At 55.5% G+C, this 40842-nt stretch carries 40 protein-coding genes, 1 tRNA gene and 1 pseudogene; 17 read left to right on the top strand and 25 right to left on the bottom strand.

Features of this window, described 5'->3' with window-relative positions; all coding sequences use genetic code 11:
* The 4 genes and pseudogenes from BLW97_RS19150 to BLW97_RS13690 form a co-directional block, all read left to right on the top strand.
* Nucleotides 1–142 (top strand): annotated as a pseudogene (locus BLW97_RS19150) (IS30 family transposase); the annotation flags it as partial.
* Between the two features lie 45 nt (nucleotides 143–187).
* Nucleotides 188–631, top strand: a complete 444-nt coding sequence (locus BLW97_RS13700; RefSeq protein WP_075323452.1) for a sigma factor — start codon at nucleotides 188–190, stop codon at nucleotides 629–631.
* Between the two features lie 54 nt (nucleotides 632–685).
* On the top strand, nucleotides 686–1339 hold the full coding sequence (gene alkB / locus BLW97_RS13695) for a DNA oxidative demethylase AlkB (protein WP_075323451.1): 654 nt from the start codon (nucleotides 686–688) through the stop codon (nucleotides 1337–1339).
* A gap of 123 nt (nucleotides 1340–1462) precedes the next feature.
* Nucleotides 1463–1717 carry a hypothetical protein gene (locus BLW97_RS13690; protein WP_024895073.1) on the top strand — a complete coding sequence of 85 codons (255 nt, stop codon included), beginning with the start codon at nucleotides 1463–1465 and terminating at the stop codon, nucleotides 1715–1717.
* Here BLW97_RS13690 and BLW97_RS13685 read toward each other — a convergent pair.
* The 8 genes from BLW97_RS13685 to BLW97_RS13650 form a co-directional block, all read right to left on the bottom strand.
* A complete protein-coding gene (locus BLW97_RS13685; RefSeq protein ID WP_075323450.1) occupies nucleotides 1690–2247 on the bottom strand; it encodes a DUF4124 domain-containing protein in 558 nt (185 codons plus the stop codon). The genes BLW97_RS13690 and BLW97_RS13685 overlap by 28 nt on opposite strands.
* Nucleotides 2248–2333: 86 nt before the next feature.
* Nucleotides 2334–3026 carry a hypothetical protein gene (locus tag BLW97_RS13680; RefSeq protein ID WP_010639445.1) on the bottom strand — a complete coding sequence of 231 codons (693 nt, stop codon included), beginning with the start codon at nucleotides 3024–3026 and terminating at the stop codon, nucleotides 2334–2336.
* 42 nt (nucleotides 3027–3068) lie between these two features.
* A complete protein-coding gene (locus BLW97_RS13675) occupies nucleotides 3069–4685 on the bottom strand; it encodes an ABC transporter permease (RefSeq protein ID WP_075323449.1) in 1617 nt (538 codons plus the stop codon).
* Nucleotides 4682–5671: an extracellular solute-binding protein gene (locus BLW97_RS13670; RefSeq protein WP_075323448.1), complete on the bottom strand. Its 990-nt coding sequence runs from the start codon at nucleotides 5669–5671 to the stop codon at nucleotides 4682–4684. Before BLW97_RS13670 ends, BLW97_RS13675 begins: the two co-directional genes overlap by 4 nt.
* Nucleotides 5668–6804, bottom strand: a complete 1137-nt coding sequence (locus BLW97_RS13665; RefSeq protein WP_075323447.1) for an ABC transporter ATP-binding protein — start codon at nucleotides 6802–6804, stop codon at nucleotides 5668–5670. Before BLW97_RS13665 ends, BLW97_RS13670 begins: the two co-directional genes overlap by 4 nt.
* Nucleotides 6805–6987: 183 nt before the next feature.
* On the bottom strand, nucleotides 6988–8241 hold the full coding sequence (locus BLW97_RS13660) for an NRAMP family divalent metal transporter (RefSeq protein WP_075323446.1): 1254 nt from the start codon (nucleotides 8239–8241) through the stop codon (nucleotides 6988–6990).
* A gap of 63 nt (nucleotides 8242–8304) precedes the next feature.
* Complete coding sequence (locus tag BLW97_RS13655; protein WP_242947814.1) at nucleotides 8305–9477, bottom strand: ATP-binding protein; 1173 nt, start codon at nucleotides 9475–9477, stop codon at nucleotides 8305–8307.
* A 110-nt stretch (nucleotides 9478–9587) separates the two neighbouring features.
* Nucleotides 9588–10292: a response regulator gene (locus tag BLW97_RS13650; RefSeq protein WP_075323683.1), complete on the bottom strand. Its 705-nt coding sequence runs from the start codon at nucleotides 10290–10292 to the stop codon at nucleotides 9588–9590.
* 175 nt (nucleotides 10293–10467) lie between these two features.
* Here BLW97_RS13650 and BLW97_RS13645 point away from each other — a divergent pair, with 175 nt between their 5' ends.
* Genes BLW97_RS13645 through BLW97_RS13635 form a run of 3 tightly spaced genes read left to right on the top strand, consistent with a single transcriptional unit; the run spans nucleotide 10468 to nucleotide 16201 of the window.
* The gene (locus tag BLW97_RS13645) at nucleotides 10468–12021 is read left to right on the top strand and encodes an efflux transporter outer membrane subunit (RefSeq protein ID WP_075323444.1); all 1554 of its coding nucleotides are present in this window, start codon (nucleotides 10468–10470) and stop codon (nucleotides 12019–12021) included.
* Entirely contained in the window at nucleotides 12018–13100 is a 1083-nt protein-coding gene (locus tag BLW97_RS13640; protein WP_075323443.1) for an efflux RND transporter periplasmic adaptor subunit, read from the top strand. The genes BLW97_RS13645 and BLW97_RS13640 overlap by 4 nt, the downstream gene beginning before the upstream one ends.
* Nucleotides 13101–13114: 14 nt before the next feature.
* Nucleotides 13115–16201, top strand: a complete 3087-nt coding sequence (locus BLW97_RS13635) for an efflux RND transporter permease subunit (protein WP_075323442.1) — start codon at nucleotides 13115–13117, stop codon at nucleotides 16199–16201.
* 117 nt (nucleotides 16202–16318) lie between these two features.
* Here the strand turns inward: BLW97_RS13635 and BLW97_RS13630 are convergent, their stop codons facing one another.
* The 5 genes from BLW97_RS13630 to BLW97_RS13610 all read right to left on the bottom strand — a co-directional run bounded on the left by BLW97_RS13630 (nucleotide 16319) and on the right by BLW97_RS13610 (nucleotide 20608).
* On the bottom strand, nucleotides 16319–17338 hold the full coding sequence (locus tag BLW97_RS13630; protein ID WP_143214890.1) for a L,D-transpeptidase family protein: 1020 nt from the start codon (nucleotides 17336–17338) through the stop codon (nucleotides 16319–16321).
* Between the two features lie 27 nt (nucleotides 17339–17365).
* The gene (locus tag BLW97_RS13625) at nucleotides 17366–17635 is read right to left on the bottom strand and encodes a hypothetical protein (protein WP_024894574.1); all 270 of its coding nucleotides are present in this window, start codon (nucleotides 17633–17635) and stop codon (nucleotides 17366–17368) included.
* Between the two features lie 12 nt (nucleotides 17636–17647).
* On the bottom strand, nucleotides 17648–17899 hold the full coding sequence (locus tag BLW97_RS13620; RefSeq protein ID WP_024894573.1) for a hypothetical protein: 252 nt from the start codon (nucleotides 17897–17899) through the stop codon (nucleotides 17648–17650).
* Nucleotides 17900–17966: 67 nt separating this feature from the next.
* Nucleotides 17967–19070 (bottom strand): cytochrome d ubiquinol oxidase subunit II, encoded by a 1104-nt coding sequence (gene cydB, locus BLW97_RS13615; protein ID WP_031571495.1) that lies wholly within the window; start codon nucleotides 19068–19070, stop codon nucleotides 17967–17969.
* A gap of 71 nt (nucleotides 19071–19141) precedes the next feature.
* Entirely contained in the window at nucleotides 19142–20608 is a 1467-nt protein-coding gene (locus BLW97_RS13610; RefSeq protein ID WP_065974924.1) for a cytochrome ubiquinol oxidase subunit I, read from the bottom strand.
* A 330-nt stretch (nucleotides 20609–20938) separates the two neighbouring features.
* Here BLW97_RS13610 and BLW97_RS13605 point away from each other — a divergent pair, with 330 nt between their 5' ends.
* Genes BLW97_RS13605 through BLW97_RS13595 form a run of 3 tightly spaced genes read left to right on the top strand, consistent with a single transcriptional unit; the run spans nucleotide 20939 to nucleotide 23344 of the window.
* On the top strand, nucleotides 20939–21805 hold the full coding sequence (locus BLW97_RS13605; RefSeq protein WP_031571500.1) for a ferritin-like domain-containing protein: 867 nt from the start codon (nucleotides 20939–20941) through the stop codon (nucleotides 21803–21805).
* Nucleotides 21798–22817 carry a tRNA (adenosine(37)-N6)-threonylcarbamoyltransferase complex transferase subunit TsaD gene (gene tsaD / locus BLW97_RS13600; protein ID WP_075323440.1) on the top strand — a complete coding sequence of 340 codons (1020 nt, stop codon included), beginning with the start codon at nucleotides 21798–21800 and terminating at the stop codon, nucleotides 22815–22817. The genes BLW97_RS13605 and tsaD overlap by 8 nt, the downstream gene beginning before the upstream one ends.
* The gene (locus BLW97_RS13595) at nucleotides 22814–23344 is read left to right on the top strand and encodes a tetratricopeptide repeat protein (protein ID WP_075323439.1); all 531 of its coding nucleotides are present in this window, start codon (nucleotides 22814–22816) and stop codon (nucleotides 23342–23344) included. Before tsaD ends, BLW97_RS13595 begins: the two co-directional genes overlap by 4 nt.
* Here the strand turns inward: BLW97_RS13595 and plsY are convergent.
* Nucleotides 23341–23937: a glycerol-3-phosphate 1-O-acyltransferase PlsY gene (plsY, locus tag BLW97_RS13590; RefSeq protein WP_075323438.1), complete on the bottom strand. Its 597-nt coding sequence runs from the start codon at nucleotides 23935–23937 to the stop codon at nucleotides 23341–23343. The two genes, BLW97_RS13595 and plsY, sit on opposite strands and share 4 nt — an antisense overlap.
* Before the next feature lie 72 nt (nucleotides 23938–24009).
* On the opposite strand from plsY, the gene folB reads away from it, so the two are divergent.
* Complete coding sequence (gene folB, locus BLW97_RS13585) at nucleotides 24010–24363, top strand: dihydroneopterin aldolase (protein ID WP_075323437.1); 354 nt, start codon at nucleotides 24010–24012, stop codon at nucleotides 24361–24363.
* Here folB and rimO read toward each other — a convergent pair.
* The 3 genes from rimO to BLW97_RS13570 are packed head-to-tail and all read right to left on the bottom strand — an operon-like array spanning nucleotide 24360 to nucleotide 26822.
* Nucleotides 24360–25703: a 30S ribosomal protein S12 methylthiotransferase RimO gene (rimO, locus tag BLW97_RS13580; RefSeq protein WP_075323436.1), complete on the bottom strand. Its 1344-nt coding sequence runs from the start codon at nucleotides 25701–25703 to the stop codon at nucleotides 24360–24362. The genes folB and rimO overlap by 4 nt on opposite strands.
* On the bottom strand, nucleotides 25700–26077 hold the full coding sequence (locus tag BLW97_RS13575; protein ID WP_010642367.1) for a NifU family protein: 378 nt from the start codon (nucleotides 26075–26077) through the stop codon (nucleotides 25700–25702). Before BLW97_RS13575 ends, rimO begins: the two co-directional genes overlap by 4 nt.
* Nucleotides 26078–26081: 4 nt before the next feature.
* Nucleotides 26082–26822: a pteridine reductase gene (locus tag BLW97_RS13570; protein WP_075323435.1), complete on the bottom strand. Its 741-nt coding sequence runs from the start codon at nucleotides 26820–26822 to the stop codon at nucleotides 26082–26084.
* 9 nt (nucleotides 26823–26831) lie between these two features.
* Between BLW97_RS13570 and BLW97_RS13565 the strand changes: the two genes are divergently transcribed.
* Complete coding sequence (locus BLW97_RS13565) at nucleotides 26832–27974, top strand: class I SAM-dependent methyltransferase (protein ID WP_075323434.1); 1143 nt, start codon at nucleotides 26832–26834, stop codon at nucleotides 27972–27974.
* A complete protein-coding gene (locus BLW97_RS13560) occupies nucleotides 27971–28321 on the top strand; it encodes an arsenate reductase (RefSeq protein WP_075323433.1) in 351 nt (116 codons plus the stop codon). The genes BLW97_RS13565 and BLW97_RS13560 overlap by 4 nt, the downstream gene beginning before the upstream one ends.
* Here BLW97_RS13560 and hemN read toward each other — a convergent pair.
* Both hemN and BLW97_RS13550 read right to left on the bottom strand, forming a co-directional pair.
* A complete protein-coding gene (gene hemN / locus BLW97_RS13555) occupies nucleotides 28303–29694 on the bottom strand; it encodes an oxygen-independent coproporphyrinogen III oxidase (RefSeq protein ID WP_207650602.1) in 1392 nt (463 codons plus the stop codon). The two genes, BLW97_RS13560 and hemN, sit on opposite strands and share 19 nt — an antisense overlap.
* Before the next feature lie 36 nt (nucleotides 29695–29730).
* Nucleotides 29731–30663: a LysR family transcriptional regulator gene (locus BLW97_RS13550; RefSeq protein WP_031571521.1), complete on the bottom strand. Its 933-nt coding sequence runs from the start codon at nucleotides 30661–30663 to the stop codon at nucleotides 29731–29733.
* Nucleotides 30664–30954: 291 nt separating this feature from the next.
* On the opposite strand from BLW97_RS13550, the gene BLW97_RS13545 reads away from it, so the two are divergent.
* Both BLW97_RS13545 and BLW97_RS13540 read left to right on the top strand, forming a co-directional pair.
* Nucleotides 30955–32295 carry an OprD family outer membrane porin gene (locus BLW97_RS13545; RefSeq protein WP_031571524.1) on the top strand — a complete coding sequence of 447 codons (1341 nt, stop codon included), beginning with the start codon at nucleotides 30955–30957 and terminating at the stop codon, nucleotides 32293–32295.
* 35 nt (nucleotides 32296–32330) lie between these two features.
* Nucleotides 32331–32876 (top strand): OmpA family protein, encoded by a 546-nt coding sequence (locus BLW97_RS13540; RefSeq protein WP_075323432.1) that lies wholly within the window; start codon nucleotides 32331–32333, stop codon nucleotides 32874–32876.
* 112 nt (nucleotides 32877–32988) lie between these two features.
* Here the strand turns inward: BLW97_RS13540 and waaF are convergent, their stop codons facing one another.
* From waaF to BLW97_RS13510, 6 genes are read right to left on the bottom strand one after another with little or no spacing between them, the layout of a single operon-like run.
* Complete coding sequence (waaF, locus tag BLW97_RS13535) at nucleotides 32989–34086, bottom strand: lipopolysaccharide heptosyltransferase II (protein ID WP_242947813.1); 1098 nt, start codon at nucleotides 34084–34086, stop codon at nucleotides 32989–32991.
* A gap of 2 nt (nucleotides 34087–34088) precedes the next feature.
* Complete coding sequence (locus BLW97_RS13530) at nucleotides 34089–34853, bottom strand: RMD1 family protein (protein WP_031571531.1); 765 nt, start codon at nucleotides 34851–34853, stop codon at nucleotides 34089–34091.
* A 4-nt stretch (nucleotides 34854–34857) separates the two neighbouring features.
* Nucleotides 34858–36243, bottom strand: a complete 1386-nt coding sequence (locus BLW97_RS13525; protein ID WP_075323431.1) for an FAD-binding oxidoreductase — start codon at nucleotides 36241–36243, stop codon at nucleotides 34858–34860.
* A complete protein-coding gene (rfaE2, locus tag BLW97_RS20570) occupies nucleotides 36240–37325 on the bottom strand; it encodes a D-glycero-beta-D-manno-heptose 1-phosphate adenylyltransferase (RefSeq protein ID WP_075323430.1) in 1086 nt (361 codons plus the stop codon). The genes BLW97_RS13525 and rfaE2 overlap by 4 nt, the downstream gene beginning before the upstream one ends.
* A complete protein-coding gene (locus tag BLW97_RS13515; RefSeq protein ID WP_024893315.1) occupies nucleotides 37322–37687 on the bottom strand; it encodes a YraN family protein in 366 nt (121 codons plus the stop codon). Before BLW97_RS13515 ends, rfaE2 begins: the two co-directional genes overlap by 4 nt.
* An 8-nt stretch (nucleotides 37688–37695) precedes the next feature.
* A complete protein-coding gene (locus BLW97_RS13510) occupies nucleotides 37696–39432 on the bottom strand; it encodes a penicillin-binding protein activator (RefSeq protein WP_207650601.1) in 1737 nt (578 codons plus the stop codon).
* Here BLW97_RS13510 and rsmI point away from each other — a divergent pair.
* Both rsmI and BLW97_RS13500 read left to right on the top strand, forming a co-directional pair.
* Complete coding sequence (gene rsmI / locus BLW97_RS13505; RefSeq protein ID WP_242947812.1) at nucleotides 39401–40429, top strand: 16S rRNA (cytidine(1402)-2'-O)-methyltransferase; 1029 nt, start codon at nucleotides 39401–39403, stop codon at nucleotides 40427–40429. The genes BLW97_RS13510 and rsmI overlap by 32 nt on opposite strands.
* 13 nt (nucleotides 40430–40442) lie before the next feature.
* Nucleotides 40443–40518 (top strand) — tRNA-Phe (locus BLW97_RS13500).
* The last annotated feature ends 324 nt before the right edge of the window (nucleotides 40519–40842 follow it).

The raw sequence follows: 40842 nt of genomic DNA, 5'->3' as shown, positions 1-40842 counted from the left end.
CGAATATTCGCAACGGCGTTTGACTCAGGTAGCGGAGGAACTCAATAATCGGCCCAGGAAATCCTTGGGATTCCGAACTCCAGCCGAAGTGATGGCACAGCAAATCAGGCAGTTAAACAGCGGTGTTGCACTTCAAACTTGAAACCGCCCCTATATCGCACTTTACAAATATAGGGAAAATATTTCCATGTCCACAGAAAGTTTAGCGCCCTCAGCCGATACACTCTCCGTTACAGTACGTCGGACACATTCTCAACATGGTCAGGTTCGTGCAGAAACTGCCCTATCCAGTCATCGTATCAACGCCTATTTGCAGGAGATCGCTTATCATGAACTTTTGACTGCATTGGAAGAAGAACATCTGCTTAAAAGAATTCAGCACAATGATCGTGAAGCCTGGCATGAATTACTCGAAATGCATTTACGATTGGTGTTACGTATTGCACGGAGCTATCACGATCAAACACCGCACGCTTTGATTGATTTTATTGAAGCAGGTAACCTGGCGCTGATTGATGCCGCTCGCCAGTTTGTGGTGGATGGCAATGAGCGTTTTGCCATTTATGCGACCCGACACATTTGTCAGAGACTGGATTCCAGCATGTCGGTGCGCGGTCCGGCGGTAGCTTAGACCGAAAGATCAATATGGCTCGATAGTTACGCAGAGCTGGCGGGAGGGGGTGCTGTGACGGCAGATCTTTTTGAAAACTTTCCCTTGCCTGCTCCGGCGGTGGAATCGCTTGAAGAAGGGGCCACGATTCTGAGGGGGTGGGCCTTAGCCGACGCCGAATCCCTGATTCATGCGGTGCAACAGGGGTTGATGCAGTCGGCACTGCGGCAGATGGGTACGCCCGGTGGAAAAACAATGTCCGTTGCCATGAGTAATTTCGGCTCATGGGGTTGGGTGTCGGACAGGCAGGGTTATCGATATGTGTCCAAAGATCCAGAAAATGCGGAACCTTGGCCGGAAATTCCCGCCATTATTTTGAATTTGGCCCAACTGGCGTCAAAAAAAGCGGGTTTTGCCGGTTTCACGCCGGATGCCTGTCTGGTGAATGTGTATGTTCCGGGTGCGCGGATGTCTTTACATCAGGATAGGGACGAACAGGACATGGATGCGCCCATTGTTTCCATTTCTCTGGGTTTGCCAGCCACTTTTCTATTTGGCGGTGCGCAACGCCGGGATAAGGTGAAACGTATTTTTGTAGAGCATGGTGATGTGTTGGTCTGGGGTGGTCCTGCCCGCCTGCGCTATCATGGTGTTGCTCCGATCAAGCCGGGAGAACACCCTCTCGTGGGTGCACGGCGCATTAATCTGACTTTGCGCAAGGCGCACTGAAATTGCGGATGTCGGTCTTTGCACGCTGAACGCGATTGACGTCGTCCCAACGGGAATTGTTTTGCTTATTCCGCAGGAATAACATGAGCCCTCGTGTTCCGGTAGCCAACAACAGGAGTGCTCGTGAGCGTAGAAAATTCCGACGGAAAAGAACTGAGAAGTGTGGCATTGGCCATTGGTACGGCGCGCACCAGATGGGGCCGCAACCTGAAAATCATCACCTTTTTTATTACTTTTGTGTTGACCCTGCTCATCCCTATGGGGGTCATCGTCATTTATTACCTATGGAAGCATGGCGCGCAGATTGTCAGTGAAAGGGAAGCGTTGACAGTTTCCGCATCCGTTCTCGACTACGGCAACAGCACCGGCGAAGAATAAGCCGAGGCTGGAGCAGGCGGTGGCAAAAGAACGGTCGGCGGACGATTGCTCGGGGGGCGGATAGGTCTGGGTGGAGGCCGCCGCCAATGGGGTGGACGACCGGGTCGATACGGTGGAAAAGGCGCAGGGCCGATATAGGCCGGTATGTAAACATGGTGCTCGGGCTCCGGGGGCGGTCGCAGGCTGTTTTGATAGTTATTCAGTGCCGCCAGGAGATTCAAGCGTTCTATGGCTGTCAGGGTTTTATCGCTGGCTGCTGAAGATGGGGTTACAGTTGCTGCCTTTTGCGGAGTTTGCAGATGCGCTACGGGCGGTGGTGCCGGAGGAATGGGTGGCAGAGACTGCAGCTTTGATGCGTTTGGTGGTGGCTGATCACCATAGCTGACGGTGCCATTGGGAGACACCCAACGGTAAATGGCTGCCTGGGCAGGTAACAACGCGTTACCTGCAGATAAAATAAAAACGGCAGCCAAAACCCGACAGGCACGGCTGCAATGAAGCAAAAAACCTTTCAGTAAATGCTGGTCCATGGTTATTGTTATTACTTAAAAGGCCGGACATTGTAAAGTTTTCGCCAATAGGAGTCCGGTGAACTCTGGCATAAGGCCGTGACAGGCTATTCCGGCTTTCCCCAGGCATTTTCAGGCAACCGGGCATATTGTCCGGTAAACTTTTCCGGTTCCATGCTGAAGGAAACAGGGGTTGTGTCGCCGGGTTGGTAACGAACAATCCAGAAGTAGTCGAAGGTTTTCTTGGGCCAGGTTTGCGGTACATTCTTGAATTTGTTGAGATGCAGCAATTGCCGGAAAGTGATCTGTTGCCCAGGAAACTGGGCTTCCAGCTTGGCATTGGCAATATGTTTATGTTCCCACATGATGACCACAACCTTCTGATCATAGGCGGGATTGGTCATGATGTCGTGAACGGCTTCCCGGGTGCGGAGATTTTCCTGCACCATTTTCTGATGTTTGCTCAGACCTGGTTCCGGAACGACCGTAAAGGCCGTCACCGGAAGCCCCCAGCTCTGCGCTGTCGGTGTCATGGTTTCAATGGTATGCAGGGTGATAGCCATGAGGGCGGCGGGCTTTTCGTGTGCTGGCAGCAGGCTATGGGTTGCGTTTTTTCCCAGATACTGCCGGGCGAGGGCCGCTGCGCGGGCCTGACCCACGGGTGACAGGGCGTAGGGGTTCATTTTTTCGCCATGGCGCAGCAGGATGATTTCAGCCGGTGTGGCAGAAGCTACGAGGGGCAGGCAGACGCCACCTAAAGCAGCAATCAGCAGGGTGGTAATAAGCTTGCGGTTGTTCATGTCTGGACTCCAGTACGAGTAATAGTGGCAACACGATAAAATTTAACGACGCAGCAACAGTCCCCGGGCTACTCCCAGGATGAGTGCCGAACTGAGCACGCCAATGACCGACATGGCCATGCCATCACCAATGACGCCTTGCCGGAAATTGGCATAAATGTAAGTGGAAATCACCTGTACCCCCGCAGGCTGCAGCATCAACGAGGCCACCAGTTCGCGCATGGACAGAGCAAATACTACGGTCGCACCCCCAATCAGCATCGGCCAGGCGATGGGAATATGCACTTTCAGGAAAGTTCGCAAGGGCCCACTACCATGTACCCGGCTGGCGTTATCCAAAAGCGGCGGTATTTGCGCCAGCCCGGCGCGGGCATAGCGCATGGCAAAAGGAAAGGTGGTGGTGGCATAGGCAACGCCGAGAATGGCGGTAGTGCCGAAGACGGGCAGGTGGTTCCATGGCGCATTCCAGAAAAGGATCATGCCCACGGCCAGGACAACGCCGGGTATGGCCATGGGCAGGGTGGCCAGCAAATCCAGAAAAGCAGCAAAACGACCACCACGGCGGACAATATTGGCCGTCAGCAGGGCGGCCACCATGGTACCAAAAGCCACCAGGGCGGCGAGTTCCAGGCTGGTTTCAAGGGCTCCGAACGCACTAGATTGATGAGAGAGAATATGATGGTAGTGATGCCAGGTGAAATTGCTGAATTTCAGTCCTACCGTAATGGCTTTCTCAAAAGACACCGCCAGCACCGCCCCGATGGGTAACAACATGGCAATAAAAACAAAAGCGGCTAGAGGAAGCATTGACCACCAGCGGCTCGGGTAGTGAAGCTGGTGGATTTGTCCACGATTTTCGTTGGCCAGGGGACGATAAAAAAACCAGGCGACAATGCCCAGGGTACACAATACCAGGCCGATGGCGGAGGCGCGTGGCAAATTGACGGGCCAGACATTGGTGGCGGCCTCAATGCTGGTGCTGAGCACAGTAACTCCGGCATAGCCACTCAGCAAGGCAGGCACACCAAATTCTGCTGAAGTATCCAGGAAAACCAGTAAACCTGCAGCGGCCAATGCGGGCAAAACCAGGGGCAAAACGCCGACGCGAAAGGCCCGCCACAGTCCTGCCCCATGTACACGGGCTGCCTGAATCAGGCGAAAATCCCCATTTTGTAAGGCTGCGCGCAGAATAATGTACACCAGCGGGGTGAGATGCAGGGCCATTACCGCAGCCATTCCCGCTAACGAGTACAAAAAATTTTCCAGGGGCGTTCCGAGACCATGGATGAGTTGTTCAATGAGTCCTACCGGACCAACCAGCAAGGTCCAGGCCTCGGCAGTCAGGTAAGGTGGTATTAAAAAGGGGATAAGAATCAGCCCTTCCCAAAGCAGGCTGAATTTGGGCGGGGCGTAAAACATCAACAAGGCCAGAATCAGTCCGATGGGCAGCGCAAAAACCACCGCCAGAGCAGCCATGCCTGCGGTGCCCAGCAGGGCGTGGATAAAGTGCTGGTCTACTCCCAACTGCAGCAGAGCCATGCCATGATGATGGCTGGCGTCGGGCTGCAGCGCCTCGAAAACGATGGTGGCCAGTGGTGCGAGAACCAGCAGGCCAAGAATGCCAAAAACCAGCAGCCGATTCAGGCTGCGTCCCATCATTGACCGAGAATGTCCTTGCGGAATTTGGCCAGCACGCTGGCGCGGGTTGCGGCGACCTGATCCCAGTTGACCTGCATGACCGGATAAGTACCGAGCTTGGCCAGAGCAGGTTTGGCGGCAACGCCATTCAGGGAAGGATAGAGATTATATTTGGCGACGAGTTTTTGTCCGGCAGGGGACATGGTGAAATTGACAAACTGTTCGGCCAGCTTTTTATCCGGCGCCGACTGCATGATCATGATGGGGCGGGGAATCAGCATGGTGCCTTCTTTCGGGTAAATCAGCTGAATGGAGTTGCCCTGTACCTTGGCCTGCACGGCGGCATGCCCAACGCACTCCACCATCCCACTGCGTTCACCGGAAAGTACCGGCATCAGTGCGGTATGATTAGTCCCCGGCCAGACGGTGCCATTGGCTTTCAGGTCGGAAAAATATTGCCAGGCCTTGTTGCCGTATTTATCCACAAAGGCAATGACAAAATCCGAAGCCGTGCCCGAGAGCAGCGGGTTGGGCGCGGTGAGGTGATTTTTCCAGACGGGAGCGGTCAGATCAAACCAGCTGGTAGGCATGCTCGCGCCCTTGGGCAAGGCTTTGGTGTTCATGACCATGGAAACCGTATCGGCACCATAGGGCAGGAAGGGTCCTTTGAGCTGCATGGCCGGGAAAAGATTTTTGTCGATGCTTTCAGGTTGATAGTCATACACCATCTTGTCTTTGGCGAGTTCCAGGCCGGCTGTCCAGTCGGCGACCATGACCACATCGGCATGCGGATGGTCAGCTTCGGCCGCAAGGCGGGCCATGACTTTTCCGGTGCTGGATGTCCACACGGCGACGTGATCACCGGTTTTTTTGCTGAATGCGCGCGCCAGAGCCTTGGCTAAAGAAGCTGGCGCAGCACTGTACAAAGTCAGCGTGGCGGCAGAAGCAGTGCCTGCAAATGCCAGACTCATGATGGCCAAGGTAACTTGTTTGACTACGGGTTTCATAGGGTTTTCTCCTGATTTGCGGAAGTTTCGGCAGGAATGCACCAGCCGTGATTCGGGTGAATTTGCCAGTGGCGCGGACCCAGACTGCTCTGCTGGGAGTAGCTCAATAATTCGTGCTGGCCGAAAGCCTGCAAATGCACCAGATAGCGACCATCACTCCAATGGGAATGAATGGCTTCGCCAGCAAATGCGGCTTCCGGGCTGTCGCAGTCAATGTCTCCGGGGCGCAGCAGCAAAAGACCAGGCTTGCCTTCACGCAGCGTATCGGCCCCGGGTACCCATAATTTCTGGCCATTTGCCAACGCGACTTCAGCTTTGCCGCCCTGATATTGAATAATCTTTACGGGCAGGCTCCGGACGGAGCCGCTGAGTCGAGCTACATTTTCACTGGCCGGGAAACGGAACAGTTTCTCCGGCTGATCCCATTGTTCCAGATGACCGCTGTGGAGAACGCCGACATGTTGGCCCAGATAAAAGGCTTCGCTGGGATCATGGGTGACATGCAGGGCGGCAATGCCTTCTTCACGAAACAGGGTACGGAGAAAGTAGCGGATTTCTTCGCGAACCCCCTGATCTACGGCGGACAGGGGTTCATCCAGTAAGACCAGACGCGGACGGGCGATGATGGCGCGGGCTATGGCGACCCGCTGCCGTTGCCCGCCCGATAATTCATGGGGTTTGCGTTTTGCTGCCGTAGCAGGAATGTTCATTTTTTCCAGCAGCAGCATGGCCCGCTCGCGATCTACCGGAAGCCCCTGAGCGCGCAGGGGAAAAAGAACATTATCAATGACCCGGAGGTGGGGCCAGAGCGCCGCATCCTGAAAAACCATACCAATGCCGCGCTTTTCGGGAGGAATCTGCATGCTCCCGGCGATAAATACATTTTGCCCGCGCAGGCGAATACTGCCAGCCCGGGGCTTGATGAGTCCAGCAATGGCCGCCAGCAAGGTGCTCTTGCTTGATCCTGATTCACCCAGCAGGCAGGCGTAACGACCATCTTCAAGATCCATCTGGACGTTACTCAATACTGTCTGGGCGCCAAAGCGCACATTCAGTCCCTGCACGGAAAGCGCCGGGTCGTTGGGTACCGCCGCGATTGCCGGCCGGTTTTTTACCCGCAGTTCAGCAACCATGGAACGTTAGTAGATGTGTAGTTTGTTTAATTATAAGGGTATTCATCACTGTACGGCTACAATCAGCTTGTTTCGAGGCATGACAATTATCTCCATCTATTTATGGAGCGTAGTGTACGCCTCGAATGTGACAGTTTTATGACAACGGGTGCTAGGAAGAGGATTCTCCTGAACGCTGGTCGGTCAGAGGCCGGGAATGCTGGTCAAGCCGCCATAGACACCCAGCCCGGCAGACAGAATGACCACAAAAAGAACCAGCCAAAGGTATGGGCCACGCAGGCGATGCTCAGCGGGGAGTGCTTTCATTGCCAGAGCGACCAGGAAACCAAGAACCAGGGGCAGCAGCAGGGCGTTCATGACTTCCACACCAATATCCAGGCTGACCAGGTCGGGTATGCTGATCACGGCCACGGCACCGGCGATGATGATGGCGGTATATATTCCGTAAAACCAGGGGGCGTCTTTGGGATGGTGTTCGAGAGAGTGGCGGAATCCGGTGACTTCTCCCCAGCCCCAGGCTCCGGCCAGTGAGGCAACAATGGCCGCTACCATGCCGGCCCCCAGAATACCCAGGGAAAACACCAGGCGTCCCCAGGTGTCTCCCAGGTACGGGGTGATGGCCTCGGAGAGTTGATGGACGGTATTCAGGGGCGCGTTGGGATTGAGGCGGCCGATAGTGGCCGCTGTGGCAATCAGCACGGCGGCCATGATGGCCTGGGTAAGGACGGCACCAATGGCTGTATCCCAGCGGGCATGCCGATAATGTTCGGGATGAAGTCCTTTATCGGCAACAGCGGACTGCTGATAAAACACCATCCAGGGCATGATGACGGCGCCGATGTTGGCTGCTACCAGCATCATATAGTCCTGATTAGTAATGGGTGCATGGGTCAGGCCGTGGAGAATATCCTGAAGATCGGGGTGAGAGACCCAGGCGATCCCGAAAAAGACCAGTTCAAACAGGCCCATGATCAGGGCAATGCGCTCTACGCGCCGGTAGGAGCCGGTCCAGACAATGGTCAGTAAGGTGGCTGCGGCGAGAATGACACCCACGGCACGCGGTAATCCATATAGATGACTCACCCCTGCAACCCCCGAAAACTCGGTCAGCAGAGCACCGGTAGTGGCGATGCTCAGTCCGGCTACTGACAAATAAGCCCAGCCGGTGCCAAAGGTTTCACGAATCAGTTCACCGTGCCCCTTGCCGGTGAAAATTCCCAGGCGTACGGTGAGTTCCTGCACGATGTAGAGAATTGGCATGAGAATAAATTGCAGCAGCAGCAGTTTGAAGCCCCACTGCGCGCCACTTTGGGCGGCGGTGATAATGCTGCCGACATCAGTATCGGCGAGCATGACGACCAGGCCGGGGCCAAGTACAATCAGAAAAACAGACCAGCGGGAGTGGCGCTGAGGCATTGTGGAGTTGTTTGCAGTCATTATTAAGAATAATCCGTATTTACGTTTTTGGTTTGCGAATGATTCCTGTTTAATAGAAAGTTGTCAAGTCCTGAGAGGCGCAATGACTGGAAATTGTAGCCTGACTACCAGCCCTCCCTCTGCGGCATTCTCAAAACGTATGGTCCCGCCGTGCAAGTCCATGATGCGCTTGCAGATGCGTATTCCAATACCCGCACCGTGGCCGGTTTGACGCGGAAGTGTGCCCTGATTCATGGCCAGGAGATGCGCTGCAGAAACTCCGGGGCCGTAATCCCGCAGTTGTATTTCCGTGTGCCCGGGATGACTGAGAACCCGAATCTGCAGGCTGCCGTCGCCGTAACGGCGCGTATTGTCGAAAATAATCCGAAACACCCGCTCCAGTGCCAGGGGGCGGCATTGAAAAGAGTTTGCGGTATCAGCAGAATGATTTTCCGCAACGCTGATGTCCAGTCCATAACGTTCCCTGGCAATTTCCTGCATTTCCTCCAGCCAGTCCCGCACGTTGACGGTTATGGCTTTTTCCTGGTCACCGCTGCGCACGAGAGTCAGAAACTTGTCGATGGTTTCGTCCATTTCGTTGACATCCACACACATGGCGGATTTTTGTTCCAGAAAATCTGAATCGGGCAAGTGCAGGGTCAAAAGCAGTCGGGACAGCGGCGTCCGAAGCTCGTGGGAAATGCCCGTGAGCAGCAGGGTGCGCTCTTCATGAAGACGGTGCAGATCATTGGCCATACCGGTAATGGCCTGAGTCAGGTGCTGTACTTCCAGGGGACCACCGATGAGTTGCAGGGTGTCGGGGGTATCACCAAGGCCAATGCGTGGAGCTTCAGCGGCCAGGCGGGCCAGGGGGCGGTTAATCTGGCGGACAATCAGCCAGGCCCCCAGCAAGGTCACCAGCGCAATGACTCCAAGACGCATGAACATGAATCCCTGCCCACCAAAGTTCATAGGCGATACCGGCATGCCCAGCCAGGGCTGGTGAGGGCCGCCGCGTATCCACATCCAGGTAGTAGTCCCCTCATCCAAACCTACGCGGAGTCTGGCCCCCGGTACCTGCTGCTCGACATAGTGAGCGGTCTTGTCCATGAAGTACTTATCTGGAATTTTGCCCGGTTTGGCACTGGCAGGTCGCCATTGCAGGTTTCCGTTGGGGGCATATTGTGCCCCGCTACTGATCAGTGCGTGGTCGGTTTGCAGCAGAAACTCGGCAAAGCGTTCGGCGGCTGGATTCATCACATACTGATGAAAAAGAACGTAAACAGCGGCTTGGGTGCCAAGCAGCAGCAGGCCGAGTAGCAGCAGGGTTTGCCCCAGTGTACTGCGGGGCCAAAATGTACGGATGTTCAGGGTTCGGCCACGAAGAGGTAGCCGTGTCCCCAGACCGTACGAATGTGCCGGGGGCGACCAGGGCCTTTGTCGAGCAGGCGGCGGAGCCGCGATATCTGCATATCGATACTGCGGTCATCGGCTTCCAGCTGGCGGCCACGTGTCAACCACATCAGTTTTTCACGGGTCAGTGCCTGTCCTTCATGCTGAATGAGGGTGGCCAGGGTTAAAAATTCGGCGCTGGTCAGGGAGATGAGCTGGTCATGAAGATGAATTTCCTGGCGACTCATGTCCACCCGAAACGGACCCTTTTCAAAACTGGCGGTGATCCCTGAGGTTCTGGGCGCACTGCCCCGGACCCGGCGCAAAATGGCCTGGATACGGGCAACCAGCTCACGGGGATGAAAGGGTTTGGCCAGATAATCGTCGGCACCCATTTCCAGGCCTAAAATCCGGTCGACTTCGTCACCCCGAGCGGTGAGCATGAGAATCGGCACGTCGTGCTGCTGGCGCAGGCGTCGGCATATCTGCAGGCCATCTTCATGGGGAAGACCCAGGTCGAGAATAATGAGATCTACCGGGTTTTCTGCAAGGCTGGCTTCAATCTGGCGACCATCACCCATGCCCTGAACCACAAATCCATACCCTTTCAGGTGGGATTCCACCAGGCTGCGCAGTCGCAAGTCATCATCAATCACTAAAATTCGCGCTTTGTTTTCCATGCATTGTACTGTACTCCCCGGATGCGGATAGACCAAACGTAAATGTAACAAGTGGGGTACTCCGGAAATAAACAGACACTTTGTTACATGTCAGAGCGCTGTCTGCGCACGATTGTTACAGGCCACCCCGTTATGCTTTTCCTGAACTTCCATTGGACCTGAACAAGGATAATGCATGGCACAGGAAAATGCGGCAGCCCGGCGCTGGCCGGGACCCCGAAGACGCAGGCGGGGCATCGCCATATTGTTGGGCTCGGGTTTGATGATCGGTTTGGCGGGTTGTGCGGTGGGCCCCCATTGGTCCGTACCGAAGATGCGTACGCCGCCATCTTATAATGCCCATCCCGCTGCTTTGCCGGCAGACGAGCAAAAAGTCCAGTGGACGCAGCAGCAGGCGCGTTCCTGGTGGTTGTTGTTTCACTCAAAACCGCTCAACAACTATATCCAGCAGGCCATGCAGGCTAATCCGGATTTGCAGGCAGCCCATGCGGCTTTGGCAAGGCAGCAGGCGCTGATGGTGGCTGCGCAGGGGGGCTTGGCTCCACAGGTTTCGGCAAACGCGGGAATCAGTCGCGCGCGGGCCTTGCGGACAGGTGCCGACGGCGGACAAAGTTACCGTATTCCGGGCAATCTCTACAGCCTTTTTCTGGGCACCATTGACGTCAGCTATAACCCGGATGTGTTTGGCCGGCAGAAAGATCTGGTCCATGCAGCCCGGGCACAGGCGGCGGTGACCAAGGCCAATCTGCATCAGAGTGAAGTGTTTCTCGCCGCAGACGTCAGTCGGGCTGTCATCAGTGGTGCCGCCGCTCGCGCCCAGTTGCATTCAGCCCGGCAGATTGCCAAAGCGGATGCTCATTTGCTGAAACTGTTGCAGCAGGAATATAAGCTGGGTGATCAGAATCTGCAGAATGTAGAACAGCAGGCGGCCATGACGGCCGCTGCGCGTGCCCGCATTGCCCCTCTTGCGGCAGATCTGGCGGCCGCCCGCCACGCCCTGGCGGCGTTGCTGGGGCAAACGCCAAATGTGGCCCTCAGCATTCCCGCTCTGCAAAGCCTGCATTTACCAGCCCGCTTGCCCACGACCATTCCCTCGGCACTGGCTGAAAATCGTCCGGATATCCAGGCGGCAACAGCGGAGATCAAGGTTGCTGCTGCCCAGGCGGATGTGGCGACAGCCAATTTATATCCCCAATTCAACATTTCTGCGGAGATTGGCAAGGCAGCCATGACCGGTGGCCTGTTTTTCAACCCGGTTTCCACCCTCTGGTCACTGGGCGCTGGCTTGGCAGCGCCAATTTATAATGGTGGCAGCTTGCATGCAGAGCGGCGTGCGGCGTTGGATCAGTATCAGTTAGCCAGTGACCAGTATCGCAGCACGGTATTGAATGCCTTTAAACAAGTGGCAGATGCCTTGCGCACCCTGCAGGGTGCTGATAAGGCTTACATTCAGCAAAAACAGGCTCAGCAATCTTCTGCCAGGGCCCTGCACCTGGCCGAGGCCCGATATCGGGATGGTGCTACGGACTATGCCACGGTATTGAATGCCGAAATTGCCTATCAACAGGATTCTGTCGCCGCTATTCAAGGCCGCAGTCAGCGCTATCTGGATAGCGTCGCGCTATTTGTGGCGCTGGGTGATGGCTGGCAACCGGATCAACCAGAATCCAAAGCGCATTCTGTGCCCTCTGACACCCCCATGGTAAACACTGCAGGAGCCCCCGCATGAAAAAGGCGTTTCTTCTATTAGGATTGGTTGTTGTGCTGCTTTTTGGAGCCGTGTATGGCTGGTATGCATGGCGGCAGCAACGCCTGCATACCCAATTGCTTGCTGCTGCCAATCCGGCGGTGACGGTTTCTGCTGTAAAAGTCAAAACCCGCAATATAGCGGGTGAATTGACCGCCGTTGGCGAGGTGGTGCCGCAGCGGGGTGCAGCCCTCGGTCCGCAAGTTGGTGGGGTTATTCAGAAACTGTATTTTCATTCGGGACAAACGGTGCGCAAGGGGCAGTTACTCCTCGCCCTGGATCCGGGTGCCTTGCCGGGGAAGTTGCAAGCAGCCCAGGCTCATGCCCGGCTGGCTTTGGTAGACTATCAACGCGCCCAAAAGGTTTATGCCATTCACGGTATATCTACCGCAACACTGGACAAGGCGCAATACGATGCCGAGGCCGCTCAGGGAGAAGTTTCAGCATTGCAGGAGTCTCTTGCCGACACTCAACTCCGCGCGCCATTTTCTGGAGTGCTCAGTCTGCGCACCGTCAATACCGGTGAATTTATTCATGCGGGAACCGCTGTGGTGCATCTGGAGAATCTGCAGCATTTGTATGTTGATTTCACCGTTCCGCAACGCGATGCCCAGATCCTGCACAAAGGTGCGCCGGTGCAGGTAGATATTCACGATGGCGACGCAGTTCGGCACTACAGCGCTTCTGTACAGGCAATTTCCAGTCATGTGCATGCGGATAATCGTGCCCTCAGTGTAAGGGCCTTGCTCCAGGCCGAACCGGGGTTGAGGCCGGGTATGTTTGTGCGTGTGGTTCTGGAGAAAGAGGCACCCAAAGCAGCGCTGCTGATTCCCACTGTTGCGGTGAGCTTCAATACCTATGGTGATTTTGTTTATGTGCTGAGTCCCGGGCCGGACCATCGGCTGATCGCCCGCGAACAAAAAGTGCTCACCGGCATGCAGAAGGGCCAGGATACGGTGATTCGTTCCGGACTCAAAGTCGGGGATACGGTGGTCACCGCCGGGCAGGTGAAGCTGCACAGTGGCGACTCCGTGCAGATCAATAATGCTGTGCATCTATAGGGACGAAGACCAACATGCATTTTACCGAACCATTTATCCGTCGCCCGATTTTGGCCATTTCCCTGAGCCTGGTACTGTTTTTCTTTGGCCTGCGCTCCCTGGGGCTGATGCCCATCACCGAATATCCGCCTACTGATAGTTCGATGATCACGGTCACGACCCACTATTTCGGGGCCACCCCCAAAACCGTCAACGCCTTTATCACCGCCCCTCTGGAAAAGGCGGTGGGTCAGGCCCCGGGCATAAACTATATGACGGCGGTCAGTGAAGACGGTATTTCCATTCTGACCCTGTATATGCGGATGGGGGAAAACCCCAATGCCGCCCTGTCGCAGGTGCAAAGCAAGGTCAATACGGTCCTGAATCAGCTGCCCAAGGGGGTCATGCAACCGGTGGTTCAGGAAATGTCTGGTTCAGGGGCTTATCTGATGCTGTTGAGTTACCACGGTAAGGGCTTTAATCAGCAGCAGATTACCGATTATCTGACCCGCGTCGTGCAGCCCGCCATTCAATCGGTTCCAGGCGTGGGTCTGACTGCCATTCTGCCTCCGGGTACCGGGCCTAACGGTAATACTTACGCCATGCGGGTCTGGCTGAATCCGCAGGAAATGGCGGTATTGGGAGTGACCCCGGCGCAGGTCAGCGATGCGCTCAAGAAAAATGACTTTGTCGCGGCGGTAGGGCGGTTGCGCGGCGAATATACGGCAGTATCCCTCAGTGCCAATACCGCCCTGCATAGTGCGGCAGAATTCCGCAATCTGGTAGTGGCGACGGTGCACGGCGTACCCATCCATCTGGAGCAGGTCGCCAAGGTCTCTTTGGGCGCTCAGACTTATGATTCATCCGTCATGGTGGATGGACAGCCGGCTGTCAATATCGGTATTCAGCAGGCCCCCGGCAGTAACGCCCTGCAGGTCGCCCAGGGTATTCACAAAGTCATGACCCAGTTGAAGACGACCATGCCTCCGGGAATGCAGGGGTACACCATTTATAATGGGGCCCAGTTTGTCAAAAGCTCCCTGCAGGAAGTAGAAATCAATATTGGCCTGGCACTACTGGTGGTCATTCTGGTCATCTATTTGTTCATGGGTTCCTGGCGCGCGCTGATTGTTCCGGCACTGGCGATTCCTGTGGCCATGGTGGGAGCCCTCACCATACTGCATGCTCTGGGATATACCCTCAATTTGCTGACCCTGTTGGCGATGGTGCTGGCTATTGGTCTGGTGGTGGACGACGCGATTATTGTGGTGGAAAACGTTCATCGTCATATTGAACATGGGGCAACTCCTTTACATGCGGCACTGCTCAGTGCTAGGGAACTGGCCAGCCCGATTCTGGTGATGGCCACGACGCTGGTGGCCGTATTTGCCCCCATGGCCTTTATTGGCGGGTTGGTGGGCCACTTATTCAGCGAATTTGCTTTTACCATTGTGGCCACGGTGCTGTTGTCCATGATTGCCGCGCTGACCCTGGCACCTATGTTGGCTTCACGAGTTTTGAAAGCGGGACAGGAGGGCCGGGTCGCCCATTTGGTGGATCATGTATTTGGACGCTTGAAGGCCTTTTACGGACGCCTTCTTTTCGCGAGTTTGCGGGTTTGGCCGGCCACCGTGGCTTTGGCGCTGGTATTGACGGGAGGCATCTATTTTCTTTTCAGCATCAGCCAGAGTGAGCTGGCACCGCCGGCGAATCAGGGCATTGTTTATGTGAACGGCGTTGCCCAGCCCACGGCGACGCTGGAATACATGAATGCTTATGATCACTATCTGACGAATACAGTTTTCGACAAAATTGCCAGCCGCAGTCATAGCTTTGCGGTCAACGGGGTGGGTATTGGCGGCATGCTGTTAAATAATGAAGTGATGGCGGGTGTGGTTCTGAAGCCCGAGCGCGGCACTGTGACCACGCAACAGGTCAAAGCCAAGGTGCAGAAGCTGGCCGAGCAGGTACCCGGTATGAAACTGTCCGCTTTTGGCTTGCCGCCACTCCCCGGGGCAGCGGTCGGCTTGCCGGTGCAGTTCGTATTGACCAGTACGGGAGGCTCCTATCATCAACTGGATGGCATTTCTGCCAAACTGGTTCAGGAAGCCAAAGCCAGCGGCCTTTTTTCTTTTGTCTGCAAAAATCTGAAGTACAACAATCAGATTCAGCAGGTAGTCATCAATCGGCAAATGGCTGCATCGTTTGGGCTCAGCATGGCCGATATCGGACAAAATCTGGAGACACTATTGGGTGGCAACTACGTCAACTACTTCGATATGGACGGTTTGAGCTATCGGGTAGTGCCACAAGTACCACCTGCGTTGCGGGCCAACCCCGATTTTCTCAAGGCCTATACCATTAAAACGCCTTCCGGCGCCGAGATTCCTCTATCCACTTTTGTGTCCCTGAAGTCGGAATCGGCACCGACTTTTTTACCGCAGTTTCAGCAGTTGCCGGCGGTATTTATTCAGGCCAACCCGGCCCCCGGCGTGTCATTGGGACAAGCGCTGCAGTTTTTGCAATCTCATGCGCAAAAAATTCTTCCCGGTGGTGATCAGATCCATTATGCCGGTGTATCCCGCCAGTATGTGCATCAGGGTAATGCGCTGGCGATCACTTTTGCCTTTGCCCTGCTGATGGTGCTGCTCCTGCTCGCGGCACAGTTCAACAGTTTCCGGGATGCTCTGGTGGTGCTCACGGCTGTTCCGGTGGCTCTGTTTGGGGCGTTGTTGCCCATCAGTCTCGGCGCTTCCAGTGTCAATATTTACTCGGAAGTAGGAATGGTCATGCTGATTGGTCTGATTGCCAAGCAGGGGATTCTGATTGTGCAATTTGCCCGGGTCATGCAGGAAGAAAAGCAACTGGACAAACGCCATGCCGTCGTGGAAGCAGCCACTTTACGGCTACGTCCCATTTTGATGACGGTGGCCGCCATGATTGCCGGAGCCTTGCCCCTGCTTTTTGCCAGTGGGGGTAATGCCGATGCCCGATTCTCCATGGGTCTGGTCATTGTCAGTGGTCTGGGCTTTGGGTCCCTGGTGTCCCTGTTTGTGATTCCGGCCTTTTATCTGTGGTTTGGGCGATCGGTGCATCACCATGCGTTAAAGGCGGGGTCTTGAGTCATGGCAGTTGTCAACTCAGCGCCAATGAAATGGCTATTGTCCGGTTTCAGGGGCAGCACGTAGCGGCTATTACAGCCAAGTTAATACTTGAAACGTCTGTAATTAACTGCCAGGTCATGAATGGGCAAATTCAAGCAATATTTTTTGGCGTAATTTTCTGGCTGTCATGGGTGTTACGAGATTGCTTTTGTGATTTTCGTAATGTCCCATGACCGAAACAATGTCCCCATAGTGTAACAGGGCGTAAACCTTGCGTGCGTTTTTGTAGGGCTCCTCCACGCAACCCGCACTTTGAGGCCAGCCGTAGCCTTTGCGCGGATAAAAGTGAATGGCGCGGCCATCGTAAAAGTAATTTACGAAATGCACATTGGGCGCGGTATAGTGTTGCCAGCGGACATGATATCCATGATAAATACTTCGGTCTGAGGCAGGCAGTAAATGGTATTGCTGGGGGCTGACCGCAATAGGGAATTTACCGGTCATGGTAGTTTTGGCAAGGCGCTGATAAATTGGCCAGCTACCATCCGGGGTGGAGTGCATGACCCCGGTGTTGACGACTGTCCGGTAAATCCATTGTCCTTTTCCCTGGGGATCGGGTGGCACCTGCCAGATTTGCAAGTGCTCTGGGTGCGTGCTCTTGTCCACCTTAATCCATTGAAATGGAAAACGATTTTTTGGGATTGGCGCGCGCAGGGCTGAGAGGACTTCCGGAGTGACCCGCCCGCGTGAAATGCCCCGGCGATTGAGCAAGTGATCTGCGCGTTCAAACTGGATCAGACCGCTACGAAAAGCGGGATTATAGGGCGAATAACCCCAGTTGTTGGAAATTTTTTGCAGGGCCCGGGGCACGGGAATATTCCATGCGGCGACTGTATGCATGCCCCCATAACGACCCATATACGTGCCATAAACCAGGTGTACGTATCCAGTAAGGGCGAGAATCTGCCAGACTTGTTGCCAATCTTGCGGGTTTTGTGTGCGGATAATGGTGTTGGTGCTGGAATCAAAAGTGTTGGCGAAGGCCGGTACATTTACTGTTAATGCGCCTGTTATGCTGGCGGCAGTTAGGATAACCCCTATTTTTGCAATAAGAAGCCGGGAACGTGATTTTTGATGGTGCTGGCGTATTTTCATATGGATATTCGACACGTCTGGATGATTTTAGTTCTCTGACTCCGGTTCAAGCATGGTATTTTTGATGATTTTTAATAACTTTTGGCAACGATTAATTTCGGCATCCATAATGGCAATTTGATCGTCCACTTCCGTGCGTGTACGAATATTGATGGAGTGGAGCACTTCCGCACATTGCTCTTCGACAATATCCAGCCGCTTTTCCAGTATATTCAGAACATCAAGCAGTGTGGGATGATAATCTTTTTCTGACTTCCCACGGGTTCTTAGGGGCCTATGTTGAAACCGTTTAATCAAAATATGCTCGTGTTATAATAAGTGAACCAAACCAATGTCTTGTCTGCTAATCGCCAGCTTTTTTACTGAAGAGAAGTAGTGTTTGTAACGCATGATCTCGACAGAGAGCTCAAAGCATTGGTCCGCTATGGTTTCGACATTTTCCGACGGCATGGATTTGCGGACTTCGCCGAGGCGGTCTGCAAGCCGTCCATAACGGGACTCAATATTTTCAATAATATCCAGCGCCGTACTTAAAGAATTTTCATCATATTCCGTAGACATTTTTCACCCCGTTTGAAAAAGGCGATGTTCTGTTTCAGAAAATCTTCAGAACATCGCCGATACGCTTTTAGTGCGCTCCGTAGGCCATCTTTTTACTGAAGCGGCCACGGAACACCCAAATCTGATACCAGTTGTACATGATCATGATGGGGAAGAAGCCCGTCATGAACAGGGTGAATACGGCAATGGAATCTGCCGGATTGGCCGCCTGCACAATGGTCCAGGTATCGGGTACCACGTAGGGGAAAATGGTCGCCCACATGGCCGCCCACAACAAGGCAACCACGCCAATACCCCACATCATTGCGCTGAAGTCCTTGCGTACGGAGTGATTGGTGGAGGACTTGAAGGCGAAAACGAGCACGATAATGAACCAGATCAACCAGATCCACCAATCCGAACCGGTCCACTTGGCTGCTGCCCAGGGGAAGAGTGCGTAAGACCAGACCAGTGTAATGACAATAGCAGCCAGAGCCAGTAAGGAAACAACATTCGTCCATTTACGAGCCCGTTCATGAATGGGATCACCGGGAATGAAGCGGGCACACAAATACAGCCCTCCGGCAAGACTGGCGGCAATGACTGCACCAACCCCCGTCCAGATGGAAAAAGGCGTCAAAAAGTCGAGGATGCCACCCGAAAAATGCATGATAGGGGTGGTATAATCTTGCATAGCAACACCATGGGCCGTTAACGCACCTTGCATTGCCAAACCGGACTTCATGGGAAAGCCCTGCAATGTAGCGCCCAGGGCAACACCCGCAAAGAAGGTGGGAAACAAACTGCCGACAGCAAAAGCCCAACCCCAAAAGCGTTTGCTTTTCTTGGCATGAATATGAAATTCAAAGGCCACTGCCCGGGCAATAATGCCCCAGAGCGCAAACATCAAAGGAATCATCAGGTAGTTGAAAGCCGAACCGTAAACCAGTGGAAAGGCGCCGAAAAGCACGCCACCCGCCACGACCAGCCAACTTTCATTGCCGTCCCACATGCCGGCCATGGATGCCATAATGGCGCCACGTTCTTCTTCGTCTTTTGAAAACAGAGCGAAAATGCCAGATCCAAGGTCCGTACCGTCCGTGGCAATGTACAGAAAAAAAGCGAGAGAAAGGAGCAGCCACCACCAGGTCGTCAATGTCCCGGCGATGCGTCCTATTGATAAAAGATCCATAAATGACTCCAGTAGCTTGTGCGGGGAGCTCTGCTCCCCGTCATGATTTTGAGAACGTCAGAAAGCGCTGATCAGCGATCCGAACGCAACATGGGCTTGCTGGCGAAGGTCGGTGTCACATGGCCACCACCGGCTTTAACATCCGTAGCATCCGCATGATCATGATCAAACAGCGTGCTGGAGTCTGGGATCCCGTCCACCCCTTTTTTGATAACGCGGGTAAAGAAGTACCAGGAACCTGCCCACACAGTGAGTTCGAAAATGATGTAACCCACCCACCAGATGATTTCCATGGCGACCGGCATATGGCTGGTTCCCTGATAAGTCCGCATCAGACCGTTTACTACCCAGGGTTGCCGACCGACTTCACGGGTCCACCAACCACACCAGATGGCCAGGTAAGGCAGGAATGCCGAGAACACCAGAGCCCGCAGAAACCACGGACGCTTCCGCAATTCTGTAGCATTGAGCTTGCCACGCAGGCGCAACCAGTTACCCCAGATGGCAATAAAGAAGAGGAAGAAGCCGATGGCTACCATGACCCGGAAAGAGTAGAACGGTACCCAGACATCGGGGCGATCTTTGGCCGGGAAGCTGTCCATACCGGTAACCTTACCATTCAAGGTGTGGGTTTCGAGCAGACTCAGTACATGCGGAATAGTGATGGCAAAGACGTTGCCGTCATTTTTGGCGTTGGGAATGGCAATCAGATGCCAGCCGGTGTTTACCTTGCCGTTGGGCAAATAGGTGTGATAGTGGCCTTCCATAGCCGCCAATGAAGTCGGCTGTGTTTGTGCGACTACACGACCCACGCTGTCACCAATGAATATCTGCAAAGGCGTCACAATGATCAGCGCCAACAGTGCGGGTTTGAGCAGTTTGGTAAACAGGTCCGCATTACGGTTTTTCAGGATGAAAAATCCGCTGAGTCCAACCAGTACAAATAATGCCAATTCCACAGTGGCCACCCACATGTGCGGAAAGCCCCACTGGAAATTGTCATTGAGAATGGCATTCCACCAGTTGGTCACCTGGAACAGTCCATTTTTCAGGACAACACCGTCCGGCGTCTGCATCCAGGAGTTGGCCACCAGAATCCACATGGCCGACAAGCTGGAAGAAAGGCCCACATTGAAGGTTGAAAACAAATGCATACCTTTGCTGACTTTGCCCCAACCAAACACCATCAGGCCGATGAAGCCGGCCTCATACATAAAGGCGGTAATGGTTTCAAAGCCAAGGATGTTCCCGAAGAAGGGGCCGACGGCCTGAGAGAAAGGGCCATAAAGAATACCAAAGGCCATTTCCATGGTAACGCCGGTGGCGACACCGGCGCCGAAATTGATGATGAAGATTTTTTCGACAAAGCGATTGAGTTTGTACCACCGCTCATTGCCGGTACGAAGCCAGGCGACTTCCATGATGAAGAGCAGCCAGGACATGCCGATCGTCAGAGGCGTCCAGAGAATATGCATGGAAGTAATCCAGGCGAAATCCAGACGGCTGAGCAAGATCGGGAGAGAGTTTTCAATGATCATAACTTCCGTCCCCCATAAATTTTGTGAATAAGAAAGGTTTTGTTGCACCTCTACTCTTGCAAGGCTTATGCCAATATTACTAATTACTGTAATGCTTTGATTTGTGTTCGGCCGGTCGAATGTTTGCAGCATTTGCGGTTGATATGCACCGCTATAAAGTGGTTTAAAACCACCAGTGGTGAAAATTAAATAAAACAAAAAAGTGTTATTACTTGTTTATATTATTTATTCAGTCTATCAGGAGAGTCTGATAAATGGCTTTCCGCAGAATCAGGCAGCGCATGTGCTATATTCTGTGTTTTGAATGGTTCTGAAGACAGGTGCGTTGGCATGATGAATGTCACTGAAGAAAAGCAGCATCGGGATTTTGCTACAGAGGTGTTGAGCGCGCTGTTAGCCACAGACCCAACCGAAAAAGTGACACAGGTTCGGGCGCTGCACTGTACGGGTGCAGTCCGGGCGGCACTGTTGCCTTGTCCCGGTGTCCCGGGGCGACCTGCCCGTCCTGAGCTGGTCGCGCCCAAACAATTACCCAGACGCCGGGCGCTGAGCACCCAGGCCGGTCGTTTTGCCCTGCTCCATGCCTTGGCTCACATTGAATTTAATGCCATTAACCTGGCTTTGGATGCGCTGTGCCGTTTTGTCGATCTGCCCGTAGCCTATTATCACGATTGGCTGCAGGTTGCCCAGGAAGAGGCGGAACATTTTGTTCTGCTGCGCGGACTGCTTCAGGCTATGGGCGGTGATTACGGTGATCTACCTGCCCACGATGGTCTCTGGGAAATGGCTATGGATACAGCGACTGATCCTCTGGAGCGTATGGCGCTGGTACCGCGTGTGCTTGAAGCGCGAGGTCTGGATGTGACCCCGGCTATCCGCGAGCGATTGCAGGAAGTCGGGGATAGCGCCGCCGCCGCTGTGCTGGAACGCATTGAAACGGATGAGCGTGGTCATGTGGCCATTGGTAGTCACTGGTTTCGTTATTTGTGTGAACAGCGTGGATTGGATGCAGAGCAGACTTTTCGTCAATTGCTGCAGGAACGCTACCGGGGCCGTATTCAGGGTCCGTTAGCCCTGGAAGCGCGCCGCGCCGGAGGTTTTTCCGAACAGGAGTTGCTGTGGTTACAAAAATGCGTCGTCCAAAATCAGCACCCGGTGATGGGTTCTGCGGCTGAGGAGAAAGCGGCGCATGTCTGAATCGGTCGCCACCCGTATTCTGGGTATTGAAAGCTCCTGTGATGAGACCGGCCTGGCTGTGTATGACAGCCGCCAAGGCTTGTTGGGTGAAGTCCTGTTCAGTCAGATTGCTCTGCATGCGCCTTACGGCGGGGTGGTTCCAGAGCTGGCCTCTCGGGATCATGTGCGCCGGTTACCGCTGCTGCTGGAACAACTCATGCTGCAAACCGGGGGGCAACGCCCCGATGGCGTAGCCGTCACGGCGGGGCCGGGACTGATTGGCGCCTTGCTGGTGGGTGTGAATTTTGCTAGGGCCCTGGCCTTTGCCTGGGATATTCCGGTTATTCCCGTTCATCATCTGGAAGGACATCTGCTTGCCCCCCTGCTCAATGGCGTGGCACCCTTTCCGGCGGTGGCTTTGCTGGTTTCCGGTGGGCATACCATGCTCATTGAAGTGCGGGGGCTGGGTGATTATGTATTGCTGGGTGAAACCCTGGATGACGCAGCCGGTGAGGCTTTCGATAAAGCGGCTAAAATGCTGGGACTGGGCTACCCCGGGGGGCCGGCTTTGGCGGCTCTAGCAGAAGGTGGTGACCCCGAGGCCTTTCGTTTGCCAAGACCGCTTTTGGATCGCCCCGGCATGGACTTCAGCTTCAGCGGATTGAAAACAGCCTTTCGTCTCGCTTCCATGAAAGTTCCTGAAGAGGATATGACCCAGAGAAAAAATCTGGCTGCCAGTTTTCAGCAGGCGGTGGTCGACACCCTGTTTCGGAAATGCCAGCGCGCCTTGCAACACACCGGTCTGAAGCGTTTGATTGTGGCGGGCGGTGTGGGAGCCAATCGTGCCTTGCGCAGTGCTTTGCAAAGCCTGGCTGCAGAGGGCGTAGAATTATGTATCGCCGATGTGGCCCATTGTACGGATAATGCCGCAATGATTGCCCTGGCTGGCGCCCTGCATCCCGAAATGGCCCAGTCTGCCAGTGCTGAGTTCCCGGTACGGGCGCGTTGGTCGCTGGTCAAGGAGGAAGCATGACGGGTGAATCTTTTTCTCTGGATACGGTGGTTGAAGAACGGGCCGCCGTCGATCCGGATTTTCAGCAAGGTCTGGACTGGCAGCAGACCGGTCATCCCGAAGAAGCGGCAGAAGCCTTCAGGCGTTCATTGGACGCGGATCCTGGCAGCGCATTGATCTGGACGTTTTATGCCTGGGCACTGGCAGCATCGGGTGACAGTCATGGTGCAATTGCCGCCTGCCGACGGGCCATCGCCTGTGACGCCGAGTGGGGGCAGGCCTGGAATGATCTTGGCGAATACCTCATGGATACCGGACGGGAAAATGAAGCCCTTTTTGTGATTCGGCGGGCGCTCAAATCCCGGCATTTTGATGCGCCGCATCTGGCGCAAATGAATCTGGCGCGCTATTACCTGCATCAGGGCAGCATGCGCCGTGCCCTGGCCGCTGCCCAGGAAGCACAGCATTTGGCGCCCGGATTTCGTCCTGCCGAAAAGCTCGCGCAATGGATAGACGAACGCATGCAGGAATGGAATATCCGCGATTAGGATTTTTTGAAGGGTGTTTCGCGGCCATCGAGCAGGCGCTGAATATTACTGCGATGTCGCCAGAGGATCAGGATGACCAGCACGATAATCAGGGCACGCAGACTGCTGCTGGCAGACAAAGCGAAAACAAGGGGTATCGCGCTGGTGGCGGCCAGCAGCGCGGCGAGGGAGGACACCCGCATGACGGCAAAAACCACTATCCAGACACCCAGCACCGATAATCCCAGTAACGGCATCAGCGCCAGCAGGATACCCATGGCCGTAGCCACTCCCTTACCCCCCCGAAATCCAAAATAAACGGGATACAAATGGCCGAGAAAAGTCGCCAGTGCGACGGCGGCCAGGATCCAGCCTTCCGCACCCAGCCATCGGGCGACCACAACGGGAATGACGCCTTTGATCAGATCGCCGCAAAGCGTCAGGGCTGCGGCCTTTTTGCCGCCGATGCGCAGAATGTTGGTTGCCCCCGGATTCCCGGATCCGGATTGCCGGGGATCACCCAGGCCCATGGCGCGACCTACCAGAATGGCGGTCGCGATAGAACCGATCAGGTAGGCACCCACAATGAAAACAATATCAATAATGACAGACATGCAGTGCGTTGGCCCGGAAAAGCGCTATTATAGGCCCAGACGCGACGCCTTGTCGCATTTTTCGGGATGCCTATGGATATTCTTTTTGTGCGGGAGCTGAAAGTAGATACCCGCATCGGTATTTATGACTGGGAACGGCAGGTTAAGCAGACCGTTTTGATTGATCTGGAAATTGCCGCCGACACCCATGCTGCCGCCCAATCGGACAAGGTGGAGCAAACCATTAATTATCAGACGGTCTGTCAACGCCTGGTCAGTCACATCAGTGCTTCTGAAGTGGAGTTGGTGGAAACCCTGGCCGAGCAGATTGCGGATATTGTCCGGGGTGAATTTGCTGCGCGTTGGGTACAGGTGACGGTGCATAAACCGGCGGCGGTGCGGGGCACCCGTGATGTGGGGGTGCGTATAGAAAGAGGCAAGGATTAACCCAGACTGAAACAGTCTGCGTAGAGGTCGTGGTCGTCCGCCCGAGTGATCTGCACGGCCAGACGGTCACCGACCTTGAGGCCGCCCGCATTACTCAGGTGGACCACACCGTCTATTTCCGGCGCATCGCTGACCGAGCGGGCTATGGCCCGGCCCCCGCGTTCCAGGGCATCTACCAGCACCTCACGACGCTGACCCACATGCCGCTGGAGCCGTGCACGGCTGATGCTTTCCTGCACCCGCATGAATTCGGCGCGACGTTCTTCCCTGACTGCTTCCGGAACAGCGCCCGGCAAGGCGTTGGCGGGTGCGCCTTCGACCGGAGAGTAGGCAAAACAGCCCACCCGGTCCAGTTCGGCAACGCGCAGAAAATCCAGCAGTTCTGAAAATTCGGCTTCGGTTTCACCGGGAAAGCCGACAATAAAAGTGCTGCGGATGGTCAAATCGGTCACCTGTTGCCGCCAATGAGCAATGCGTTCCAGCGTTTTTTCGGCAGCAGCAGGGCGGCGCATGGCCTTGAGAATCCGGGGGCTACCATGCTGCAGGGGCGCATCCAGATAAGGCAGGATTTTTCCCTCTGCCATGAGCGGCAGCAATTCATCAATATGGGGGTAGGGGTACACATAGTGCAAACGCACCCAGACACCCAACGCTCCCAGCGCCGCACAAAGATCGGTGATCCGGGTTTTGATGGGGCGCCCATCGTGAAAGGCCGTGCGATATTTGCGGTCGACGCCGTAAGCTCCGGTGTCCTGGGAAATCACCAGCAATTCCTGGACGCCTCCAGAAACCAGGGCTTCGGCTTCCCGCAAAATATCACCGGGTTCGCGACTGACCAGTTTGCCACGCATGCTGGGAATAATGCAGAAACTGCAGGTCTGGTTGCAGCCTTCGGAAATTTTCAGGTAAGCGTAGTGCGCCGGAGTCAGGCGCAGACCCTGGGGAGGAACCAGATCGGTATAGGGGTCATGGAGGGGCGGTAGCGCGCTGTGTATGGCCTTCAGTACCGCGCCAGACTGCTGGGGACCCGTAACAGCCAGCACCCTGGGGTGCACATTGCGGATAAAGTCCCCGTTATCCTTGGCCCCCAGACAACCGGTGACGACCACCTTGCCATTTTCATCGAGGGCTTCGCCAATGGCTTCCAGCGATTCTGTCACCGCTGCGTCAATAAAACCGCAGGTGTTGACTACCACCACATCGGCGTCGGCGTAATCGCCTACCAGCAGGTAGCCCTCAGCCCGCAACTGGGTAAGGATACGCTCGCTGTCCACGGTGGCTTTGGGGCAGCCCAGGCTGACGAAGCCGACTTTCGGGGTTTTGCTGGGAGGATTGTTCAAAAGGTATTACTCACGCTGACGACTCCGGGGACGGCACCGACAATGCGTTCCACCACCTGTTTGAGATCAATGACCGCGTTGGGACAGCCCGCGCAGGCACCCTTCATGCGCACCCGGACATCGCGCTGGATAATGTCTACCAGTTCAATATCGCCGCCGTCGCGCATGAGAATGCGGCGCACGGTGTGCACGGCTTCGGCGACCGCCTCGGGGTCGGGCAGGGGGTCATCCGGACCATAACGCTTCTGGCGGTCCAGTCCACGGGCGGCCATGGCCTGGGCATGGGCAATTTTGGCTGCGGCCAGCGGGTCCTGCTCTTCCAGAGCATCCAGTTCTTCTTCGCTGTAAAAGCGGATGGGGGCTTTGCTGTTCATGGAATCAATATAACATGCGCCCGCCATCGACGACGAGGTTATGGCCGGTGGTATATTGGGCGTCAAAAAGCAGATAAGCCACCGCCGAGGCGATATCCTGGGGATTCCCTACCCGCTTCAGGGCGTTGCGCTCCAGCAGTGCCTGTTTATCTCCATCCGGAGGGTCCTGGTTTTCTGCCCAGAGCACTACGCCGGGAGAAACACTGTTGACGCGAATATCCGGACCCAGTTCTTTGGCCAGGGAGCGGGTCAGCGCCAGCAGACCCGCTTTAGTGACGCTGTAAGGCAAATAAGATCGCAGGGGAATCTCGCCATGAATGTCACCGATGTTGACTACGGCTCCGTGACTGCGGCGTAAATGGGGGGCTGCTGCCTGGGTCAGGAACAGGGGCGCACGCAAATGAATGGCCTCCATTCGCTGCCAGTCCTCAGGCGTGATGTGCGCAAAAGGGCTGGACTGATAAATGGAGGCGTTATTGACGAGACCATCCAGGCGGCCGAAATGCGCCATGCTGGCAGCAATGAGCTGGGCGGGGAAATCCACGGCGGCCAGATCCCCGGCGATCAGCAGACACTCTGTACGGTATTGATGGCGCAGTTCGGCGGCCAGGGCTTCGGCATCACTGCGGGATCGCCTATAATGCAGGACCAGCTGGCAGCCTTCGGCGGCCAGTTGCCGGGCGATGGCGGCCCCCACCCTGCGGGCGGCGCCAGTGATCAGAACAACTTTTTCGGTAGATTTCAAGAGGATTCCATGCGCGCAGAGCGTCCCGATTTTTTAACCCATTCCCAGGGAGGGCGCAAGGCCAGCCTGCCGGTTCCGGATGCTGCTGCGCAAGCGCATTCGGCGCTTTTGTTGGAGCGGATTCGTGCTGAAATTCAGGCGGCAGGGGGTGTCATTTCCTTTCGCCGCTACATGGAGATGGCGCTGTATACCCCCAGCTTGGGATATTACATGGCGGGGCAAAACCGCCTGGGTGCCGACGGCGATTTTATGACCGCTCCGGAGATGGGTTCGCTGCTGGGCAGGGTGTTGGCACGGGTGCTGGCCCCGTTGCTACAAACGGATGCGCGCAGTGACGGTATCCTTGAATTTGGGGCAGGCCGTGGCTTTCTGGCGCAACAAATTCAGCAATGCCTGCCGATGATTCCTTACACGGTGCTGGAACTCAGCCCCGATCTGCAGGCACAGCAACGGGCAATGCTTCCCTCAGTCAATCATGTGCAACAGTTACCCGCGCACTGGCGCGGCGTCATGCTGGCCAATGAGGTGCTGGATGCCATGCCGGTAGTGGTCGTCGAAACAGATGATCGGGATGTGTTGCGGGAACGCGCGGTGCGCTGGAATGGAGAAGGGCTGGAATGGGCCTGGATGCCGGAGCCTTATGGCATTGGGGCACTCGACCCCGGTCTGCTGCCGCTGATGGCGCAGTGGCCTGAACATTACCGTACTGAATTACACCCTCTGGCCACCGCCTGGATGCGGGAAGTGGCGGATTCCCTGCAGTCCGGGGCGTTGATCCTGATTGATTACGGCCATGAGGCGGGCGAGTATTATCATCCTCAACGTCAGACGGGCAGTTTGCGCGCCTATTATCGCCAACACTGGCTGGATGACCCGTTTTATTGGCCGGGATTATGCGATCTGACGGCCCATGTGAATTTCAGCGCACTGTTACGTGCTGCGCCAAGGCTCGGTCTGGAAGTGGATTTTTATGGAAATCTCGCCCGTTTTCTGGTGGAGCATGGTCTCGCTGACGTTTATGCGGAGATGGCCGCCGGGCAGGAGGTCGCAGCCCTTTTTGCATTGAATAATGAAATTAAACGCCTGACCCTGCCTCAGGAAATGGGTGAAAGTTTCAAGGTGTTGATTCTGAAAAAGAGAGAAAAAATATGACGATAAGCATTTACGGTATTCGCAATTGCGATATGATGAAAAAAGCTTTTGCCTGGTTGAACGCGCAAGGCTTGCCTTACGATTTTCATGATTACAAAAAAGCCGGAGTGGCCCTGACAGACCTGCAGCATTGGGCGACGCTGTGTGGCTGGGAAGCCCTGATTAATCGCAAGGGCACGACCTGGCGGCGTTTGCCCGAAGCCGCACGTGACAGCCAGGATGCAGACACGGCTTTTGCCTTGATGATGGCGCATCCCAGTCTGATCCGTCGCCCCATTCTCATCAGCGGTGATCAGGGCGTGTTGGGCTTTGATCCGGAACGCTGGCTTCAGATCACCCGAGAGTAACGGACCGACTTTTGTGGCAGGTACGCATCAAAAACCATACAGACATGACGGATCAGGAGACGGCCTTGGGGCGTTACCTGCAACTTTTCTGCATCCATCTGAATCAGTCCGTCCTCTTCCAGTTGCTTCAGGGCGGGCAGGCAATCGTTAAAATGGGTTCTGAAATGGATGCCGTATTGCTGCTGTAGTGCCGCAAAATCCAGGCGAAAATCGCAGGTCAGCCGGTTGATGATATGCCGGCGCAGCAGGTCTTCCTCATTCAGGCGTATGCCCTTTTCCACGGGAAGATGACCATGATCCAGCCGCTCTCCCCAGGTATCCAGGTCTTTGATATTCTGGCTGTAATTGGGGCCGACCATGGCAATGGCACTCATGCCGAAGGCGAGCAGGTCACTGCCCGCATGGGTGGAATAGCCCTGGAAATTACGATAGAGGCTTCCTTCCCTTTGGGCCAGGGTCAGTTCGTCTTCTGGTAAGGCGAAATGATCCATGCCGATATACACATACCCGGCTTGCTGCAGTGTTGAGATACTTTCCGTGAGAATGCGCAGCTTGTTTTCGGGAGAGGGAATATCCGTTTCCAGGATGCGCCGCTGTGCCGGAAAGCGTTCGGGGAGATGGGCGTAATTGAATACCGATAATCGATTGGGGCGGAGGGTAATCACTGCTTCCAGGGTGCGGGCAAAACTTTCCGGAGTTTGTAACGGCAAGCCATAAATCAAATCCAGACTGATGGAGCGAAAACCCAGGGACCTTGCCTCAGCCATCACTTCAGCTAACAGTTCCAGACTTTGTTCCCGATGTACGGCTTTTTGCACGGCAACATCCAGATCCTGCACGCCAATACTGATGCGGTTAAATCCGAATTCCCGGAGGCGCTTGAGGGTGCCCGGTTCCAGAGCGCGGGGATCAATTTCAATACCATATTCTCCCTGATCATCGGGGAGGAGCTGAAAATGCCGATGAATACTGTTCAGCAGAGTGGTCAGGTCATTCTGACGCAAAAAGGTGGGGGTGCCACCGCCAAAATGCAGCTGTTCTACCGGACGGCTGGCATCCAGATGCTTGAGATACAACGCCATTTCTTTTTCCAGGCGCGCGACATAAGGGCCGCCCCATTCGTGATGGCGGGTGACTACCTTGGTGCAGGCGCAATAAAAACAGAGGTGTTCACAAAAGGGAATATGAAAATACAGGGACAGTGGCCGAGCTTGATGGTTGGACGTCTGTAGCGCGCTGATCAGGTCGGTCTCGTCAAAATCGGTGTGAAAGTGCGGCGCTGTCGGATAAGAGGTATAGCGCGGCCCCGCCTGATCGTAACGCCGGATGAGATCGGAATCGACAATCACGCTTTGTTCGGAATCAATGTGCACGGGGACGACCTCTGTCAGACAGGGAATTAGCTCAGATCATACGCCCTGAATATCTTTTACTCCAAGTAGATTTGCAGCCACACTGGCTCGGATTTCATCCAGAAAGGCGCGCATGTGCTCTTGTTCCGACTGCTCAGCCGTGGTGGCTGCCTGCAAAGTCTGCCAAAGACCTTGGGAACCCAGTGGCAGGGCGCGCACATAACCCTTTTCACCGTAGCTCCCCACCGCCCAGGAAGGGAGGGCGGCAATACCCTGACCGGAGGCGACCAGTTGCAGGATGATGACCGTCAGTTCGGCGTGACGCCGGCGCCAGGGCTGGATACCAGCGGGTTGCAGAAACTCCCGGAATAAATCCAGACGTCGGTCTTCTACCGGATAGGTGATGAGGGTTTCCTCCAGAAAATCGGCGGGCTCCAGATAAGGCTTGCTGGCCAGGGTGTGGCGAGGATTGACCAGAGCGACCACTTCGTAGGCAAACAGGGGATGCAGGACAATGTCCGCAGCCATGGCATCAGGAGCAGTCAGTACGGTCAGATCAGCCTGATGACTTTGCAGGAGGGGCAGAGGGTCCTGTTGAAAACCGGACACCAGGTCCATCTCGACGTCCGGCCAGTTTTCCCGGAAACGATCCATGGCCGGGGTCAGCCAGTCAAAGCAGGTATGACATTCCACGGCAATACGCAGACGTCCACTGTTGCCCAGTGCCCGGCGTTTAAGTTCTTCCTGCAACTGCCGCACGCGGGGCAGAACTTCCCGCGCCGCCGCCAGCAATTCTTCGCCGGCAGGGCTGAGGCGTAGTTGGCTGCCCCGTTCGCGGTCCAGAATATTGACACCAAATTCCGCTTCCAGACCCCGGAGCTGATGGGACAGGGCGGACTGGGTCAGATGCAGGCGCTGGGCTGCGGCAGCCAGACTTCCAAACTGGGCGACAGCTTCGATGGTGCGCAGGTGGCGGATTTCAATGGGCATGGCAGACTCGAATCAGGAGGTTTCCAGAATGCATTGTCCCACGATCATCGCGTCCTGCAACATGCTTTAATCCTCGAAACGGCAGTCGGAGCGGGCCAAAGTCGCTACAAAGCCCCAGGCCCACCGCCGTTTTTAGAATGATGGATTCCTCTTTCAACCTGTTTCTGTCATAATCGTTATATTTATATGGAAATAACGTCACAAAAGGTTCATAAAACTGTCATCATCTTGTCACATAGCCTCGTTATTATGCCCACAGTGTTGCAAAGAACCCTAAATCGAGGAGGTCACATGTTGAAGAAAAACCGCGTTGCTGTTGCACTGTTTGCTGCCCTGAGCGGATTTGCTGCCGTCGCTCATGCCGACAGCAGTTCCACAGGAAATACCCTGGCTGACTTTTTTATGCACAGCAAGGTAGATGGACAGATTCGTTCTTACTACTTTGATCGCTTTTTTGGAAAGAATGCCACAAATCTCAGCGCCTTCTCGCTGGGTGGCTACATTAACGTGCATACGCCTTCTGCGGCGGGTTTCAGTGCTGACGTAGGTTTTTATACAGCCAACAGTCTGGGCGCCAATCGCGTTAATCCTGATGTGACCTTGATGGGCAAGGCCGATTCCATCAATGCCTTGGGTCAGGCTTATCTGCAATATGCCATTCCCGATGTGGTGATGATTCGTGCCGGTAACCAGGAAGTGAACACGCCTTTTGTCAACGGTTCTGATTCCCGCATGATTCCGGCTACCTATCAGGGTATTTTTGCGCAGGTGACCCCTTACTGCGGCTGGAATATTTACGGCATGCGGATGTTCCGCTGGAAGAGTCGCACCTCCGGTGACTATTACCGCGATAACCTGTATTACAACACCGGTTTCGACGGTGACCCCATTTATGGTGGCGCCGCTGACCTGCCCGCAACTACGCCAGCTTCTAATGGTATTTTGGCGTTTGGTACAAGTTACAAGAGGTACGGTATCAACGCTCAGGCCTGGTATTACAACTTCTATAATTTTACCAATATGTTTTACGGTGATGCCAGCTATACCCTGAAAACTGGCATGGGGCTGGATCCATTCCTGGGCGGTCAGGTGGTACGCGAGTGGGATGCCAATAGTCGTCTTAATGGTGCCTACGGAGCAGGTAAAGTAGATGGTTTCCAGGGCAACGGCGTCAACAGCACTGCCTGGGGTATAAAAGGTGGTGTCAAATATAACCTGGATAACGCTATTTTCGGCAAAGGGGCACTGACAGCCGCTTACAACGAAATCGAATATCATCCTGGAGCCATCGGTGGTGGTGCCATTGTTTCGCCCTATACCGTCGGTTATGCGACAGATCCCCTCTATACCACTTCCATGATTCGTGGTCTGGTGGAAATGGGTCCCGGTCATGGCTTTAAAATTGGCCTGAGCCAGCATTTTCTTAACAACAGCTTTTTGTTCCAGACGGCTTACGCCCAGTACCATCTCCAGGCGGCAGGTTATGCCAACGATATCTATGGTGATCTGACTTACTTCCCCAAGGGCTTCCTCAAGGGTTTGTCCATTCGTGACCGGGTGGAAGTGGCCCATGGTGATCTTTCGACCGGCTACTTCATCTACAACCGCGTGATGTTGACCTACGCATTCTAAGCTGACGCATACTGCGAACCTCAGGGAGAACAATGATGATTGCCAAAAAACATATATTACTCGCGGTAATGGTGATGGCGGCGGCGGGTTGTGCGGAAGCCCCCTTTCAGGGCTGTCCTGCCAACAAGGCACCGGTAGCGGCACCTGTGCCGGCCCCGGCTCCTGCGCCCGTTCCTGTTCCGGCCCCCATTGCACCAGTGCAGCGTACGGTTCTGCAGAGCAAACCCATTACCATCACGGGTATCAACTTCAAGCTGAATTCTGCCAAGCTTATGAGTCATGACATCCAGGTTCTGGATCAAGTGGCGGATTTTGCCCAAAAGCACAGCAGCGCGGTACTGGATGTCAATGGTTACTGCAGTAAGGTAGGCAGCTACGCCTACAACCAGCGTTTGTCAGAACAGCGCGCTGACAGTGTTGCTCGGTATCTGGAAGCGCACGGTGTGTCCCGTTCGCGGATGGTGCTGAAGGGCCATTCCTATAATGATCCGGTCGCCAGCAATGCAACGCCGCAGGGTCGTTTTGCCAACCAGCGGGTGGAAATCAATTCGACCATTCAGGTGGAAAAAACCGTCAACTAACGGTCAAGGTATCGCCTGAACATGTAACGATTTTACCTCTGCAATGCTCATGGCATTGCTCCTCCTCTCCTCGCCCCGCTCTGCGGGGCTTTTTTATTCCGGGTATTTCGGATTATCGAGAGGAGAGCTGCTGGAGAACCTGTTCGGGAAGCAGATCTTCCATGCAGCGGTGGTGCTTGAGAGGGCATTCTCTTTTGCCGCAGGGGCTGCAGGAAAGTCCCAGACGCAGGGCCACGGCGCCGGGTGATAAGGGCGGAGTCATTTGCAGGGGGGTTGATCCATAGAGGGCTATGACCCGGCTGCCGACGGCCCCGGCAATATGCATCAGACCCGAGTCATTACTGACGGTGATTTCTGCCAGAGAGAGCAGGTCGATGACTTCTGTGAGGCTGGTACGCCCACCCAGATCAAGCACTGTCGGGACAGCTTGCGCGATGGCCTGGGTGATTTCGGTGTCTTTCGGACTGCCGAAAAGCCACACCGGTCGTCCTGCCTGAGTCAGTTGCCGGGCCAGACTGATCCAATGGCGTACAGGCCAGCGTTTGGCCGGGCCATATTCTGCCCCGGGTGCGAGTGCCACCAGTCCTGCACCGGGATTTTGGATATTCAGACGTTGCAGCGTGACGGCAAGTGCAGCATGATCCACCATCAGACGCGGTGCGGGTAAATGCTTGGGTTGCGGCAAACGTCGTGGTAACCCCAGGGCCACAAAACGATCTACTGTCCGTGGCAGGCGTTTTTTATCCAGGTGGTGGCGGTCATTGAGCAGCATTTTTCGGGCATTGCTGCCAAAGCCGCTGCGGTTGGGAATCTGGGCCCAGTAAGGAACCAGTGCGGATTTCAGGCTGTTGGGCAAACAGATAGACCAGTCATAATCTTCTTTCTGGAGGGTTTCGGCGATACGGCGGCGTTCTTTCCAGCCCAGTTTGCCGTGGGGAATATCCAGAGGAATGCCGCGCCGCACTTCTGCTATGCGCAAGGCAACTGGCAGGCTGGCCAGCGGGGCAAGGACATCAATCTGCAGCTTGGGCCAGCGCCGGCGCATGACCTGCAATAATACTTGCGCCATGACCATGTCGCCTACCCAGGCAGGACCCACCAGCAGCAGGCGGGCCGGATCATAAGCCCGGGCCAGGCGGGTATTATGGGCGACAAACGCGTCTTCTTCGGCGTAAGGCGGTTCGATGGTTTCCGGTAAAGCCTCTGACATGTTCATTTGCCCAGAAGCATGATCAGCGCTTCCGCCGTAATCAGGATGATGATGATCCATTCCAGAACAGTCTCACGATTATGGCGACTAGCAACAATCATAATTTCAAGTCCTTCGTGAATCGCATCAAGTTTTTCATCCAGGGCGCGGAAACGGCTGGTGAGTTCCAGATCGGCGGAAAGCTCCCGGGAGAGTATTTCCAGCCCTGGCGTTTCCCAGACAATGTCCGGATTATCCAGCACCGCAAGACGCGACAGGATTTCGGTGCGGGTCGCGGAGGTGGAGGCCAGAAAACGCAGATGACTACCCCGGCGTCCGGGAAGACGACCGGTACGGGTGACCTCGGAGAGTAAGTTCAAGGTGGTTTCCAGAAGAGTTTCGACGGCTTCCTCGTGGAGTTCGAGGGCGAGGCTTTGGGCCAGGCGCAAAGCCACCAGGAGGATGCGCTCTTCATCCAGATGCTTGAGGGTTACGCCATCCCGGCCGACGGCATCCCGCTCACCGGTTTTGATGAATAATTCTTCGACTTTCGGATTGCTGATGGCGGTGAACTGAGCCTGGACGCTGGCAATAATCCGCGCCTGCAGGGCCGGTCCTGCCCCAAAAAAACAAAGCACCCCGGAACGAAACATGGCTACCCAGGCATCTCCGTCGCGGAGCAGGCGGTGGGCGGGATTATTATCTACCAGATCCATGTCGAAGGTTTCGTCCCAGTTTTTCAGGGCAATATGGCGCACGGGTTGAATGGCGTGAAGAATACTACTCATACATTTATCCTTCGGGGAGTAATTTGCCAGGATTCAAAATGCTCTCTGGATCAAACAGTTTTTTGATGGCACGCTGAATACTGAGATTTTCGGGGCTGAGTTCCAGCGGTAAAAATTCCCGTTTGGTAGAGCCGATGCCGTGCTCGCCGGAAAGCGTGCCGCCCAGGCGGAGGACCGTCTGAAAGAGTTTTTGCAGACCCTGACGGGCATGGCGCATTTCCTCATGGTTTTCGGGGTGCACCAGAAAATTGACATGAAGATTGCCGTTCCCGGCATGGCCAAAGCTGACAATGTGCAGGGATTGTTCTTGGGCAATGGCTTCAATGGCTTCCAGTAAATCGCGCAGACGACTGACCGGGACGACCACATCTTCGTTGATTTTCAGAGGGGCCATGGCTTTGGTGGCTGGAGACAGGGATTTGCGCGCCGCCCAGAGTGCTGCCGTGGCCTGGGCATCTGTGGCCTCCAGGATTTCCAGATTACCGTCTCCAGCAAGGGCCTGGCGCACGGCTTCCAACTGGGCGGGGATGGTTTCGCTTTCGCCGTCGACTTCGACCATCAACAGCGCCTGACTGGCAGCGGGCAGGTCTGTTGCGGCGCCCATACTGCGTACGGCCGCCAGGGCATGAGGATCCATGAGTTCCAGGGCGCTGGGTGTATGTCTTTGTGCCATGACCCGCTGGACCGCCGCGCAGGCGCTGGCGGTATTGGCATAGGCCGCGCGAAGCGTGGCTTTGGCCATGGGCAGGGGCAGCAGGCGCAGGGTGACTTCGGTAATCAACGCCAGCGTACCTTCACTCCCCACCAGTAAACGGGTCAGATCATAACCGACCACGCCTTTGCTGGTACGCACTCCACAGCAGAGGGTTTCCCCGCAGCCGGTGACGGCGCGCAAACCGAGCACATAATCCCGGGTCACCCCGTATTTGACAGCATGCGGCCCCCCGGCATTCATGGCGAGATTACCACCAATCCGGCAATAGGGACTGCTGCCCGGATCAGGAGGATAAAAAAGCCCGTCCTGAACAACATGGTCATTGATGGCGGCGGTAATCATGCCTGCTTCTACCGTGATGGTCCGGTCTGCCGGGCTGTAATCACAAACTTCCTGCATGCACTCAAAACTGATGACGGCGCTGCCGGGTACCGGTTGCGCGCCGCCGACATTGCCCGACCCGGCCCCTCTGGGGATCAGCGGTAAATGATGGCGACGGGCGATGTGGACAATAGCCTGCACTTCTTCATGACTCCGGGGAAAAAGCACCAGGGCTGGGAGACAGCTTCCCGGGGTGTCATCACGGCTGTAAATGGACAGGGTATCGCTGTCATCCCGAACTCTCTCGGTGTCGAGAGCTGCACGCAGTGCCGGAAGAATGACGGCGATGCTCATGGTCGGGAATTCCGGATTTTCTGTAAGAGGGCGGAGGTGCTGCGTTCGTGCCGGAAAGGAATGCTGAGCACGCGACCGCCGCGCGCCTGGACCTCGCGGGTACCGACGATGCGTTCCACCGGCCAGTCGCCGCCCTTGATCAGGACGTCAGGCTGCAGTTTTTCGATGAGTTGCAAGGGGGTGTCTTCATCAAAAGTGGTGACGAAATCCACGGACTGCAGGGCCGCGAGTACCGCCATCCGATCGTCTTCCGGATTGATCGGGCGATCAGCACCCTTGCCGAGTCGACGCACGGAGGCATCACTGTTCACGGCGACAACCAGACAGGCGCCTTCCGCGCGGGCTTCGGCGAGATATTGGACATGACCACGATGCAGGACATCAAAAACCCCATTGGTGAACACCAGTGGACGACGATAATTGCAGGCCTGCCTGAGCAGCTCCCGGTCGTGCAGAATCCGTCCGGAAAATGACGCGACGCTATGGGGCGGAATTGGATTTTCGGCAAAGGCTGCGTCCACATCGCTGCAAAGGGCATGAATGATGACCAGATGGACTTCCTGGATGCGCGCTGTACTGGTTTCGGGGACGCGCAGTTCAATATCCGCCGCCCCCAGCAGGCCGGCAAGTTGTCCGCCATCCTTGCCGGTCATGGCCAAGGTCCACATGCCCCGAGCCCGGGCCGTACGGATGGCCTGCAGGACGTTTTCGGAATTGCCGGAGGTACTGAAAGCTACCAGACAATCGCCGGGTCGGCCCAGGGCCTCCACCTGACGGGCGAATACCTGCGGGTAGGCAGAATCATTGGCAATGGCGGTCAAGACGCTGCTATCCGTGCTGAGGGCAACGGCGGGAAGGGCCATGCGATTACTTTCAAAGCGGTTGACCAGTTCGGAGGCCAGATGCTGGGCATCTCCCGATGAACCACCGTTGCCGCAACATAAAACCTGGCCGCCGTTCTGCAGTGTGGCTATCAGTCTTGCACTGGCGTCGGCGAAAGGTGCGGCGAGACTCTGTGCAGCATGTTCCTTGGTGGCGATGCTGGCGCGCAAGGCGGTATTTATCCGGTTAGGCATGGTCATGGGCTGGGCACTCTGAAAGCATCGCGAATCCACTCCGGCGCTGCGTCACCGTCAATGGCAATCACGTCAAACCGGCAAGGACGCAGACCATGCCGGGGATTACGCAATAAAAAATATTCGGCAGCGCGAATCAAACGCTGCTGCTTCCGATGGTTGACGCTGGCGGCGGCAGACCCTTGCCGATTATGGGTGCGCTGGCGCACTTCCACGAACACCAGCGCCTCATTATCGAGTACGATCAGGTCGATTTCCCCGGAACGGCAACGAAAATTGCGCAACAGCAATTTTAGTCCGGCCCTCAGCAGCAAAGCTAAAGCGCGATCCTCACCTTGCTGACCGAAATTTTGGCGCGGCGAAGGCATGCGTTAATTTAGCTGCCGGGTTTGGGAATGGCTGGTAAAGGCACAATAGCGCCATTCTCTACTTCCATCCATTCCATGTCACGCACGATGCGGCCCTCTTTACCAAAATGTAAGGTTCCGGTGGCGCCTTTGAGAGGCTGGCTAAATTGTTTGGCGAGGATTTTATCGGCAAGCTGGTAGGCATCCAGACCAAAAGCGGCCATCCGCCACTGCGCATCACTGGCATTGGGCAGGCTCGTGTGGAGGAGTGCAGCGGCCTGTGGCTTGGTCGTAGCCGGTTGAATAACCCAGGGCATATCCACGGACTCGATTCCGGAGAGATTTTGCGCATTGCTCGGGAGGGTGGCCCCATGTAAAAGCGCCGGACTGAAAATCGGGATATGACTGTTGATGGAACGAATAGCAGAGACTGCAGCGTTGGCATTTTTGCTGTCTGCGACCAGGAAAACAAAATCATGCGTTGAGCTGGTCCCGCTGAGCAGTTGCTGCGCCTGACCATTCAGAGAATGACCAGGTAGATAGGTGGCGACTCCTGCGACACTGCCACCCAGTTTTTTCCAGGTATCAATAAAATCGGCCTGAATGGCAGCGCCACTGGAATCCTGCGGATACAACACGTAGACCCGTCGATAGCCTGCTGCATAGCCCTGATTGGCAATCTGACGCGCCGCAACATCCCGACTCAGACTGAAAGTATATAACCCCGGTTGTTGTACCCCGGCATCGGAACCCAGAGCAATAACCGGAGGATCTGAAGGTTTGCGTACACTGGCCACGGCATTGATGTCCTGCGGTAACAATGGCCCGACAAATATCTGGCAACCTTCCTTGACTCCGCGCTCAAAGAGTACGGCGGTATAACTGGGATTCCCGGTACTTTGCAGCAGCTTGACGGCCGGCCCGGAGGTCAGCTGTGCCGCCGTTTCCATGCCGGCACTGAGGGCCTGGGAAAGTCCCGCATAACTACCGGTGGAGGGAAGCAGTGCACAAATACTGCCCTCCTGACTGCTGGTAGTATCGGCGACGTTCAGTTCGTCATGGCTGGTAAAATTGATGGGCGGGTGGCCAGGATGCGCGGCCATCCAGGCATTGATAGCGGCTTTGCGTTGATCCGGATCAGGATTATGGCGACTGATCAGGGCAATGGCGAGCCATTCCTGTACCAAAGGATTACCACTGCGTCCCTGCCAGTTTTGAATGCGCGCCGAGGAAACAGAGTCCAGAAGAGCATGAATACGCTGATGGTTTTTGTGGATGGCTGCGCCGCTGAGCAGGCTGTCCCGTTCTATCAGAAAATTCAGGGCGGTCAGTTCATGCCCCTCTTGCGTGTATAAAGTGGCCAGGGTTCCCATGGCCTCGGCCCGCACCTCCTGCGGTGTGCTGGCGATGGTCAGTAATTCTTCGAGATTGCCTTTGGCTCTGGGTGTCTGTCCCTGATCCATCAATCCCTGGGCGCGTACCCACAAGGCTTGTCCCCGTAAACCGTTATCGTCATGTTCCAGGCGCAGGACTTCATTGGCGAGGAGTACCGCTACTGGAGCCCTGTTGCCCTGCAGGGAGGCTTGGGCAGCCTTCAGCAAATACTGGAGTTGTGTCTTGCCCTGAACGGCCGCCGCCGCCTTGATGTAGTCTTTGGCGGCTTCCAGGTCATGCCCCTCTGCGAGTAACGCATCTGCTTGCCGGGCACTTGCCGCTTCAGGAGCGTTTGCCGCAGTGGCTACAGGAGCCGGAGCGGTACTGAGCACGGGCGCCGGCTTATGTGGCATACTCGCGCAGGCGCTCAAGGCGGCGGCGACAGCCAGGGTGGCGGTCAAACGTGGCAAATGGAATAAACTGGTCGGCAGTTTCATGAGCAGAGTGTATGGAGAATGGAGCAGTGGTTCAATGACTGAAATGCATTCCGGGCTGTTGACGATTATCGCCACCCCCATCGGCAATCTGGAGGATCTTTCGCCACGGGCCGGGCAGGCCATTGCGGGTGCCAGCCTGATCCTGGTGGAAGATCGCCGTCATGCCCAGCGCTTGTTCCAGCATCTTGGTGTACAGCCCAAAACTATGGCCCTGCACGAACATAACGAGCGGGCACTGGCCCCGCAAATTGCCCAGCGCATAGCCGCCGGTGAGCAGATTGCCCTGCTTTCTGATGCCGGGATGCCGTTAATTTCCGATCCTGGTTTTCCATTACTGGCGTTGCTGCGCGAACAGCAGTTACCGGTCACCATTATCCCCGGGCCCAATGCCGCTGTGGCCGCGTTGTCTTTGTCTGGCTTGCCCAGTGATCGCTTCAGTTTTGAAGGATTCTTACCCGCCAAAGCGGGCGCCCGTCGGGCGCGTCTTGCGGTGTTGCAGTCGGAATCACGAACCATGATTTTTTATGAGGCCCCCCATCGCATTGTGGCAACAATAACGGACATGGCGGAACTTTGGGGTCTGAATCGACCTGCAGCGCTTTGCCGGGAGCTGACCAAAATCTATGAGGAATGTATCCGGGATTCTCTGGGCGGGCTGCTGGAGCAACTGTCTCAGCACCCCGATAAGGTGCGTGGCGAAATGACTTTGATACTCGGCGGGGCGCCTGAACAAGACCCGGGTGAACAGGAAGCGGATCGCTGGCTCGCCCCTTTGCTCGAGGAGTTGCCACTGACCCAGGCGGTGCGAATTGCTGAAGCGCAAAGCGGAATGGCCCACCGTCTTTTATATCGTCGCGCCCTGGCCTTGACTTCCGGGCGTGAGCCCGCTTAAATACGCGCTCTTGGCCCAGGTAGCTCAGTCGGTAGAGCAGAGGACTGAAAATCCTCGTGTCGGCGGTTCGATTCCGTCCCTGGGCACCATATAAATCAAACGATTAGCGATAACTGGTTCGACTACATCTAATCTACGGCTGTATCTTTTGATGGAAGCGATTCCGGCGAATGTGGTCCTGGAGATGGTGCTTACACGCCACCCTGCTATAACCATCATAGCCCTCTGTACATAAGCTACATGCTAGTGCCCATCTGGCTTGGGCATGTCTTGGGCAACGCGCCATTTTCCCAGGATTTTCCCATGTGGGACCCTTGTGTTTACTGGCTTATAAATTGACAGAAAATTGGTTTGTCAATCTGGGGGGGGGGGGCTGTTAAATAACCGTTACCGTAACAATTTCATGGTGTTTT

The organism is Acidithiobacillus albertensis (assembly GCF_001931655.1).
GTDB classification, from domain to species: domain Bacteria; phylum Pseudomonadota; class Gammaproteobacteria; order Acidithiobacillales; family Acidithiobacillaceae; genus Acidithiobacillus; species Acidithiobacillus thiooxidans.
The sequence above is the reverse complement of the archived record's forward strand: the minus strand, read 5'-3'. Positions and strand labels throughout refer to the sequence as shown.

Excerpts from the sequence above, each read along its gene's own strand:
- BLW97_RS13700 (WP_075323452.1), top strand. The coding sequence starts at position 188 with ATGTCCACAGAAAGTTTAGCGCCCTCAGCCGATACACTCTCCGTTACA.
- BLW97_RS13685 (WP_075323450.1), bottom strand. The coding sequence starts at position 2,247 with ATGGACCAGCATTTACTGAAAGGTTTTTTGCTTCATTGCAGCCGTGCC.
- BLW97_RS13680 (WP_010639445.1), bottom strand. The coding sequence starts at position 3,026 with ATGAACAACCGCAAGCTTATTACCACCCTGCTGATTGCTGCTTTAGGT.
- BLW97_RS13675 (WP_075323449.1), bottom strand. The coding sequence starts at position 4,685 with ATGATGGGACGCAGCCTGAATCGGCTGCTGGTTTTTGGCATTCTTGGC.
- BLW97_RS13670 (WP_075323448.1), bottom strand. The coding sequence starts at position 5,671 with ATGAAACCCGTAGTCAAACAAGTTACCTTGGCCATCATGAGTCTGGCA.
- BLW97_RS13665 (WP_075323447.1), bottom strand. The coding sequence starts at position 6,804 with ATGGTTGCTGAACTGCGGGTAAAAAACCGGCCGGCAATCGCGGCGGTA.
- BLW97_RS13660 (WP_075323446.1), bottom strand. The coding sequence starts at position 8,241 with ATGACTGCAAACAACTCCACAATGCCTCAGCGCCACTCCCGCTGGTCT.
- BLW97_RS13655 (WP_242947814.1), bottom strand. The coding sequence starts at position 9,477 with ATGAATCCAGCCGCCGAACGCTTTGCCGAGTTTCTGCTGCAAACCGAC.
- BLW97_RS13650 (WP_075323683.1), bottom strand. The coding sequence starts at position 10,292 with ATGGAAAACAAAGCGCGAATTTTAGTGATTGATGATGACTTGCGACTG.
- BLW97_RS13645 (WP_075323444.1), top strand. The coding sequence starts at position 10,468 with ATGGCACAGGAAAATGCGGCAGCCCGGCGCTGGCCGGGACCCCGAAGA.
- BLW97_RS13640 (WP_075323443.1), top strand. The coding sequence starts at position 12,018 with ATGAAAAAGGCGTTTCTTCTATTAGGATTGGTTGTTGTGCTGCTTTTT.
- BLW97_RS13635 (WP_075323442.1), top strand. The coding sequence starts at position 13,115 with ATGCATTTTACCGAACCATTTATCCGTCGCCCGATTTTGGCCATTTCC.
- BLW97_RS13630 (WP_143214890.1), bottom strand. The coding sequence starts at position 17,338 with ATGAAAATACGCCAGCACCATCAAAAATCACGTTCCCGGCTTCTTATT.
- BLW97_RS13620 (WP_024894573.1), bottom strand. The coding sequence starts at position 17,899 with ATGTCTACGGAATATGATGAAAATTCTTTAAGTACGGCGCTGGATATT.
- cydB (WP_031571495.1), bottom strand. The coding sequence starts at position 19,070 with ATGGATCTTTTATCAATAGGACGCATCGCCGGGACATTGACGACCTGG.
- BLW97_RS13610 (WP_065974924.1), bottom strand. The coding sequence starts at position 20,608 with ATGATCATTGAAAACTCTCTCCCGATCTTGCTCAGCCGTCTGGATTTC.
- BLW97_RS13605 (WP_031571500.1), top strand. The coding sequence starts at position 20,939 with ATGATGAATGTCACTGAAGAAAAGCAGCATCGGGATTTTGCTACAGAG.
- tsaD (WP_075323440.1), top strand. The coding sequence starts at position 21,798 with ATGTCTGAATCGGTCGCCACCCGTATTCTGGGTATTGAAAGCTCCTGT.
- BLW97_RS13595 (WP_075323439.1), top strand. The coding sequence starts at position 22,814 with ATGACGGGTGAATCTTTTTCTCTGGATACGGTGGTTGAAGAACGGGCC.
- plsY (WP_075323438.1), bottom strand. The coding sequence starts at position 23,937 with ATGTCTGTCATTATTGATATTGTTTTCATTGTGGGTGCCTACCTGATC.
- folB (WP_075323437.1), top strand. The coding sequence starts at position 24,010 with ATGGATATTCTTTTTGTGCGGGAGCTGAAAGTAGATACCCGCATCGGT.
- BLW97_RS13575 (WP_010642367.1), bottom strand. The coding sequence starts at position 26,077 with ATGAACAGCAAAGCCCCCATCCGCTTTTACAGCGAAGAAGAACTGGAT.
- BLW97_RS13565 (WP_075323434.1), top strand. The coding sequence starts at position 26,832 with ATGCGCGCAGAGCGTCCCGATTTTTTAACCCATTCCCAGGGAGGGCGC.
- BLW97_RS13560 (WP_075323433.1), top strand. The coding sequence starts at position 27,971 with ATGACGATAAGCATTTACGGTATTCGCAATTGCGATATGATGAAAAAA.
- BLW97_RS13550 (WP_031571521.1), bottom strand. The coding sequence starts at position 30,663 with ATGCCCATTGAAATCCGCCACCTGCGCACCATCGAAGCTGTCGCCCAG.
- BLW97_RS13545 (WP_031571524.1), top strand. The coding sequence starts at position 30,955 with ATGTTGAAGAAAAACCGCGTTGCTGTTGCACTGTTTGCTGCCCTGAGC.
- BLW97_RS13540 (WP_075323432.1), top strand. The coding sequence starts at position 32,331 with ATGATTGCCAAAAAACATATATTACTCGCGGTAATGGTGATGGCGGCG.
- waaF (WP_242947813.1), bottom strand. The coding sequence starts at position 34,086 with ATGTCAGAGGCTTTACCGGAAACCATCGAACCGCCTTACGCCGAAGAA.
- BLW97_RS13530 (WP_031571531.1), bottom strand. The coding sequence starts at position 34,853 with ATGAGTAGTATTCTTCACGCCATTCAACCCGTGCGCCATATTGCCCTG.
- BLW97_RS13525 (WP_075323431.1), bottom strand. The coding sequence starts at position 36,243 with ATGAGCATCGCCGTCATTCTTCCGGCACTGCGTGCAGCTCTCGACACC.
- rfaE2 (WP_075323430.1), bottom strand. The coding sequence starts at position 37,325 with ATGACCATGCCTAACCGGATAAATACCGCCTTGCGCGCCAGCATCGCC.
- BLW97_RS13515 (WP_024893315.1), bottom strand. The coding sequence starts at position 37,687 with ATGCCTTCGCCGCGCCAAAATTTCGGTCAGCAAGGTGAGGATCGCGCT.